Source organism: Hymenobacter sp. B81, from assembly GCF_044628455.1.
Lineage (GTDB): Bacteria > Bacteroidota > Bacteroidia > Cytophagales > Hymenobacteraceae > Solirubrum.
In genome coordinates this window covers 1,361,732-1,417,560 of sequence record NZ_JBIYZW010000001.1, presented here as the reverse complement: position 1 = coordinate 1,417,560, position 55,829 = coordinate 1,361,732, and the positions used below count along the sequence as shown (strand labels likewise).

Below are 55,829 nucleotides of genomic sequence, written 5' to 3'. Positions count from 1 at the left end.
AACGCCACCCTGGCCCGGCGCTGCGGCGAGGAGGGCATCACCTTCGTGGGGCCGCGGCCCGAGGTGATGGAAGCCCTGGGCGACAAAGTGGCCGCTAAGCGCGTGGCCGTGGAGTGCCAGGTGCCCATCATCCAGAGCAGTGAGCAGGACCTGACCAGTTTCGAAGTGGCCCGCGACGAGGCGCACCGCATTGGCTACCCGGTGATGCTCAAGGCGGCTTCGGGCGGCGGCGGCCGCGGCATGCGCGTGATTCGCGACGACGAACAGTTGGAAAAAGGCTTCTTCGAGGCCCGCAACGAGGCGCAGAAGGCCTTCGGCGACCCCACGGTGTTCCTGGAAAAGTTCGTGGAGCGGCCCAAGCACATCGAGGTGCAGGTGGTGGCCGACAACCACGGCAACCTGGTGCACCTCTACGAGCGCGACTGTTCGGTGCAGCGGCGCTTCCAGAAAGTGGTGGAAGTGGCCCCGGCCATGGATTTGCCCAACCACCAACGCCACCTGCTCTACGAGTATGCCCTGCGCATCTGCCGCTCGGTGGGCTACAACAACGTGGGTACCGTGGAATTCCTGGTGAACCCCGAGCACGACCGGATTTACTTTATCGAGGTGAACCCGCGCATTCAGGTGGAGCACACCGTCACGGAGATGATTACGGGGGTGGACCTGATCAAAACCCAGCTCTATATAGCCTCAGGCTACCGGCTCAGCGACCCGGAAATCGGGCTGGGTACCGACCAGAAGCCCCTGCGCATCGGCTTTGCCATTCAGTGCCGCATCACCACCGAAGACCCCGAAAACGACTTCAAGCCCGACTACGGCACCATCGTGGCCTACCGCTCGGCCGGCGGCTTCGGCATCCGCCTCGACCAGGGCTCGGTGTACCAGGGCGTGAAGATTTCGCCCTTCTTCGACTCCCTGCTGGTGAAGGTGTCCTCGCACGCGCCTACCCTGGAGGGCGCCGCCCAGAAGATGCTGCGCACGCTCGAGGAATTCCGCATCCGCGGGGTGCGCACCAACATCCAGTTCGTGCACAACATCGTGGCCCACCCCGAATTCCAGGCCGGCCACGCCAACGTCGACTTCATCAAGGACCACCCCGAGCTGTTCAAGTTCCGGGTGCAGCAGGACCGCGGCACCCGCGTGCTGGGCTTTCTGGGCGACATCATCGTGAACGGCAACCCCGACGTGAAGGGCCTCATCGACCCCAAGAAGCTGCTGCCCAAGCCCGTGCTGCCCCTGGCCGACATGACGCAGGCCCCCGCCCCCGGCACCAAGCAGAAGCTCACCGAGCTGGGCCCCGAGGGCTTTGCCCAGTGGCTGCGCCAGGACCCGCAGATTCACTACACCGACACCACGCTGCGCGACGCGCACCAGAGTTTGCTGGCCACCCGCATGCGCACCTTCGACATGCTGAAGATGGCCGACCGCTACGCGCGCCAGCACCCGCAAACGTTTTCATTGGAATGCTGGGGCGGCGCCACCTTCGACGTGGCCCTGCGCTTTCTGCACGAAGACCCCTGGGAGCGGCTGGCCAAGCTGCGCGCCGCCGTGCCCAACATCCTCTTGCAGATGCTCATCCGCGGGGCCAACGGGGTGGGCTACAAGGCCTACCCCGACAACCTCACGGAGCGCTTCGTGCAGCAGGCCTGGGAAACCGGCATCGACGTGTTCCGCATCTTCGACTCCTTGAACTGGATGCCGGGCATGGAGTCGTGCATCAACTTCGTGCGCACCAAAACCCAGGGCCTTGCCGAAGCCGCCATCTGCTACACCGGCGACATCCTGGATTCCAAGCGCAACCAGAAGTACAACCTGGCCTACTACCTGCGCCTGGCCAAGCAGATCGAGGACGCCGGCGCCCACATTCTGTGCATCAAGGACATGGCCGGGCTGCTGAAGCCCTACGCCGCGGCCGAGCTGGTGACGGCCCTGCGCGAGACCGTGAAGCTGCCCATTCACCTGCACACCCACGACACCTCGTCCTTGCAGGCCGCTACTTACCTGAAGGCCGTCGAAGCCGGAGTTGACGTGATTGACGTAGCCCTGGGCTCGTTGTCGGGCCTGACCTCGCAGCCCAACTTCAACTCGGTGGTGGAAATGCTGCGCGGCACCGAGCGGCACCGCGAGTTCAACCAGGAAAGCCTGAACGACTTCTCGAACTACTTCGAGACGGTGCGCGACTACTACTACCCCTTCGAGTCGGGGCTGAAGGCGGGCACTTCGGAAGTGTTCCAGCACGAGATTCCCGGCGGGCAGTACTCCAACCTGCGTCCCCAGGCCGCCTCGCTGGGCCTGCTCGACAAGTTCGACGCCATCAAGAAAACCTTTGCCGACGTGAACCAGCTGCTGGGCGACATCGTGAAGGTGACGCCCTCGTCGAAGGTAGTGGGCGACCTGGCCCTGTACCTGGTGTCAAACAACCTGACCACGCAGGATGTGCTGGACAAAGGCGCCCAGCTAAGCTTCCCCGAGTCGGTGCGCGAGCTGCTGCGCGGCGACATTGGCCAGCCCGAAGGCGGCTGGCCCCAGGAAGTACAAAAGGCGGTGCTCAAGGACGAAAAACCCTTCACCGACCGCCCCAACGAGCATCTGGCACCCATCGACTTCAAGAAGGAGTGGAAGAAATTCCAAGAGAAGTTCGGGGCGGGCGTCAAGTTTACCGACCTGCTCTCGTACCTGCTCTACCCCAAGGTGTTCGAGCAGTACTGGGCGCACCAGCAGCAGTTCGGCGACGTGTCGGTGGTGCCCACGCGGGTGTTCTTCTACGGCCTGCGGCCCGGCGAGGAAACCATCATCGACATTGCCCGCGGCAAGAGCATCATCGTGCAGCTGCGCTCGGTCGGGCAGGTCAACGACGACGGCTGCCGCACCATCTTCTTCACCCTGAACGGGCAGACCCGTAACCTGGAAGTGCGCGATCGGTCGGTGGAAGTCAAGACGGTATCGAACCCCAAAGCCGACAAGGCCAACGCCAAGCAGATCGGTGCGCCGCTGCAGGGGCTGCTGAGCAAGGTGCTGGTGGAAAGCGGGCAGAAGGTGAAGCGCAACGCCCCGCTGTTCATCATCGAGGCCATGAAAATGGAAACCACCATCACGGCCCCTGCCGACGCGAGCGTGCAGGCGCTGAATCTGCGCGAAGGCACCCTGGTCAACGCCGACGACCTCGTATTGACCCTGGGCTGACCTTAGGCTGAGGATGCACGGATAACGCGGGGCCCCCAACCCCGCGTCACGTTGGCGCAGCGGCTTAATTACCCGACATTTTGGGCCCGGCTCCCGGCAGATTCTGCCCGGAGCTGGGCCCTGGCTTTTGCGTTCCGGGGCCGCGCTGCAACGGCGCTACAAAACCCGGCACCCGGCTGCAACGGATTGTGTTGGATGAAGTTCTTGGTCAAAGACCGTCAGCCGCTTATATTTCAGTTGAAAGTTGCTTGTGGGCAGTTACGGGTGATGCGTAACGCCCCACTGACAACTTATCACCCGCCTCCGACAACCCTCACCTAACGTACTTGCTATGAAAACCTGGGGAACAGCCCTGCTGCTGCTGAGTGCCCTGCCGGCCCTGGCCCAGCAAAAAACTGCGCACGCCGACCTGACCAGCAACCAGCTGGGCGCCGTGAACCTGCGCGACCTGGACCGTCTCGGCAACCTGACCACCGGCCTGACCTTTGACCGGCGTTACTCCGAAACCCGGGGGACGCCCTATACCGCCGCCGCCTGGCTGCCCGCCTCGCTGCTGCTGCGCTCGGGTCAGCGCGTGGCCGACGTGCAGCTCAAGTACGATGCCTACGGCGCGCGCCTGCTGGCCCTGCGCACCAACAAAGACTCGGTGCAGCTCGATTTGAACATGGTAGACCGCTTCGTGCTGCGCCAGCACGTGGTGGACGCCGAAGGGCGCGGGCGCGAGCAGGAACGCTGGTACCAGCGGCTGGAAGGGTTGCCGGCCGTCAACGACAATACCTTCGTGGAAGTGCTGCTGCCGCCCGCCGCCACCGGCTACGCGCTCTACAAGCTGCCGCGCAAGCACTTTGTCCCTGCCAAAACCAAGCAGTCTTTCGGCACCGGCATCGACTACAACCGCTTCGTCGATGCTTCCGAGTTCTACCTGCGGGCCGCCGACGGCTCGGTGCAGAAAATCGACAAGCTCAGTGCCCGCAGCCTGGAGGAAGTGCTCAACGCCACCGATGCGGCCCGGCTGCGCGCGCTGAAGCTACGCATCGGAACCGAGGCGGAATTGAAGAATGCCGTGATGGTATTAAATCAGCCCAATACTCCTTAATTTGGAGCCACCGCGAGCCGCAGCGCCTGAACTTGCTTCTACTCACTTCCATCCACTCATATCATGCAGGTTTCCCGCATCATTGCAGGGGCACTCACGGCCTGGCTGGCCGCGGGTGCCGCCCTGGCTCAGGCCCCGGCCGATAAATCGGCAAAACCGGAAAAAATTCAGCGCCAGGAAGAAAACCTGGGCATCACTGCCCACATCGGCGCCGAAATCGGGGCCATCTACCGCTTCGACACCCGCTACGAAGGCCTGAAAGGTTCGCCCTACCTGGTGAAAGGCTGGAACCGGGCCGACCTGATCACCAACGACGGGCGCCACGTCAAGCAGCTACCGGTACGCTACGACGTGTACGGCAAGCGGCTGATTGTGCGCAAGGGCCAGGATTCCATTTGGGTTGATAAGACCTCCGTGCGCGAGTTCCTGCTGTTTGACGCTCCTTCGCCCTCGCTGCCCGCCCGCTACGAGCGGCGCTTCCGCGTCTTTGCCGATGCCCCCGACGCCGACCTGCGCGGTTCCTTCGTCGAGCTGCTGCACGAAGGCCCGCAGTACGCCCTGCTCAAGCTGCCGCGCAAAAAGGTGCTGAAAGCCAACTACAAAGACCCGTACGCCGCCGACCGCCCCTACGACCAGCTGCTCGACGGCGAAACCTACTTTCTGCGCCGACCTGATGGCTCGGTAGTGGAAGTAAAAGCCAGCCTAAGGTCGCTGGCGGCCGCCGACGAGCCGCTGGGCCAGAAGCTTAAAGCCGAGGCCATCCGCACGAAAGTTACGGGCAAGTCCGAAGCCGAGCTGGTCGATTTGTTGCAGGGCGTGGACAAGCGATGAACCAGGTCAGGGCGCTAAGTCCGCTCGAATGGCTGGGTTTAGGCCTACATTTGTCGGTCCCTTTACTTTCTCCGAATGCAAGTTCTCCGATTTCTTCCCGTGTTGCTGGTCGCCTGCCTGGGGGGCACCTCCGCTCTGGCCCAGAAAACGCCGTCGGCCACGGCCCCGGCGCCCGAGCGCAACATGAATAACAGCGGCTTGATTGCCAACATCGGCAACGAGCAGAACGCCTTCTACACGTTCGACACCCGCTACGAGGGTCTGAAGGGCACGCCCTACCTGGTGAGCGGCTGGCGCCCTGCCGACCTCACTCTGAGCGATGGGCGGGCTTTCAGCGATATTCCGGCTCGTTTCGACGTCTATAGCAAACGGCTCGTAATCAAGCAGAACAAGGATTCGGTATGGCTGGATCAGCGGATGGTGCGCGAGTTTGTGCTGCACGATTCGCCTTCGCCGGCGATGCCCACCCGAACCGACCGCCGTTTCCGCGCCTTCCCCGACGCCACTGATGCGGAGCTGCGCACCAGCTTTGCCGAACTGCTGCACGAGGGCCCGCAATATGCCTTGCTTAAGCTGCCGCGCAAGAAACTGGTAAAAGCCAACTACCAGGGCCCGTATGCTGCCGACCGCCGCTTCGATGAGTTGATCGACCGCGAAACCTACTACCTGCGCCGGCCCGATGGCACTTTGGTGGAGGTAAAGCCCAACCTGAAAGGCCTGACGGCCGTGGACGCCGCCCTGGGCCAGAAGCTGCAAGCCGAAGCCGCACGCAGCAAGGCCAGCGGCAAATCGGAGGCCGAATTGGTGGCTTTGCTGCAGGCCGTCGACGCCAAGTAACCAGCTCTGATTTTCGGCCTGCGCCCGGCGGTTACCTCTCGGGGTAGCGGCCGGGCGCAGTTGCTTAACGCAGGTACACCGCGTGCAGGCGCAGCAGCGGCGTTCCGCTATCGGGGCTCAGCCAGAGCGTATCGGCCACGATGCGGTAGCGCGTGACCTGGCCCAGGGCGGCCAGGAAAGCGGTTTCCTGGGCTAGCTGCGGGCAGGCGCGTCGGGTAGCACCCAGCCCGCCCAGGCGCAAGTGGCCCTCGGCTGGTAATTCAAATTGCCCAAAAAAGCGGTTACAGGCGGCCTGTCCTTCGGCCCGGGGCTCGTCCAGCCGCAGCAGCAGGTACGGCTCGGCACCATTTTCGGGCACGATTACCGGCTGACCGTTCAGGGTATTGAGCACCCAGCGGGTATTGCGCAGCGGAGCGGGCGGCCGCGTTTGCTCACTGGCGGCTGGTGCGGTAGCTACGGGCTGGGGCCGCTGGCAGGCGGCGCCGACCAGCAGCAGCAAAGCCGGAAAAACAGAGCGGTGGAGCATAGCAGGGGGGAAAGCTGCCGAAACCCGTTTCCCGGCAGATGCCGGTAAAAATACAACCGCCCGCTGGCTATGGCCAGGGGCGGTTGTCGGACGCCGCCCCATGGGACGGCGGGAAATCCTAAGAGGCTTACAGACTGCGCGCCGACGCCGGGGTGGCAATGGGAGTAGGCTGCCAGGCCCGGGGCCGACCGGAAAAGCCGCGGCCGCGGTGGGTTTTGCTGGGCTCGGGGCGCACGGTCTGCTGCAGCTCCTGCAGTTGGTTGTACTGCTCGTTGTATTGCTCCACCAGTTGGGAATAGGCCTGCGTCAGGGCCTGCAACTGCTCGCGGAGCTGGGCCACCTCCGAGGCCGGGGCATAGCGCGGGTCCATCGGCTCCGGGTCGCCGAAGCCCGTAACGGTACGAGCCACGGCGGGCGGAGTTACCGACTGGGCTTTGGTAGCAAAGTGTCCGATCAGCAAAAGAACCAGTAAAATCAGGAAGCGGAAGAAGGTAGATTTGGACATGCAGGGGCTGGCAGGATGCGGCGAATGAGTGGGACAAAACTAAGTTGGTTGTGTCCCGCCGTCAATCACACGAACATGTGAGCGGCCTCTGACGGCCGCACCCGCTAGCGTGGCAGGCGCAAACTCAGGCCACCGCCAATGGTGCTCAGGGCCGCCCCGCTCAGGCTGCGCCCGGTCGTCAGGTCGAGGCGTACGCCGGGGAAGGGGCGCCAGTTGAGGCCCAGCGTGGCCCCGTGCGCGAAACTGCTGCGGCCCATGCCGTAGCCTTCGGCAAAGAAGCCGAACTTGCCGCCCAGCGGCCCGTTCAGGGCCAGCGTGTACAGAAACTGCCCCTGCTTGGTGGCGGCGGCCTTAAACCCGCTCTGGCTGAAACCCAGGTTGCCCTCCAGGCCGTAGCGGCGCCCGATCTGCTGCGAAATCAGTGCCCGGGCCGCCGCCACCGGCTTGCCGATGTTCAGCGTCCGGTCGCCCGTATTGGGCAGGGTCAGCTCAGTCAGAAACACCACCTGCGAGCGGGCATCCTGGTTGGTCGACGCCAGCCACTTGGCGCCCACGGTCAGGGGAGCCAAACCCGAGCCCAGAGTGGGAGCACCGTCGCCCACGCGGCGGGGTTGGGCATGCAGCAGGCCCTGGGTGAGGCGCAGCTCCATGTGGTTCCAGAAGCCAATGCGCAGCAAGCCCGTGGAAAGGGTGGAAGCCGCCCCAGTACCGGGCGTGCGGTGCAGCGTACCCGCTTCGAGCTGAAACTGCCCGGGCCGCAGCATGCTGGTGGTAACGGTTTGCCCCGGGCGGTCGGGCCGGATGTTGCGCACAAACGGCGCATCCTCGTTCTGGGTGGGGTCGGTGGTCTGGGCCAGGGTGCGGCCCGCGGCGCCCAGCAGCAGGGCAGCGGTCAACAGGGAGGTTTTGCGCATGGCCAGTTGACACCCACCGCTCCTGGATAGTTCAAATAAACTGGCAAAAGTCCTTTTATACGCCAGGCGGTGGACTAAGGTTGCCCTCTTGTCTCACTTTTGATCAATCAGTTGATTAAATGGATTTGGCTAAGCTGCATACAGGTGTTAATCAGTATTATATGTTCCAGGTAGGAGTGCGTTTCGGGCCCGGGGTAGCATAAGCCGGCAAGAAACATCCAAAGCGGGTGTTTGAAGCAACAACGAAGCCGTAAGACCGAAGCCCACCGCGGATGAAATTATGGCGGCTGAGCTGGGCAGTGGCAAGGCACTAACAGTCAAGGTCTGAAAGCGCGCCCCTGATTCCGGGGATGGTATTTGCCCGGGATGGATTTGCCAACAGGAACTTCATTTTTGGCTGGGCGTTGTAATTTGACTCACCTTAATGATAATGGTTAGGCTGCCGCAACCCTCGCCTTGGTAAGAATCCAGGTCGGGTATAATCCTGATAGTCAGGTGGGTTGTAGTGGGGCTGCGCCAGGACTGCCTATGCCTCATACTGCCGCCAACCGGGAACACATTGCCCAGCTGTTTTACCAGGAAGCCAACGAGCTGGCGCAAAACGCTGCCGCGTATTATGCCCAGCAGGTTGGAGCAGTAGCCAACCCCGCCGATTTGCGCCGCGAACTGCGGGAGCACCTGCTGCCCCTGGCCGATGCCGTGCTCATGAACAGCCCGGCCCTGTTTGAAACCCACCTGCTGCACGCCCGCCAGGACCGCCCCAGCCCGGAGCGCGACCAGGAGCTTACCGGCCAGTTGTCGGCCCTGCGGCAGGCCCTGCTGCTGCGCCTGCCCGTGGCCGAGTATGTGCTGGCCGCGAGCGTGCTGAGCAGCGGCTTCAATCAATTAGCCGAGCCCTTGGCGGGCTGGAATGCCGAAGCGGCCAGCCCGGCCTTGGCTTCCAGTAACCCTCTGCAGCATTTGGTCGATGGTTACTTGGAGCGCCTGCTGGCTGCCGACCGGGCCGGGGCTTACAACCTGCTGCTGACCGCGGCCCAGCAGGGAACCGACGTGCGCGACCTGTATCTGCAGGTGCTGCAGCCGGTGCAGCGGGAAGTGGGCATCCGCTGGCACAGCGGCGCGCTGAGCGTGGCCGAAGAGCATTTTTGCACCGCCACCACCGAGCTGACCATGTCGCTGCTGAACCCTTACCTGGTGAGCACGCCCCGCAACGGCCTGCGCCTGGTAGCCAGCAACCTGGCTGGCGACCTGCACGCGGTGGGGCTGCGCATGGTAACCGATTTTCTGGAGCACGCGGGCTGGGACGCCTACTACCTGGGCGCCAGCACGCCCACCGGCAGCATTCTGCGCACCATCGAAATCCGCAATGCCGACCTGCTCGTGCTCGGAGCCTCGTTGCCCCACCACGTGCCGCTGATTCGGGAGCTGATCAGCACCTACCGCGGCACCCCGGCCGTGCGCCACGCCAAAATCCTGGTGGGCGGGCAGCCCTTCAACCAGGACCCCGCCCTGTGGCGGCACGTGGGCGCCGACGTGTGGGCGCCCGATGCGGCTACGGCCGTTGAGGTGGTAGACCAGCTTTTTAAACGGCCCGCGTAGCCAGGCGGCGGCCCCGTTGCCGGCTAGTCATCCTCGTAGTCGAGGCCCAGCACTTGGTTGAGCGCCTGCTGTAGCTCCGAGGCCGCGTGCAGCTGGCCGGCCTGGCGGGCCACCTGCAGTCCTTTGCGCAGAATCTGCTCGGCCTGGGCGGCGTCGCCCTGCTCGGCCTGCAGCTTACCGGCGTGGTAGTAGGTGCCCACGTAACCGGGGTGTTGTTCCAGCAGCTCCTGGTAGTAGGGCCAGGCCTGCGTGGGCTGGCCGGCCGAGCGGTACTCGGTGGCAATGGCGTACACCGTGAACGGGTCGGCGGGGTCTTCGCGGTAAAAGGCAAGCAGTTGCTCGAGGCGGCTGGGCGTGGTTTCCATCGGCGGTAGTTTTCCAGTATCTTCGGCCCGAAATTAGGGCCTTCGGCCCGCATCTTCTGACCCATACGACTAACGGATGAAGTTTCTGGTCTGCATCAGCAACGTGCCCGACACGACCACCAAAATCACCTTCACGCCCGATAACAAGGAGTTTAACAAGGCGGGTGTGCAGTTTGTCATCAACCCCTGGGATGAGTACGCGCTGACCCGCGCCATCGAGCTGAAGGAAGCCCAAGGCAGCGGCACCGTGACGGTGCTGAACGTGGGCGAGGCCGACACCGAGCCCAACATCCGCAAGGCCCTGGCCATCGGCGCCGACGACGCCATCCGCGTCAATGCCGCCCCGAAAGATGCCTACTTCGTGGCCCAGCAGATTGCCCACTACGCCAAGGAAGGCGGCTACGACGTCATCCTGATGGGCAAGGAAAGCATCGACTACAACGGTTTCCAGGTGCACGGCATGGTGGGTGAACTGCTCGGCATTCCGACGGTGGCTCCGGCCATGAAGCTGGACATGAGCGGCACCACCGCTACGCTGGAGCGCGAAATCGAGGGCGGCAAGGAAATCGTGGAAGTGAATGCCCCGTTCGTGGCCTCGTGCCAGCAGCCCATGTGCGAACCCCGCATCCCGAACATGCGCGGCATCATGACGGCCCGCACCAAGCCGCTGAAAGTGGTGGAAGCCGTGGGCGAAGGCGCCGCTACCGAAGTGGCCGCCTACCAGCTGCCGCCCAAAAAGCAGGGCGTGAAGCTCATCCCGGCCGAGTCGGCCGGCGACCTGATCAAGCTGCTGCGCAACGAAGCGAAGGTGATTTAAGTGGTTTTTGGTGGGTGGTTTCTGGTAGTTGGCTTCGGGCTGACTGCCGGCGAAACCGCCCCGCAACCGGCCAAAAACCACCAACCAACAACAAAAAACCAAACAGCAATGTCTGTTCTCGTAGTAGTAGAATGCGATAAGGGCGAAGTGAAAAAGTCTTCGCTGGAAGTGGCCTCGTACGGGGCGCAGGTAGCTCAGATGCTGGGCACCACCGCCACGGCCGTTGCCGTGGGCGAAGCCTCGGAGGCTAACCTGGCCAGCCTGGGCGAGCAGGGCATCTCCAAGGTGCTCTACGACGCCGAGCCGCGCCTGAAGGACTTCGTCAACGGCGCCTACACCAAGCTCATTGCCGCTGCTGCCGAGCAGGAGCAGGCCAAGGTTATCGTGCTGGCCAACTCCAACATCGGCGCGGCCGTGGGCTCGCGCCTGGCCATCCGCCTGAAGGCCTCGCTGGCCACCAACGTGGTGGAACTGCCCCAGGTAAACGGCGGCAGCTTCACGGTGAAGCGCGGTGCCTTCTCGGGCAAAGCCTTTGCCGACGTGGTGCTGAGCGGCGAGCGGAAAATCATTGCCGTTAAGAAGAACAGCATCGAAGCCCAGCACAACGCCGGTCAGTCGGCCCCGGTGCAGGCTTTCTCGGCCAGCTTGGCCGATGCCGACTTCGCCGACGCGCCCAAACAGGTAATCATGCAGGATCAGGCCGGCGGCGTGCTGCTGCCCGAGGCCGACCGCGTGGTTTCGGGGGGGCGCGGCATGAAGGGTCCCGAAAACTGGCACCTCATCGAAGACCTGGCCCAGGCCCTGGGCGCGGCTACGGCCTGCTCCAAGCCAGTGTCGGACGTGGACTGGCGCCCCCACCACGAGCACGTGGGGCAGACCGGCATTACCGTGTCGCCCAACCTGTACATTGCCTGCGGCATTTCGGGCGCCATTCAGCACCTGGCCGGCGTCAACTCGTCGAAGGTTATTGTGGTCATCAACAAAGACCCGGAAGCACCCTTCTTCAAAGCCGCCGACTACGGCATCGTGGGCGACGTGTTCGACGTATTGCCCAAGCTGACCCAGGCCGTAAAGGAACTGGGTTAGGGGCTTGAAAACTTGGGGGCTTAGGGTCTTGGGAGCAAGGCCGCCGCGGCGTAGATTCCGCAACGCGCCTGACTCCCGGCCGTAAGCCCCCAAGCTTCGTATCCACCCCCAGCCCCCAAGACCCTAAGCTCCTAAGACCCTTGAAAAAAATCCAGCTCGAAATCCTGGGCTTGTCGTCTAGCCAGTCGCAGTCCGGCTCGTTTGCCCTGATTCTGGGGGAAAAGCACGGCAACCGCCGCCTGCCCATCATCATTGGCATGTTCGAGGCCCAGAGCATTGCCATTCAGATCGAGAAAATCAACCCCAACCGCCCGCTCACCCACGATTTGTTTAAGTCGTTTGCCGAGCAGGTGCACGTAACGGTGCTGGAAGTGCTGATTTCCGACCTCAAGGAGGGCGTGTTCTACTCCAAGATCGTGTGCACCGACGGGGCCACGACCTTCGACCTCGACTCGCGCCCCTCCGACGCCATTGCCATCGGCCTGCGCTTCGGCGTACCGATTTACACGGTGGAAAGCGTAATGGGCGAAGCCGGCATCATTCTCTCCGACCTCGACGACTCGGCCGATGCCGACGACGATGACGACACCGACGAGGACGACGACAGCGGCGAGGAAACGGCCAGCAAGCCCGCCGCCGAGCCCCGCGAGCCCAGCGGGCAGGTGTCGGCCGAGGAGCTGGAAAAAATGCTGCAGCAGGCCCTGGCCCGCGAGGATTACGAGAAGGCGGCCAAGATTCGCGACGAGCTCAACAAGCGCAACGGCGGTAAATAAGCCTGCCGATTGGTTTCAGCGGCCCGCTCCGGTTTCCGGGGCGGGCCGCTGCCGTTGGGGGCAGGCAGTAGCGGGCAAACCCCTTACTTTGGCGCTTCTTTTTCTTTCGCCTGCCATGATTGATTCTACCTCTGCCGACGCCCTGCGCTACCCCATCGGCCACTACACCCTGCCCGAGGCCCCGCTCACGGCCGATGAGCGCGCCGCCTACCTGCAGCAGCTCATGGCTTTGCCCACCGAGCTGCGCCAGGCTCTCGACGGGCTCAACCAGCTGCAGTTCGATACGCCTTACCGGCCCGGCGGCTGGTCGGTGCGCCAGGTGCTGCACCACTTACCCGACTCGCACCTGAACTCCTACACGCGCTTCCGCCTGGCCCTGACGGAGGACAACCCCACCATCCGGCCCTACAACGAGGCGGCCTGGGCGCAGCTGCCCGACGTGGGCATTGTGCCGCCCGACGTGTCGCTGATTCTGCTCGATGCCCTGCACGCCCGCTGGGTGGTGCTCTGCAGCCAGCTCACCGACGAGCAGTGGGCCCGCACCTGGTACCACCCCGAAATGCAGCAAACCGTGCGCCTCGACCAGGCCCTGGTGATGTACGCCTGGCACGGCCGCCACCACGTAGCCCACATTACCAGCCTGCGCCAGCGCATGGGCTGGTAGGCGCGTCAAACTCACTTAAAAAGCCCCGCCCGCAGTTTCCAGTGAAGCTGCGGGCGGGGCTTTTACCGGTTGGCCAGGCTTACACCTCGGTTGCGGGCTGGCTTTTGACTTCGTCGAGGTTGCCGCCCTCGTCTTCCACGCGCTTGGCGGCGCGCACCAGGCTGCTGCTGAAGATAAACTCCTTGAGCTCGGGTACCTGGGCGTAGAGAATTTCGTCCTTGTTGCCGTCCCAGAGCTTCTGGCCCTTGTGCAGGAAGATGATGTGGTCCCCGATTTCCACCACCGAGTTCATGTCGTGGGTGATGACCACGGTGGTGATGCCGTACTCGTGGGTGATTTCGTAGATCAGCTCATCGATCTTGATGCTGGTGGCCGGATCGAGGCCGGAGTTGGGCTCGTCGCAGAACAGGTAGGTGCAGTTGGGGGCAATGGCGCGGGCAATGCCCACGCGCTTTTTCATGCCGCCGCTGATTTCGGAGGGCATCTTGTTGCCCGCGTTTTCCAGGCCCACGCGCTTGAGGCAGAACTCTACCCGGTCGCGGCGCTCCTCGCGGCTCATGTCGGGCGTGAGCATCTTGAGGGGAAACTCGGTGTTCTCGTACACCGTCATCGAGTCGAACAGCGCCCCGCCCTGAAACAGCATGCCGATCTGCTTGCGGATTTCCTGGCGGATGTCCACTTTGTTGTTGGTGAACACGGTGCCGTCGAAGGTGATGGAGCCCAGGTCGGGCTTCATCAGGCCCACAATGCACTGCAGCAGCACCGACTTGCCGGTGCCCGAGCCGCCCAGCACCAGGTTGCACTTGCCCGTGTCGAAGGTGCAGCTGACGCCCCTCAGCACCGGGTTGCCATCGAAGGCTTTGTGAATGTTGTGAACTTCAATCATGGGTGGTAGGGCTTAGGCATCAGGGTTTAGGGCTTAGGGCTTAGCAACGAACACTAAAACCTAAGTCCCTAAGCCCTAAAACCTCCTAAAGGAGCGTCTGGGCCAGCACGTAGTCGGCCAGCAGAATGGCAATGATGGAGTTGGTAACGGCCTTGGTGCTGGCGGCGCCCACTTCCAGCGCCCCGCCGCGGGTGTAGTAGCCCTGGTAGGCCGAAATGGTGGACACCAGGAAGGCAAATACCACCGATTTGATGAGGGCGAAGACGATGTTGTAGGGAATAAACGCGTCGCGGATGCCCTCGATGTACTCCTGCCCCGACAGCGCGCCCGAGAGCGTGCCAGCCACGTAGCCCCCGAAAATCGACAGCATCATGGCCAGGATAACCAGCAGCGGGAAGGTGATGATGGCGCCCAGGATGCGCGGCAGCACCAGGTAGGAGGCCGAGTTGATGCCCATCACTTCCAGCGCGTCGATCTGCTCGGTGATGCGCATGGTGCCCAGTCCGCCCGCGATGCTCGAGCCCACCTTGCCAGCCAGCACGATGCTGGAAATGGTGGGGGCCAGCTCCAGAATCGTCATTTCGCGCACCATGAAGCCGATGGTGGACTTGGGAATGAGCGGGTTGGTGAGGTTGTAAGCAATCTGCACGCAGGTAACGGCGCCGATGAAGGCGGCCACGATGCTGACGATGAACACCGATTCGACGCCAATGAGGGTGGCTTCGTCGATGACGCGCTTCCAGAGTACTTTTGCGCGCTCGGAACGGACCAGCATGCTCTGCAGGAAAAGCAGGAACCGGCCGAAAACTTTGACCATAACAGCGGGGGAGAGGGTAAGGAAAAGCGGCGGCCGGGCGGTTGCCGGCCCCCGTCCGCTGGCACATACGTACGAAGCGGCGAAACAATCTTACGGCTTATGCAGAAAACAATCGTGGTAACGGGCGGAACAAAAGGAATCGGGCGCGCCCTGCTCGAGCGGTTTGCCCAGGCGGGCTGCCGGCTCGTGACCTGCGCCCGCTCGGCCGCCGACCTTGCGGAGCTTAACCAGCAGCTCGGCCGGCAGTTTCCCGGCCTGGTCCTGCACACCCTGGCCGCCGACCTGAGCAGGGCGGAGGAAACCCGGCGCTTCGCCGACTTTGTGCTGGGCCTGGGCGGGGCTATCGACGTGCTGGTGAACAACACCGGCGCCTACGTGCCCGGCCGCCTGCAGGACGAGCCCGCGGGCCAGCTGCGCCACATGCTGGAAGTAAACCTGCTCAGCGCCTACGATTTGACGCGCGCCCTGCTGCCCACGCTGCTGGCGCAGCCCGCGGCCCACATTTTTACTCTGTGCTCCACGGCCAGCGTCATGGCCTACCCCAACGGCGGGGCCTACAGCGTGGCCAAGTACGCGCTCTACGGCTTCACCAAAAACCTGCGCGAGGAGCTGAAGTCAACCAACGTGCGCGTGACGGCCGTGCTGCCCGGGGCCACGCTCACCGCCAGCTGGGAGGGCGTTGAGCTGCCGCCCGAGCGCTTCATCCGCGCCGCCGACGTGGCCGAGGCCATCTTCAGCGCCCACAGCCTCTCGCCCCAGGCCGTGGTCGAGGAGCTGCTCATCCGCCCCCAGCTCGGCGACCTTTGAGGTAATTAATAATTATTAATTACCAATTAATTAATTATTGCGCCACGGCGCGGCCGCGGCCGGTGATGCGGATGTCCTTGGTGCGGGGCGGGCCGGCGTAGTACACTGTGCCGGGGCCGCCGATGTTGGCGCCCAGAAAGTCGGTAGCCGTGACGTGGGCGTTGCCGTCGCCGTCGGAGTTGAGCCGCACGTAGCTGCGCTGGGTGCTGAGCGGGCGGGCGTAGAGGCTGCCCAGGTCGCCCACGATGGCCTGCAGTTCCTCGGTGCGGCCCGAGAGGCGCATGTCGCCCAGCTCGTAGAGGTCAACCCAGAGGTAGGTGCAGTCCACGTCGAACTCCAGGTCGCCGGCTCGGGCCACGTGCAGGAAAAGCGTATCCTGGTGGAAAGTGCCGGCCGTGCGCACGGTTCGCTCGCCGATGTGGAACACGCCGCCCGTCAGGCTAGGCGTGTGCACCGTTACCTGCCGGGGCACGTCGTAGCTGCGCACCCAGTTGCAGCGGCTGGTGTTGCCGATGCGCAGGGTACCGGCGCGCACTTCCAGCTCGATGTCCTCCTGGATGTTGCGGCCGGTGCGCACCGTGGCGTAGGTTGAGTCGTCCTGCACCACGGTTACTTCCAGGTTGTCGAACACCCGCAGGGTGTGGAAGGGCTCCAGGGCGCGGTGCTGCACCGTCACCTTGCCGTTGCTCTTGAAGCAGTCCAGTTCGTGGTCTTTGCGGCAGGCGCTGAGCACCGGCAGCGCAGCCAGCAAAGCCAGTCCTGCGTACGTGCGTAGCCACGGCCGGCTAACTTGCGCGGCATTCCGCAGCTGGCTCAAAAACTCCCGTTGCACCACTTTTTTCTTCCCAACTGATATGGATCTGAACGGCAAGGTAGCCATTGTCACGGGCGTCAGCAAAGGTATCGGGCTGGCCACGGCCCGCCTGCTGCTGGCGCAGGGCGCCACGGTAGCCGGCTGGGGCCGCCACGCCCCGGCCGATCTGCAGCACGAGCGGTTCGCGTTTTTTGCCTGCGACGTGCGCCAGGAGGAGCAGGTGCTGGAGGCCTTCACCAACACCCAGCGCGAGCTGGGCGCAGAAATTCACGTGCTGGTCAACAACGCCGGCCTGGGCATTGCCGGCGCGGTCGACGGCTTCAGCTCCGCGCACTGGCAGCTGATGTTCGACACCAACGTGCACGGGCTGTTTTACTGCACCAAGGCCGTGCTGCCGCAGATGAAGCGCCAGCAGCTGGGCCACATCATCAACATCTCGTCCATTGCCGGCACCACCGGCATCGAGAACATGGCCGGCTACTGCGCCACCAAGTACGCCGTGCGCGGCTTTTCGCATTCCATCTTCAAGGAAGTACGCAACGACGGCATCAAGGTCACCTGCCTGTACCCCGGCTCCACGCAAACCAACTTCTTCGACGACATTCCCGGCACCGAGGCCAACGCCTCGATGATGCAGCCCGAAGACATTGCCGGCGCCATTCTCTACGCCCTGCAGACGCCCTTCAACTTCCACATCGTGGACATGGAAATGCGCCCGCTGCAGCCCCGTAAAGGCAAGTAAGGCGAGCGGCTGCGCGGCCGGCCTGGCGCGGCTGCCTGGGAAGAGCGTGGTCGGAGCACTTTGTTTGCTAAGGCCAGACCGCTTTCCGGGGCGGCTCTTATGTACTCTGGCAGCGGCCATAGTACCTTCGGTTTCTGTAATCCGCTTCTCGCATGACGCTTCTACCGGCCCTTATTTTACTGTGGTACTGCGTCCGGCAGTGGCGCCGCTCCGAGCCGCGCTGGCGTCGCACCAAAGGGCTTTTTGCGGTGCTGGCCGGGGTATGGGTGGCATTGTCGCTAGCCCCATTATTAGCCCTGCTTGTTGGCTAACGCGGCTGCGCGCCGCTTATCATGGCGGCGGCAATGCGCCCGCCGCGCCGTACTTTCGCCCTCCTTATGGTTGAAATCCAACATTTGACCAAACACTTCGGCTCCCAGGCTGCCGTCAACGACATTTCGTTTACGGCCGGCCGCGGGGAAATCCTGGGCTTTCTGGGGCCCAACGGCGCGGGCAAAAGCACCACCATGAAGATTGCCACCGGCTACCTGCCGCCCAGCACGGGCACGGTGCGCGTGGCGGGCTTCGACGTAGTGGAGCACCCGCTGGAGGTGCGCCGCCGGGTGGGCTACCTGCCCGAGCACAACCCGCTCTACCTCGACATGTACGTGCACGAGTACCTCGACTTCATCGGGCGCGTGCACGGGCTGGGCGGCAGCGCGCTGCGCAGCCGCGTGCAGGAGCTGGTGGGCCGGGTGGGCCTCACGCGCGAGCAGAACAAGCAGATCGGGGCGCTCAGCAAGGGCTACCGCCAGCGCGTGGGACTGGCCCAGGCCCTGATTCACGACCCGCAGGTGCTCATTCTGGACGAGCCCACCACCGGCCTCGACCCCAACCAGATCGGCGAAATCCGCACCCTGATCCGCGAGCTGGGCCAGGACAAGACGGTCATCTTCTCCACCCACATCCTGCCCGAAGTACAGGCCCTCTGCGACCGGGTGGTCATCATCAGCCGCGGGCAGCTGGTGGCCGATGCGCCGGTGCGCGAGCTGGCCGGCCTCACCAAGGGCGAAACTGTTGTCCTGGCCGAGTTTGAAGGGCCGGTGGACGTGGATAGTCTGCTCTCCATGCACGGCGTCAACAGGGTGGTGCAAGAAGAAGGGTACAGATACCGCATCTACTCAGAATTCGACCAGCGTTCCGCTATTTCGCGCCGGGCTGCCCAAAGGGGGTGGACCCTTCTCGGTCTGCGCCAGGAAGAACAGTCGCTCGAGCAGGTGTTCCAGGAGCTGACCGCTACCAAGAAATAAGCCCTAAGCTCCCCTCCTTATTTTCAAGGAGGGGTGGCCGAAGGCCGGGGTGGTTTTCGGTGTAGAACAGAAGTTGTCGGATAGATTACTATCCGACGCCAAATCACCCCAGCGGCCAATAAATAGGCCGCATCTCCTGCTTCAAATAGGAGGGGAGCTTATTGTCTCATCATCCCGCTACATTCCCCTGAATGTTCGCCGTCCTTCGCAAAGAATTCAACGCCTTCCTCAACTCTCCGGTGGCCTACGTGGTGCTGGGCGTGTTTTTGGTAGCCACCGGCCTGTTCGTGTGGGTGTTCCCCGACAGCTCGGTGCTCGACTACGGGTTTGCCGACCTGCAGACGCTGTTCAACCTGGCCCCCTGGATTTTCCTGTTCCTGATTCCGGCCCTGACCATGCGCAGCTTCGCCGAGGAGAAGAAGGCCGGCACCATCGAGCTGCTGCTCACCCGCCCGCTCACCGACGGGCAGCTGGTAGGAGGGAAGTACCTGGCCTGTTTGCTGCTGGCTTTGCTGGCCCTGGTGCCCACGCTGCTCTATTACTACTCCGTCTACCAGCTGGGCTCCCCGCAGGGCAACATCGACTCGGCCGCCTTTGCCGGCTCGCTCATCGGCCTAGGTTTGCTGGCGGCCGTGTTTGCCGCCATCGGCGTGCTGGCCTCGGCCCTCACCCGCGACCAGATCATTGCCTTTCTGCTGGCCGTGGTGGGCTGCTTCCTGGTGTACTCGGGCTTCGATTCCCTGGCCTCGCTTTTCGACGGCGCGCCGGCCTACTACATCGGGCAGCTCGGCATTGCCGCCCACTACCGCGACCTGAGCAAGGGCCTGGTGGACTCGCGCGACCTGCTCTATTTCCTCTCGGTGGTGGCCGCCATGCTGCTGGCCACCCGCCTCGTGCTGCAAAGCCGCAACTGGTAACCCGGACCTGACTGACGATGGAAACCACTCCCGCCGCCGCTACGCCCGCCCCCGTTGCCCCCGCCACCCCGCGCAAGCAGCGCGACTTGCTGCGCTTCGGCCTCGTGCTGCTGGGCCTGCTGGTGCTCAACTTCGTTGCCCAGCAATTCTTTTTCCGCCTCGACCTCACCCAGGATAAGCGCTACAGCATGTCGCCGGCTACCGAGCAGCTGCTGGCCAGCATGCCCGAGCCGGTGACCGTGACAGTGTACCTGGCCGGCGACTTTCCGCCCGCCTTCCGCCGCCTCTCGCAGGCCACCCGCGAAACGCTCGACGAGATGCAGATTCACGCCGGCAGCAAGCTGCGCTACGTGTTCGTCGACCCCTCGGCCGCTTCATCCGAAGCCGACCGCAACAAGGAATACCAGCGCCTGGTGCAGAAGGGGCTGAGCCCGACCAACCTGGGCGCCAACGAAGGCGGCCAGCGCGTGGAGAAAATCATCTTTCCCTGGGCCGTGGTCACGGTGGGCAACCGCGAGGAAAACGTGCTGCTGCTGCGCGGCAACCAGGCCGCCCCGCCCGACGTGCGCCTCAACCAAAGCATCGAGGGTCTGGAGTACGAGCTGGCCGCCGCCGTGCGCCGCCTGCAGCCCACCCAGCGCCGCCGCCTGGGCATCGTGGAGGGCCACGGCGAGCCCGACAACCTGCACCTGGCCGACCTCATCGGCACCCTGCAGCGCGACTACGACGTGTTCCGCATCGACCTCAACAAGGTACGCGACCAGGATATGAAGTCCCTCGCGGCCGTGATGGTGGCCAAGCCCGAGCGCGCCTTCACCGAGCCCGAGAAGTTCAAGCTCGACGAGTTCATCACCCAGGGCGGCCGGGCGTTGTTCTTCGTCGACGCCATGCGCGTGAACCTGGACAGCGCCAACCGCGGCGGCATGCTCTCGTTTCCGCAGGACCTGGGCCTGACCGACTTGCTGTTTACCTACGGAGCGCGCGTCAACGGCGACCTGCTGCTGGACGTGAACTGCGGCGTGATTCCGCTGGTAACCGGCCGCAGCGGCGACAAGCCCCAGGTCGAGCCCATGCCCTGGCCGTTCTACCCGCTGGTCAACAGCTTCAGCCCGCACCCCATCACCCGCAACCTCGACGCGGTGTACCTCAAGTTCGTCAGCACTATCGACACGGTGAAGGCCCGCGGCATTCGCAAAACGCCCCTGATGTTCACCTCGCGCTACACCCGCGTGCTGCCCGCCCCGGTGCCCATCAACCTCAACGACGCCCGCCTGCCGCCCGACCCCAAGCTCTACAACAGCGGCCCGCGGCCGGTGGGCTACCTGCTCGAAGGCCAGTTCCGCTCCCTGTTTGCCAACCGCGCCCGGCCCGGCACCACACAGTTCCTGCCCGCGCAAAGCCCCCTGGCCAAGCCCAGCAAAATCGTGCTCATCTCCGATGGCGACTTCGTGCGCAACGAGGTGGACCCCAAAACCGGCCGCCCCCTGCGCCTGGGCTTCGACCGCCTGGCCACCACCGAGTTTGCCAACCGCCAGCTGGTGCAGAACGCCGTGGACTACCTGCTCGACGACTCGGGCCTGATTGCCGTGCGCAGCAAGCAAATCACCCTGCGCCCCTTGGACAAAGTGCGCCTCAACGCCGAGCGGCGCCAGTGGCAGCTGCTGAACCTGGTCGCCCCGCTGGCTTTGCTGGCCGCATTCGGGCTGGTGCGCGCCTGGCTGCGCAAGCGCAAGTACGCGTCGTTTGCCACCGAATAACTATAACCCTTGCAGTCGAAGGGCTTTTTGTTGGTAGTTAATTCGGCTTCATTGCGTACCGTCAATGTTACCCAAGTGGCACCAACTGGAGCTGGTGAGCTTTGGGTACCCCGTTGGCGTCGCTGACTGCTTCAGCGCTGCCACGGTCCTAGTCTGAAAACCGCTTTGAAGCCCGGGTCGGAGCACTCAAAGAGGATGGAAGGCAGCGCGGGCCCGTATGCCAAAGAAGTTGCTAGCGCAAAGGCGCCAAAAAAGCATCCACCCGGCCCTGGAAATCAGGATGCGTGTGTACCCCGTGGTGGTCCCGGCCCTCGTAGCGGTGGTACTCCGCCTGATTGCTGCGGCCCAGGGCCTGCAGCCGCTCCTGCAAACGCTCGCCCTGGGCGGGCGGCACGATGTAGTCGCGGCTGCCGAGGTGCAGCTGCACCAATGGGAGGCGCTCGGCGAAGTACAGGGGCGAGCTGGCCAGCAAACGGTGACGGGCCTGGGGCAGCGTGAGGCGTCCTTCTTTCAGCTCCTGCAAAAACTGCAGCTTGTAGGTGGGGTCATTTTGGTTGGCTTCGGTGAGGCCGAGCAGGTCGGTGGGCCCTACCACGTCGATGGCACGGCGCACCCGCGCGTCGCGCTCTGCCAGCAGCAAGGCCACGGTGCCGCCCCGGCTGCCCCCGCGCAGGGCAATGCGCCCGGCGTCGGCCCCGGGCACGGTTGCCAACACCACGTTGAGCAGGGCCTGCGCGTCGTTGGTGGCGCCATCGAAGGCTTCCGCGAGTGGACCCTCCGAAGCGGGCCGGTCGTAGCTGCGGCCGTTCACCGTCACGTGCAGCCCCTGCCCCCGGAAGGCAGCCCAGGCCAAAATAAACGGAGAAGGAGGCGGCGTCCCGCTTCCGGCCGAAAGCAGGGCAATGGCGTGGGGCTCGGCGGTAAACCCGCTGAACTGCAGCTGTACGGGGTGCGGACCCGTACCACCCGGCACCAGCACGGCGGCCTGGGTGCGGTAGGGCCCGGTCAAAAACGAGATAAACCGCAGTTCGGCCCCACCCGTAAGCGGCACGGTTTGCTCCAGTTGGTACCCCCGGGGCGTTAGGTCGCGAGCGGCCCAGTCGGCCTGCACGGCGGCCAGCTCGGCGGCGGTGGGGGGAGCAAATAGCGCGGCCTTGTCGATGCCGCGTAGATAATCGTCTTTCTTACAAGCCACCGCGGCGAGCAGCAGCAGTCCAGCGGCCAGGTAGAGGCGAAGTTGTTTCATCACTGGTGGGATGCCCTGGCTTGAGTCATGGTTGCAAACGTTCTGGCCGGTACGCTTGACTCCGGGGCCCTATTGCTATGGGGGCAGGCAGGGCGGCCTCGAAACCGCGCATAATTCTTTTACTGCCCCGAATGTTCGCTTCCAGCAGCTGCACCAGCCACTGGGCGCAGCTGCAGCCGCTTTTCCGCTTGCAGGTACGCAGGTTCAAGCCCCTAACCCGCAGCGCAACCACCTTGTCACCCCGCCAGCATCCGATCCACTTCCGCCTGGGTAATCGGCGGGGTGGCGCCGTGGTAGGTAGCCACCAGCGCCCCCACGGCGCAGGCCCGGCGCAGCGCCTCCTGCACGTCGGCGGCCTGCAGCCAGTGGCGCAGCAGCGTCGCCAGAAACGCGTCGCCGCTGCCGATGGTGTCCTGCACCACCACCGGGAAGCCCGCCTGCTCCACCAGCAGGCCGTCGTCGGTCAGGGCCGCGGCGCCGTGCTCCCCGCGCGTGACCACCAGCAGCTGCCAGCCAAAGCGCGCCAGCAGGTTGCGCATGCCCGCGGCTTCGTCGAGCCCCGGGGCGTACCAGTCGCTGATTTCGCGCAGCTCGTGGTGGTTGAGCTTCACCACCCGGGCCCGCTGCAGCAGCCACTCCAGCCGCTCGCGCGCGTAGTGCGGCGGGCGCAGGTTCACGTCGAGCACCGGTAGCCGGCTCAGGGGCAGCAGCCGCTGTAGCGTGGCAAACGACCCCTCGCTGCGGGCGGCCAGGCTGCCGTACACCAGCACGTCGGCAGCGGCCGCGAGGCTGCCTAGCTCCTCGGTGTACTCAATAAAATCCCAGGCCACCGGGGCCACAATGTCGTAGCCCACTTCCTGCCAGTTGCCCACCTGCACCCGCACCGTGCCGGTGGGCTGCGCGGCGTCGGGCTGCACGAAACCCAGGTCAAGGCCCTGCTGCCCGGCAAACCGGCGCAGCTCACGCCCCGGCCCGTCGTCGCCCACGCGGCTCACCAGCTGCGGCTGCAGGCCTTGCTGCAGCAGGTGCAGGGCCACGTTCAGCGGCGCCCCGCCGGGGCTGGGGCCGCTGGGCAATAAATCCCACAGCATTTCGCCGTAGCAGACAATGGAGAAAGACATAGCGGGGCAGCAGGGCGGTTGCGGGTCGGACCGGGTTACGACTCGCTAAAGGTACTGCCGGGCGCGGCGGGCGGTTGCTCGTCGGCAGCCGGAATGTCGGCCAGCAGCTGGGCCAGCAGCTCGGCTTCCCGCTCCAGGCCGGCAATGCGGGCTTCGAGCAAGCGCTGCGGCCCGGCCCCGCAGGTGAACTGCAGGGCGTCGGCAGCCTCTTGCTCCAGCGCCGCCAGCCAGCGGGCTTCCCGCTCGGGCTGGGCCAGGGGACCGGGGTAAGCCCGCAAGGCCGGCAAAGCCACCAGGCGGTTTTGGTACTGCGTGGCCCGCTGTTGCAGCCGCTTCAGCTGGCGGCGCAGCCGGAGCAGCTGCAGCTGGCACGCGTCGAGGCGCTCCTGCAGGGGCGAGGCCAGCGGCGCGGGTGGGGGCAGGGGCGGCGGAGCCGGGAATGTGGTACCGGTGGCCGGGTCGTACACCTGGCCCTGTATGGCCAGCTGCAGCCGGCCTTGCGCCAAAAAATCGCCGCTCAGGGGCAGCGACTGGCGGCCCCGCTCGGCCAGGGCCAGGCTGGAGCGCGGAATGCCCAGCCACGAGGCCAGACTTTGCTGGGTCAGACCCAGCTGGTCGCGCAGATCGTTTTTCATGCCCTCAAGCTACGGCTCAAACATATCGGCGCAAACAAATTCAATATGTTTATCACGAAATGTTTGCACGCTGCTTGGTCGCGTGCCATCCCGCAGCACCGACGTGCCGCGGGCTGAGGCAGCAACGAAGCAGTTGAGATGCTTCGCGGGGCTCGGCATGACGTTCCTTTGGCTCAGCCTGGCCCCCGGCTTTATTGCTGAGCCTAGCGGGCAGAAGGCTTGCGCTTCTGGCGCCGCTTGGCGCCAACCCGTTGCCGCTCGGCCTTGCGCTCGGCGCGGGCCTCCAGGCGCTGGGGCAGGCGGGCTATCAGCCGCTCGCGCACGTACCGGGCCAGGCCCGAGAGCGGAATAAAGTGGGCCGTGTGCAGCAGCTTGGCCACCTCGCGGCGGGGCAGGGGGCTCACGTGGTAGAGGCCGCCGGCCATCAGGTACTGCTTCACCTCGCTCAGGCGCAGCAGTCCCGCCACCGCGGCCCGCTCCACCGTAGCGTTGTAGCCGGCCGGGCGGTGCTCGTGCAGCCCCGCGGCCGAGGCCACCAGCACGCCCACCCAGGCGGGCAGCCGCGGCAGCAGCTTGGGCAGGTGCTTTTCCGTTACCACGAAGGTTACGAAGTCGTAGGCCCGGCCGTAGTAGAGCAGTTGTGCCGCCACCCGCTGCAGGGTGTCACCGTCGCCCTTCACCTCGTAGCCGTGCATGAAGCCCTCGGTGATGTGCACCACGTCGGCGCGGGTGCGGCCGGTGGGCAGCTCGTCCACGTACACGCCGCCCAGCAGGCGCGGATACAGCAAAGCGCGGATTTCCGGGTCGTTCATAGCAAGGGCAAAGATACCGCGCGGCGGAGCCCGCAACGACTTGCCCCGGGCTTTCAGCGGCTTGGCGGCGCGGGCCGGGCGGGGGCGCGGTTTTCACCCGGCAGCCGCCTATCTTTGTTCTCTACTGACAGAACCCCTTCTCAACCTCCTGTATGAAATTTATCGTTTCGTCTTCGGCGTTGCTCAAACAGCTCCAGAGCATCAACGGCGTGGTCACCAACAACCCCGTCGTGCCCATCCTGGAGAACTTTCTGTTTGAAATCGAGAACGGGAAGCTGACCATCACCGCCTCCGACCTGGAGACCAGCATGATGACCGAGCTGCCGGTGGAAGCCCGCGAAAGCGGCCGCATTGCCGCCCCGGCCCGCATCCTGCTCGACACCCTGAAAAACCTGCCCGACCAGCCCGTCACCTTCACCCTCGACGAGGAAACCTACGGCATCGAAATTGCCTCGGCCAACGGCCGCTACAAGCTGGCCGGCGAAAACGCCACCGACTTCCCCCGCGTGCCCGTCGTCAAAGGCTCGGCCCCGGTAGAAATGCCCTCCTCCTCGCTGCAGCGGGCCATCAACAAAACCATCTTCGCGGTGAGCACCGACGAGCTGCGCCCGGCCATGACCGGCATCCTGGTGCAGCTGGCCGACAACCAGGCCACCTTCGTGGCCACCGACGGTCACCGCCTGCTGCGCTACCGCCGCCAGGACGTAGCCGCCGGCCAGACCGCCAACCTCATCATCCCGCGCAAGGCCTTCAACCTGCTCAAGGGCGCGCTGCCCTCCGAGGCCACGCCGGTGCGCATGGAGTTCAACCAGAGCAACGCCTTCTTCTCGTTCAACCAGATGCGCCTGGTGTGCCGCCTCATCGACGAGCGGTACCCCGACTACGAAAACGTCATCCCGGTTTCCAACCCCAACAAGCTCATCATCGACCGCGCCCAGCTGCTGAACTCGGTGAAGCGCATTGCCATCTACTCGAACAAGACCACCCACCAGGTGCGCCTGCGCCTGGCCGGCTCCGAGCTGACCATCTCGGCCGAGGACCTGGACTTCTCGAACGAGGCCAACGAGAAGCTGCCCTGCCAGTACGACGGCGAGGACATGGAAATCGGCTTCAACGCCCGCTTCCTGACCGAAATGCTCAGCAACATCGATTCCGAGGAAATCACCCTGGAGCTGAGCACGCCCAACCGCGCCGGCCTGCTGATGCCCACCCTGGCCGAGGACAACGAGAACATCCTCATGCTGGTGATGCCGGTGATGCTCAACAACTACGTTTAATCAATGACTGAGTGGTTGAATGAGTGAATGATTGAATGCCGTGCCGGAATCGATCATTCGCTCATCCAACCACTCAGTCATTCACTCATTGCAAATGAAAAAGTCCGAAATCCGCTTCAGCATTGCCCTCGACGACCAGAAGATTCCCGAGGCCATCAGCTGGAGCGCCACCGACGCCGGTCCCGACATTCACTTCGCCAAGGCTCTGAACGTGAGCATCTGGGACCGGGACGAGCGCGGCACCATGAAGATTGATCTGTGGACCAAGGAAATGCCCGTCGACGAGATGAAGCGCTTCTACGTGGACATGATCGGTTCCATGGCCGAAAGCATCATCAACGCCACCAACGACGAGTTCATGGGCGCCAAGCTCCGCGCCCTGGGCCGCGAGCTGTCGCAGCACCTCGACCAGGAAGAAAAAGCTGCCCGCTAAGCCCGGCGCACGAAAAAGCCCGCCCTGCACGGATGCAGGGCGGGCTTTTGCTATTGTAGCGACAGAAGCAGAGCTGGTTTAGCGGCTGCTGCGCGACGAGGCGCCGGACTTGGCGTCGTCGCCCTGGCTCAGGGTTGCGCCCTTGGCCGAGGCCGGCAGCGGGTTCTGCACCGACTTCACCAGCATCACGTCGCTGGCGCGCATGGCGTAGTCCTTGTCGGAGCGGTAGTAGGCGGGGCGGTTGCCGTAGTAGGTGCTGTACTGGTCGGTGGTCAGGATGGCGCGCAGCTCCTGGTCCCGCTCGCGGCACACGCCCTGGCACTGTTCGTCCACCAGCTTGGGGTTGCTGGCGTACTTGCTTTCGATGGTGGCCATCTTGGCAATCTTGTCCTGGTTGATGGCGCGCAGCCTGGTGGTCTGGTAGTTGTTGAGGCGCAGCTCGCGGGACATCTGGTTGGAAAGCCGGTCGGCGCGCTGCTGGACTGCCGTTTTCTTGGTCGGCGACTGTTGCGCCTGGGTGCCAAGGGCGACAGACGCCATCAGCACAGCCGTTGCAAGGATCTTCTTCATCGTCGTCAAGGCAAGTATGGTTGAGGGCCGAAGCCGCTGAAAAACAAACTACGCAGCCGCCTGGAAAAGCAACCCGCGCCTCCATCTAACGAAAAAGCATGCCAAGCAGTTCGGTTGCGGGCCCGGCAAGCTCCCTGGCAACCAGCCAAAAGCGCCATTCCGGGCCGCGCGGGGCGCCTGGCCAAAGCGTAATTTCTGGGTTGAAAAAGCTACGATTCGGGCCAGATTCCCCGGTTTCACCTGGAATGACGCTCCCCGACAGAGCCAGCGCGGCTTAAAACTTATTCATCCACATCATCGACTCCACGGGCTTGTCGGTGCGCTGGTTGTATTTGGCGTTGGGCTTGCGATTGTAGTAGTTCTGGATGGCGCCCTCCACGGTGAAGTAAATAAGCTGGCCGATGGGCATGCCGTGGTAGATGCGCACGGGCTGGGTTACCGAAATTTCCAGCGTCCAGGTGTTGCAGAAGCCCACGTCGCCCTTGCCGGCGGTAGCGTGGATGTCGATGCCCAGGCGGCCCACCGAGCTTTTGCCTTCGAGGAAGGGGACGTGGGCGTGGGTTTCGGTGTACTCTTCCGTTACGCCCAGATATAGGGTTTCGGGAGTCAGCACAAAGCCCTCGGCGGGTATTTCAAACACGTCGATTTCGTTGTGCTTGCGCGCGTCGAGCACGTGGTCGCGGTAGGTGGCCAGGTAGCGGCCCAGGTGCACGTCGTAGGAGTTGGTGCCGAGGCAGGCGCGGTCGTAGGGTTCAATTACGATGGTGCCGCGCTCAATCTCGGCCAGGATTTGCTCGTCGGTGAGAATCATGTGGGGGAGGGGGTGGTAAATTGATAATTAATAATTATGAATTATTAATTATCAATTGATTAGTCGTCGTAGCGGTCTTCGGGCAGGCCGGCGGGGGTGCGCTGCTTGGGGGTAGGAGCTTCGGCCGGCTCCTCGGGTTCGGGCTCGTAGTCAGGCTCGGCGGTGAGGCTGCTGATCTGGGCGCGCAGGCCCGGCACTACCGACAGGGTGAGGTAGAGCAGCAAACCCAGCGAGAGAATGGAGCAGAAGAAGGTGGTGTAGTCGAGCCAGTCGTGGCGCGGGGCGGAGTACTCGCCCAGGGGACGGGCTGCCGGCCGGGCGGGTTCGGCGGCGCTGGCCGTGGCTTCGGGCTGGGGAGCGGGGTCTTCCAGGGGCTTGGCCACGGGCTCCTCGGGCTGGGCGTCCACGTCGGCAGGGGGCACGGCCGAGCCATCGACGAGCAGCTCCTCGGGCACGCGGTCTTCGGAGGCGTTGAACTGGGCCGCGGCCTGCTTGCTGTAGCGCTGCAGGGAGCGAACCAGGGCCACGCGCTCGTCGCGGGGCAGCACCCGGATGAAGAACTCGAAGTTGGGGTCGAGCAGGATGCCAGCCAGCTGCTTCTCGAACTCGGCCAGGTCGGTGCGGCCCTTGCCGAAGCGGTTTTTGTAGCGCTCGGCCACGCCGTTGTAGTTCAGAAACAGCTGCTTGATGTCGGGGCGGCCGGGGAAGTCGTCGAACTCGCGGCGGGCCTTGGCCGTGCGCAGCGATACGGGAAACTTGCGCCGGGTAAACGACTTGTCGTAGACGGTTTCCATCGTGCGAAAGTTAATTTCGTCGACGGCGCGGTCGAAGAGCTGCTTGTTTTGGGCGGCGGTGGCGCCCGACTGGGCCCGCAAGCTTAGCGGTACGACCAACAGCACGAGCAGCAGGCTCCAGAATCCAACACGGTAGCGGTAAGGCATGGGCGGCAGGCAAACGGTTCGGGCGCAAAGATAGCCCGCCGGGCCCGTAGGACCCCACCCCCCGGCCCTTCCTCAAAAGCAGAGGGGGCCACGGTGGCGCGGGGCGGCGGAGTGGTGCCACGGCTCTAAGCCGTGGCACCACTTCTTTAAGCTGGAGTTGATAAGTAGCCTCAGCACGCTTGAGGCGCGAAATGGGGAGAGGGTGCCAGAATGTAACGCAGCAGCTAATCGGGACGCTTGGCTGTCAGTCAAGATGGGCCGGAAACGCGTGGTGCCACGACTGTTGCTGTCGTGGCACCACTATCTATTGCCGGAGAATTGCGCGGGGCGCTACAGGCCGTGGGCTTCGCGCAGCGACTCGCGACAGGCTTCGAGGTAGAGGTCGACCAGCTCGTCGGTCATGGCGGTGCTGATGAACAGGGCCTCGTACTGGGAGGGGGCCAAGTACATGCCGCGGTGCAGCATGGCGCGGAAGTAGCGGCCGAAGGCTTCCAGGTCGGAGGTTTTGGCCGAGGCCAGGTCGGTAACGGGCTGCTGGGTGAAGAACACGTTCCACATCGAGCCGACGCGGTTGACGGTGTAGTTCAAGCCCAGCTCGGCGGCAATCTGGCGGGTGCCGTCGGCGAGGCGGGCGCTGATGCGGTCCAGCTCGGGGTAGATTTCGGGGTGCTCGTGCAGGTAGCGCAGCTGGGCCAGGCCGGCGGCGGTGGCAATGGGGTTGCCCGAGAGCGTGCCGGCCTGGTACACCTTGCCGGCGGGGGCTACGTGGTCCATGATTTCGCGCTTGCCGCCGTAGGCGCCCACCGGCATGCCGCCGCCAATGATTTTGCCGAGGGTGGTGAGGTCGGGCTGCACGCCGTAGAGCTCCTGGGCGCCGCCGCGGGCCAGGCGGAAGCCGGTCATCACCTCGTCGAAGATGTAGACGATGCCGTGCTGGGTGCACAGCTCGCGCAATCCCTGCAGGAAGCCCTCGGCGGGCGGCACCAGGCCGATGTTGCCCACCACGGGCTCCAGAATGATGGCGGCAATCTGCTCGGGGTTGGCGGCAATGGCCTGGCGCACGGCTTCCAGGTCGTTGAAGGGCACGGTGAGCGTGTCCTGGGCCACGCCCTGGGTGACGCCGGGCGAATCGGGGGTGCCCAGGGTGAGGGCGCCCGAGCCGGCCGAAATCAGGAACGAGTCGCCGTGGCCGTGGTAGCAGCCCTCGAACTTGAGGATTTTGGCGCGGCCGGTGTAGCCGCGGGCCACGCGGATGGCCGACATGGTGGCCTCGGTGCCGGAGTTGACCAGGCGCACCTTTTCGATGCTGGGCACCATCTCAATAATCAGCTCGGCCATTTCGACCTCGCGGCGGGTGGGGGTGCCGAAGGAGAGGGAGTCGGGCAGGGCGCGCTGCACGGCGTCGAGCACGATTTGGGGGGCGTGGCCCAGAATCATGGGGCCCCAGGAGTTGATGAAGTCGAGGTAGCGGTTGCCGTCGACGTCGGTGAGCCAGGCACCCTGGGCCGATTGCATGAACACCGGGTGGCCGCCCACGGCGCGGAAGGCGCGCACGGGCGAGTTGACGCCGCCGGGCATCAGGTCCTGGGCGCGGGTGAAAAGCTGGTCGCTGGTGGCAAGGTTCAGGTCGGGCATAGCAGAGAGGGAAATGTGCGGGGCAAATATAGGGCGGCGGGAAACGGGTGGCGGGCCGTTGGAGCACGCTGACTGACGGTTGGAGCGGGCTGGCTGGCCGTAGAATGCAACTGTCGGCCTGTAGAACGCAAGTGGCAGGCAGTTGAAGCCTGCTGACTGATGGTAGGTCGTTGCTAACTGGCGGCGGGCAGTAGGAGCGCGCTGATTAGCAGTAGGAGTGCGCTGACAAGTGGTAGCGGTAGCCGGGCAGCTAGTTGTTGCGCGCTGAGCGAGGGTAGTAGCGGGTGAGAAGTTGGTTGAAGCAAAATGTCATCCTTCATCTGGCTTCCGGCGCAGCCGAGGGACCTTGCCTCCCTTGAGCTACCCGTACCAACAACTTGGGCTGACGGGGTAAGGTCCTTCGGCTGCGTCGACCTGCGGTGTGCTTTGCTCAGGATGACAGACGAAACCGGCAGAACGCCCTTTCGGTACCGCCCTAATCCCTAATCCTTCCTTAAAACCCTTTGGGGAGGTCGATGCCGCGGATGGTGCGGAACAGGCTTAGGGCGTTTTGGTCGGTGAGGGAGCCCACGTAGTCGGTGAGCAGGATGATTTGCTCGAAGGCGGTGGCGGGGGCCTGGGGGCCGACGGCGCGGAACTGGGCCGGAATCAGCTCCTGCAGCTTGCGGGCCCGGGGGCTGGCGGTGGAATCGAAGGTGGCGTGCAGGAAGGCGTCGAGCAGGCCGGCCAGCACCTCGAAGCCGGCGGCCTCGATCTGCAACACCGGGCGGCTGCGGTAGAGGCGCTCGACCGACAGGCTTTGGACCTCTTGCAGCTCCTGCCAGCAGCTCAGTTCCCGAATGAGGGGCGCGTCGTACTCGCCGCGCAGGATGGCGGGGGCGTGGCTGGCAAAGAGGGCGGCGGTTTCGGCCACCAGCTTGCCGATGAGGCGGGCGCGGATGTAACCCAGCTCCTCGCGCCAGTCGAGCCAGTGCACGCTGCGGGGGCGGTCGGGGTCGTCGGCCAGCATCTGGCGCAGCAGGGCAAGGGCTTCGTCGTGGGGGATGAGACCGAGCTTGACGCCGTCTTCGAAGTCGATGATGCGGTAGCAAAGGTCGTCGGCGGCTTCGACGAGAAAGGCCAGCGGATGGCGGTGGTAGAAGCCCAGGTCCGGGTCGCCCTTGGGGAGCAGGCCCAGATCGTGGGCCACGTGGCGGAAGCGCTCGGCCTCGGTCTGGAAGTAGCCGAACTTCTTTTCGCTGATGCCGCCGGTGCGGTCGTCGTCGCCAACCACCGAGGGCTTGGGGTACTTGCTGAAGGCGCCGAGGGTGGCATAGGTGAGGCCCAGGCCGGCGGTGCCGCTGCTGTGGGCGGGGTAGGTGTGGGTGAGCACGCGGAAGCCGGCGGCGTTGCCCTCGAAGCGCTGCAGGTCGGCGCGCTGGGCGGGGCTGAGCACGCGCACGAAGGGCTCGGCGGCGGGACTCTGGAAGTAAGCCGAAATGGCGTCTTCGCCGGAGTGGCCGAAGGGCGGGTTGCCGATGTCGTGGGCCAGGCAGGCGGCGGCCACGATGTCGCCGCAGTCGGCGTCGAAGTAGGGCAGCTGCTGGCTCAGCTCGTCGTCGGCTTCCATGAGCAGGCGGCCGGAGAGGCGGCCCAGGGAGCGGCCCACGCAGGCAGTTTCGAGCGAGTGGGTGAGGCGGGTGTGCACGAAGTCCGTCTCGGGCAGGGGCATGACCTGGGTTTTGCGCTGCAGCCGCCGAAACGCGGTGCTAAATACCACGCGGTCGTAGTCGGCTACGAAGGCGCCGCGCACGGGCGGGGCATCGGACACGACGTGGAGCTGGGGCTGCTCGGGGTAGCGGCGGCGCGAAAGCAGCCGCGGCCAGGTCATGGGGGCGGGGGAGGGAGAGATGCGCATGCGACGCCCAAGATAGGGGCGCGAGGCGTTTCTGGTTTTTGGTTGTTCGTTTTTGGTTTTGGGGTGGGGTTATTCGTTTTTGGGTGTTCGTGGTTGGTTTTTGGCTTTTCGCTGGGACGAGTGGTAGGCTGCGGGTACGCGGGTCAGCTCGAAGGTCTCGGGCAGCTAGAATTGCTGGGGACGGAAGTTGTTGATAAAGATGGTTTCCTGGAAAGACTTCCGCTTCCAGAGCAAGACGTTGCGGGTGCCGGCCTTGGGCTGCAGGTGGACGCTGATGTGGTTGTGGCGGCGCTGGTCCTGAAATCCCACGGTCATGCCGGTCTCGTAGCCGGGGTCCATTGCACCCAGGGGCAGGCCGCTTTCCGGGGCCGAAAACGTTTCTTCGACCACCACGCCGCGACGGCTGAAGCTGTAGCGGCCCAGCAGCACCACATGGGTTTCTGAACCGGAGAAGCGGAAGTTGCCCTCATCCAGCTGCACCCGGAAGACGGTGGAATCGGTGCGGTGTTCCCACAGCCCGACGTAGGGATTGGCCGGGGCGGTCTGGGGGGCGGAAGAAGCGGCGAAAGACGCCGGCAGTAGGCTCCAGAAAGCGAAGGGTAGCAGGGCAAGCATAGGCGGAGGGCTGGTCTGAGAAGTAGATGCCCGGCCGCGGGGCTTTCCACAGCATCGGCCAGGGGCTTTTTGCCGGTGGCTACGCTACCGGCTGGGGCAGAGATGCTTAATTTATTGCCCGCCGCTACTACCAATTACCAATGCCCCGCCGATGAAGCGCAGGCGAATGGTTGCGTCTGATCGGCCGCGCCGTTCCACGAGGAGACGCAACCGAAGGAAGGCGTAGCCAAGTATGCGTCTCTACATCGTTCAGGAATCCTCCGCCAGCTGCAGGCGGCCCAGGGCGCGCACGGTGAGGTAGCCCAGCAGCAGGAAAGCGCCCATGAGCAGCGTCAGGCCCCAGGCGCGGGGGTGGGCGGTGGGGTGCAGCAGGGTGCCGATGATGTCGTAGGCCAGGCTGAAGGGATTGGCCACCACGTCCCAGCTGTTCCAGCGCAGGAAGCGGCCCAGGTACACGCCGTAGGCGCTCAGCAGCAGGGCCGCGCTGCTGAACAGCCAGCCGGCAGCCCGGCCCAGGCGCTCAGCCACGAAGCGCTGCATGTCGAGCAGGGAGGCGTAGCCCAGCATGAGGCCGTTCCAGGCGGCGGTCAGAATCAGCAGCAAATCGTACCAGCGCGGCACGCCAGTGTACTTGCCCAGGTGCAGCAGATCGGTGAGGATGTAGGGGGCATTGGGAAAGAACAGCAGCCACAGCAGCCCCACCGGCAGCAGCCAGCGCCGCCGCACCCCGGGCTCGACGGTTCCCAGCAGCAGGCTCAGGCCCAGCGGGATGGCGGCCAGAAACAGGTTCCAGAGCAGGAACACGAAGGTGATGTGCTGGGTCCAGAACACCCGGAACAGCACCAGCACCGTGCTCAGGGCCAGGGAGGCGCCCAGGATCAGCAACAGGTCGTAGCGTTGGCGCAGCAGCGGCAGGGACGAAACGGGTAAGGCGGGCATGGATCGGTTGGCAATTGGCGAAGCCCCCCAACGCCGCGCCGCGGGCCGGTAGTATAGCGAGCGGCCGTTATTGCGCGCCCGGGGCCTGGCCGGCGGCCCAGCGCAGGGTAGCCTGGGTTTGGGCGTACTTGGCCTGCAGCTCGGCCAGCTTGAGCCGGGCCGAGAGCAGGGTGGCCTCGCGGGAGTTGAGCAGGAACACCGAGCTTTCCCCGTTTTCGAAGCGGATTTGCTCGCCCGCGCGCAGCCGCTCGGCGTTGGCCACCACCTGCTGCTGCACCAGAAGCTGCTGCTGCAGGCCCTGCTGGTCGTTGGCCGTGGTGCGCAGGGCGGTGCCGATTTCGCGGGAGGTTTGGGTGAGGCCCAGGGTAGCTTCCTGCAGCTTGAGGCGAGTGATTTGCAGCTTGCTGCGCTCCTGGCGCAGCAGCAGGGGGTAGGCAAAGCTCACGCCCAGCTTGTAGTTGTTCTGGTAAATGGGGGCGGGGCCGTAGTCCCACTCGGTCTGGCCGGGGCGGCCGTTGAGCAGCAGGTTGTAGTCGACCGAGAGCTTGGGCAGCAGCTTGTTCTGGGCCAGGCGGCGCTCCACTTCCAGCTGCCCGATTTTGGCGCGGGCCTTGAGCAGGTCGGGGTGCTGCTGCCGGGCCTGGGTTACCAGCTCTTCGAGGGGCAGCGCGGCCAGGGCCTGCCAGGCCGATTCGGTGGGTAGCAGCTGGGGCCGCGCCGAGGCGGGCAGCTCGCGGGGGCGTTGCTGCGGGTCCCAGAGGTAGTTGCTCAGCACCAGGGTGGCGTTCTGCCAGTCTACTTCGGCTTGCAGCAGCTGGGCGCGGCGGTTTTGCAGCTCCGTCAGGGCTTCCACCGAGTCGATGGCGGCCAGGTCGCCCTGGCGCACCCGCTCGCGCACGGCGCGGTAGCGCACATCGGCCAGCTGGAAGTTGCCCTGCAGCAGCTGGCGGCGCTGGTGGGCGAGGGTCCAGTTCCAGTAGTCCTTGGCGGCGGCCAGCAGCAGCTTGTTGAGGGCGGCCAAGCGCTCGGCTTCGGCCAGGCCCTGCAGCGCCTGCGCACTGCGCACGGCGGCCCGGCGCTCATCCATCAGCAAACCCTGGCCCAGCGGCAAACTCAAACCCAGGTAGGTGAGGCCGGCGGCGGGGGTAGCGTCCTGCTCGCTGATGCGCGGCCCCACGTTGCGCTCGTAGCCCAGCTTCACGTCGGGGCCGTACCACAAAGGCAGGCGCAGGGTGTTGTCCCAGAGGTTCCAGTAGTCTTTGCCGCCGAACTCCTTGCGGTAGAACTTACTCGCGGCGGTGGGGTCGAGCAGGCCGCGGGCCTGGCGCACTTCCTGGCGGGCGCGCTCGGGCAGCAGCCCGGCCTGCCGGGCCACGGGGTGATTTTCACCCACCAGCGTCAGCAGATCGGCCAGGGTAAACAGCGAATCGGCGGGCAGACCCCACCCCCCGGCCTCGTTCCCAAAAGGAGAAAGGGCGCCAGGCGATGACGCGGGCGCCGATTCAGGCGACCCCGCAGAAGACAACCCGGCCGACGCGGCGGCCGATGCGGGAGTGGCCTGACCAGCGGGCAGGGTGGAATTCAGCGGGAGCTGCGCGGCGGCTGGGAGGAAGCTGCTCAGCCACAGGGCCAGTGCCGGCGCGGCGAGCCGGCAAAGCAACCGCAGCAGGCTTAGCGAGTGGATCATAGGGCGGTGTCGTCGGAAGAGCTGCTGTAGTCCGCTTTCTTGTCGGCCTTGGCCCCGGCTTTATCGGGGTCGTAGCCCACGAAGTTGGGCGGGAAGCCGTTGAGCTGGCGCCAGAGCTCGTACCAGATGGGCACGTCGTCGAGCAGGGCCCAGCCGTACACCCCCGAGCCCACGCGCAGGGGCCGGGGCCAGGGCTCCTCATCGGGGTCGGGGGTAACCAGAATGCGGTAGCGGCCCTGCGAGTCGAGGTTGTCGATGACGGCCACCCGGCCACCGAAAGTGCCGAAGCTGGTGCCGGGCCAGCCCGAAAACACCAGCGCGGGCCAGCCGTCGAACTGCAGGCGCACCTTCCGGCCCACGGCCAGCAGCGGAATGTCCATGGGCTGCACGTAGAGCTCGGCGGCCAGCTGGGGCTTGTCGGGCATCACCGTCACAATGGATTCGCCCTCCTTCACCATCTCGCCGATGCCAGCCTTAAGAGCGCGCACCACGTAGCCGTCCTGCGGGGCCGTAATGCGGTAGAAGCCCGAGCGGATGCTCAGGTTGGCGTACTCGTTGCGCATCTTGGCAATCTGGCCCTCGGTGTCGAACTGGTAGGCCAGCACCGAGCGGCGGTCCGACTCGGCCTTGGACAGCTTGTCCTGGTACTCGGCCTGCAGCGAAGCCAGCTCCAGCTGGGCGTTGGTCAGCTCCTGGCGGGTGGAGGCCAGCTTGTTTTCCACTGCCTGGCGTTTGGCCGTCGATTCCTGGAACTTCAGGCGGCGCTGCTCCAGCTCGGTGAGGGACTTGAGGCCCTGCCGGTACAGGTTTTCCTGGCGCTCCAGTTGCTGGCGGGCAATGTCGAAGTCGTTGTTGGCGGCGCGCAGCTCGGCCTGGTCGCTGTTGAGCTTCAGGCGGGTTTGCTCCACCTTGTTGCGGGCCTTGTCGAGGCTCACGCTCAGGGAAGCGCGCAGGGCGGCCTGCTGGGCTTCGAGGGCCAGCTGCTTGGCTTCGTTTTCGCGCAGGGCGCCCTGCTTGGCCGCCAGCTGCTCGCGGGTACGGGCCAGCAGCTCGGGGTCGAAGTACTTGTCCTTGATTTCGGCAATGTCGACCAGGGTGTCGCCGCGGCGCACCAGCTGGCCTTCGCGCACCCGCCACCGCTCGATGCGGCCGGCAATGGTGCTGGGCACGGTCTGGGGGCGGTCCTGGGGGCGCAGGGTAGTGAGGGTGCCGGTGGAGCGGATGTTCTGCGTCCAGGGCAGGAAGCCGGCCAGCAGCAGCAGGGCCGCCAGCCCCAGGCACCAGCGGGCCAGCGTGCGGCCCGCCCGGGGCGTCTGCACCTGCTCGAAGGAGCGGAAGCGGCCCGCGGTGGGGTGGGTTTCGGCTAGAGGGTGCTCAGCAAAGGGCATGGGAAAGGCAATGGCTGAATGAGTGAATGGGGGAGTGGGTGAGTGAGTGGGTGAGTGAGTGGGTGAGTGAGTGGGTGAATGAGAGAATGACAGGGCGATTCACTCCTTCTCCCATTCCCCCACTCACCCCTTGCCTACTGGGCCAGCAGGGCACGCAGCTCGGGCTGCTGCGACACTTCGGCGAAGGGCCCGTCGGCTACCAACCGGCCGTCGCGCAGCAGCGCGGTGCGGGGGCACAGGGCCAGCACCCGCGGGTCGTTGGAGGCCAGCAAAACCGTCCAGGGCTGCTCGGGGGCCACCAGCTGCCGCAGAATGCGCAGGCGTTCGGCCGGCTCGACGCCGGGCAGGAAATGGTCGAGCAGCAGCAGGCGGGGACGGCGCACCAGGGCCCGGGCCAGCAGCAGCTTCTGGCGCACGTGCTCGGGCAGCGGCACTCCCACGCCCAGCACCGTAGCCAGGCCCAGGGGCTGGGCGTAGAAGTAGTCGCGCAGGCCCACCAGCTCCAGGGCCTGGGTTACGTCCTCGGGACCGATGCCGGGCTGCTCGAGGGTCAGGTTTTCGAGCACCGTGCCGGCAAACAGGTGCTGGTGCGAGAGGTTTTCACCCACGGCCGCGGCCACGGCGGCGGGCGTCAGGTCGCGCAGGGCCACGCCGTCGTAGGCCAGCACGCCGGTGTAGTCGGCGAGCAGGCCGGCCAGCACGCGCAGCAGCGAGGTTTTGCCCGAGCCATCGTAGCCAGCCAGGCCCAGGTGCTCCCCGGGGCGCAGCTGCAGCGTAACGCCCTCCAGGGCCGGGTTGCGGGCCCCGGGGTAGCGGTAGTGCACCTCGCGCAGCTCCACGGCCAGGCCCTGGTTGGACGGGGGCAAAGTCAGCACGCCGGCGGAATCGGGGACCACGGGCAGGTCGAGCACGTGGCCGATCTTGTCGATGGCCGTGAGGGCGTCGTAGAGCACGTCCAGCTTCAGCACCACTTTCTCGACGGCCCCGATGGTGAGAATGATAACGATTTCGGCGGCCACGAACTGCCCGATGTTGATTTGCTTGCTGATGAGCAGCCAACAGCCGATGATGAGCAGACCCGCCGTAATCAGGGCTTTGAAGGCCACGAACCCAAAGTACTGGGTGATGAGTACCCGAAAGTGGCCGCGGCGGGCGCTCAGGTAGCCTTCCACCAATTCGTCGGTGCGGCTCAGCACCAGGGGGCGCCGTGGGGCCAGGCGGAAGGTAAAGGCCGTGCGGGCCACGTCCTCGAGCCAGGCCACCACGCGGTACTTGTACTTGGATTCGGTGAGCGAGCTGCTCAGGCCCTGCGGCCCGGTAATGCGCAGCAGCAAGGCCAGCACGCCCACCAGCAGCACCCCGAACGCGATGAACACGGGATGGTAGAGCGAGAGCAGCAGTAGCCCGAAGAGCATTTGCAGGGCGGCGGCGCTGAACTCGATCAGCAGCGTAGCCAGGCCTTTCTGCAGGGTGGGGGCGTCGAGCAGGCGGTTGACCAGCTCGGGCAGGTACTGGCCGCCCAGCGCCTCGGTGCGCACCCGCGGTAGGCGCACCGCAAAATCAAACGACACGCGGGCAAACAGGCGGCGCTGAATGAACTCGACCAGGTACACCTGCATGATCTGCAGGGCGCCGACCAGCACTGTGCCCAGCACAATGAAGCCGATGAGCACCACCAGCGAAGTGCTGACCGCCCCGCTGGACACGAAGTTGATAACCGACTGCACGCCCAGCGGCAGCGAGAGGTTGATGATGCCCGCCAGCGCGGCGTACACATATAAGTAGATAATGTCGCGGCGCTCGGCGCCCAGCAGGCGCCACAGGCGTTGAGCCGGGCTCAGGGAAGCAGAGTCAGGAGCGTTGGCCATACAGTAGATGAGGGCGGCAGAAGCAGTGAAACAGACGGGGCGGCGCTATTTTCCCAGGGCCGAAAACACCAGGTGGTCGAGAAAGAAAAGCACGTTGTTTTCGGCGGTGGCGGGGTCGGGGGCATCGGCCAGCACGGGCATGTGCTGGGCGAAGAACAGCTGCTGGCGTGCGGCTTCGAGCACGGTGCTAACCAGGGCGTGGGGGTAAGGGTAGTCGGGATTCAGCTCCTGCACGGCCGCCAGCACGTCGGTGGCCAGCAGCTTGTACTCCTGAAAAAAGCCGTCGTCGTTGCCCTGGTCCACCTCGCGCGTGAGGTAGGTTTTGGAGGCCTCGGCCACCACAATGCGGTACAGGGCGGCCTCGTCGAGGTCGGTGGTGGCGGGCTGGTCGCGGTGGGCGCGGGTGATGATGTTGAGCATCAGCCGCAGGCGCCCGGCCGGGTCGGCCACGTTGTGGGTGTGAAAGCGGATCTGGTGGCGCAGCCAGGCCCAGTGCCACGACACGAGGTACACCAGCAGGCGGTGCTTGTTTTCGAAGTAGCGGTAGAGGGAGGCCTCGGTGGAGCCCATTTGCTGGGCCAGCTTGCGGAAGGTGAAGTGCTCGAAGCCGATGGCGTCGATCAGCTTAACGCTTTCGGTGATGATGCGCCGGCCCAGCCCGGTGGCCTGGGGGTCGCGTAGGTACAGCTTGGCGTTGAGTTCGGGGTGCAGGTGACTAATCATAGGGCTTCAGCAAGCAGGGGTGTAGCGAATACCAGCTGGCACGGATGATAGTTTTACTATTAAAGAAATTTAATCCCGCTGCCCCGTTTCGTCCGGGACGCATCGCGGCCTGACGGGCTTGCGTACCTTTGCCGGGTCCGGCCCCGAACTCCACGCCGGCAATCAGTGCTTTCAGCTATGCGGTTATTTTACCACGGGTGGGTGTTGGGAATTTTGCTCACGGCTGCCTCGGCCACGGCCCAGCAGCCAACCAAACCGGCGACCCCGAAACCGGCCAGCGTCAAGCCCGCGCCAGGGCCCGCGAAACCGGCCCCGGGAGCTGCTGCCAAGCCCACGGTGACAAAGCCTGCGCCGGCAGCTAAACCTGCCGCAACCGGCACTACCGCCAAGCCAGCGGGCAGCAGCGCGACCCCCGCGGCGGCTAAAACGCTTCCTGCCGCCGCTAAGCCGGCCCCGGCTGCGGGCAAGCCGGCCAGCAAGCCCGCCCCTGCACTACCCGCCAACCTGGGCTCGTCGGACCCCGAGCTGCGCTACCGCAACGGCAAAACCCTCATCGACCAGACCCGCTACGAGCTGGCCATGCAGGAGCTGCAGCCGCTGACAGTGCCCGCCGCCAAATTCGGCAAGGCGCCCGAGGCGGCCTACCTGTACGCCGTGGCGGCCGGGCGGGCGGGCAAGTGGGCCGAGGCCGAGCAGATGCTGAACTTGCTGCGCAACGAGTACCCGCAGTGGCCGGGATTGAGCGAGGCCTTCTTCCTGCAGGGACAGGCATCGTTTGAGCAGGGGGAACCCGATAACGCCCTGCGCGTGCTGCACCAGATTCCGGCCGGGCAGCTGCGCGCCCAGCAGGCGGCTATGAAAGCCAGCTACCTGCCCCGCCTGCGCGACAAAGTCCTCTGGCAAAATTTGCTGCGCCGCTACCCCCAGGACACGGTACTGGCCCGCGCCTTTGCCGAGCAGCTGGTGTTCGGCGGCCTCTACACCGACGCCGATAAGCCCCAGCTCGACCAGGTGGTGCAGCAGTTCGGCCTCGACCGCACCCGCTACACCCCGCGCCCGCGCCCGGCCCGCAAGAGCGGCTACAACGTGGCCGTGCTGCTGCCCTTCGAGTTCAACGACCCCAGCTGGGAAACGCGCCGCCGCCTGCAGTTCGTCAACGACCTGTACGCCGGCCTGAAGCTGGCCCAGGACTCGCTGCAGCGTGAAGGCCGCCCGCTGAATCTCTACGCCTACGACACCGGCGCCGACACCCTACAGCTCAAGCAGCTGCTGGCCCAGCCCGAGCTGGCCGGCATGGATTTGATTGTGGGCCCGGTGTACAAGTCGGGCAGCAAGATTCTGGCCCGCTTTGCCCGCGAGCGGCAGATCATCACCGTCAACCCGCTTTCGCAGGACGGTGACCTGGTGCTGGACAATCCCTGGCACTATCTGTTCGAGCCCAGCACCAGCACCCAGGGCCGGCAGGCGGCCGAGTTTGCCTATCGCGCCTGGGGTGGGGGCCCGGCCATCGTATTGCACGAAGACTCGCGCGACGAAACCGCTTTTGCCCAGGCTTACAAAACCGCCTACGAAGCCCTGGGCGGCCGCGTGCTGGCTTTGCGCCGCGTCGACTCGGAAATTCCCGAGGCCTACGCGGCGGCTTTCGGCGGCTACGATGCCAAAAGCGCGGGCCACGTGGTGGTAGCCTCCGACGCCAAGAAAGCCGGTCCGGCTACGCTCAGCGCCCTGCAGGCCCAGGGGCTGCGCGTGCCGCTGCTGGCCTACGCCTCCTGGCTCGATAACCCCAGCCTGAGCCTGGGGCAGCTGGATCAGCGGGAAGTGTTTTTCGTGCACCCCAAGTACCTCGACGGCACCCAGCCCGGCGTGCGCCGCTTCCGCCAGCTCTACACCCAGCAGCTGAACCTGCCCCCCTCGGTATTCGCTTTCTCGGGCTTCGAGCTGCTGTATTACTTCGGCACGCTGCTGCACCAGCACGGCCCGGCGTTTCAGCAGCCGCTGGCCGGTTCGGGACCAGTGTCGGGCACGGTGTTCCAGGGCATCGGCTACCCCAACCAGGCCCACGACAACCAATATGTGCCCATCACCAAGCTCGAGCGCCTGGAGCTGGAAGTGCAGAACCCCGTGGGGCTGCGCTAATCCTACTGCGGCGGCTTACGAGGCTTAATCGTTATTTAAAATCATTCTATATAAATCTTGCCGACCCCGGCAGGCGGTTCTACCTTTGTGCGTCTTCCGACAGGATTTAACCAGACGTACATGCGCTTACCTGCTTACCCCCGGTTGCTGCTGGCTCTTTGCGGGCTGCTGATCAGCTTTTTTACCCGGGCCCAATCCACCGGCATCATTCGCGGAACGGTGCGCGACGCGCAATCGACAGCCCTGCCAGGCGCCAGCGTGCGATTGGCCAATACCAGCTTTGGCACGGCCGCAGCGGCCGACGGCTCGTTTCGGCTGGAGAACCTGCCGGCCGGCACGTATGCCGTTGAGGCCACCTTCATCGGCTACCAGCTGGCCCGCCGGAGCGTGACGCTTACCGAAGGCAGCACCCAAGTCATTGAGCTAACCCTTGCGCCCGACGCCGGCACCAACCGGCAGCTGGGGGAGGTCATCGTGTCGGCCAGCCGCCGGGCCGAGCCGATCCGGGAAACGCCGGTGTCGGCCACCATCCTGAACGCCCGTGAGGTGCAGCTGCAGGCCGCCGCTACGCCCAACAACCTGGCGGCCGTGGTGGGCAACGCCGTACCCGGCCTGGGTTTGACTACCAACCAAACCGGCAACGTGGGTCAGACCCTGCGCGGCCGCAACGTGCTGGTACTCATCGACGGCATTCCGCAGAGCACCCCGCTGCGCGCCGGCGGCCGCGACATCCGTACCCTCGACGCCACGGTGATTGAGCGGGTGGAAGTCATTAAAGGAGCCACCGCCATCTTCGGCAACGGCGCCGACGGCGGCCTGATCAACTACATCACCAAGCGCCCGGTAGCCAGGCAGAAGTTCGGTGGCCAGACGGTGCTGGGCGTGAACGGCAACCTCACGCACACCGGCAACACCCTGGGCTACCGCGCCACCCAGCAGCTGTACGGCAAGCCCGGCCGGTTCGACTACGTGGTGAGCTGCACCTTCGACCAGAGCGGCGTGTACCAAGACGCCAAAGGGGAGGTGATTTCGCCGCGCTACGGCCTGGGCGAAACCAAAACCTACAACGGCTTCGGCAAGCTGGGCTACGACCTCAACGACAAGAACCGTCTGGAGCTGATGTACAATTTCTTCAGCTCGCGCCAGAACTCCGACTACCTGACCCAGGTGGGCAAGTACGGCGTGAGCCCGGCCATCGGGGTGAAGGGCGAGCGGCCCGGCGTGGACGAAGGCACCCGCCACAACCACAACGCCTACCTGACCTACCGCGGCCAGGAAGTGCTGCCCCTGCGCACCGGCGTGGAGCTGACCGCCTACTGGCAGGACTTCCGCACCATTTACGATGCGGAACCGACCTTCTTCGAGGGCGGCGGGCAGTCGGAAATCAACTCCGATAAAAAGGGCCTGCGCCTGAACCTCAACACGCCCCTTCTCACCGGCGAGCAGTTCAGCGCCGAAGCCACCTACGGCCTCGATCTGCTGGGCGACCAGACCACCCAGAACCTGGTGGACGGCCGCCTCTGGACCCCGCGCATGAGCATGCGTAACCTGGCGCCCTACGCCCAGCTGCGCGCCACTTTGCTAGAGCATTTTGTACTGAAGGGCGGGGCGCGGGTAGAGAACATTCGGGTGGAAGTGCCCGACTACACCACCCTGCGCACCCAAAGCGGCGCTACCTACACCGGCGGCGTAGCCGTGAAGGGGGGCGCGCTCAAGTACAACACGGCCGTGTTCAACGCCGGCCTGCGCTACGCCCGCTTCAAGTGGCTGAACCCTTTCGTGAGCTACTCCGAGGGCTTCTCGCTCTACGAACTGGGCCGCACCCTGCGCACGGCCCGGGCCAACACGCTTTCCTTGCTGGAAACCGAGCCCATTGTGGTGCGCAACTACGAGGCCGGCCTCAGCAGTGAGCTGGGTCCGCTCACGCTCGGCGGGGTGTACTTCGTCAGCAAATCGGACCTCGGGGCCAACCTGGTAGACCAGGGCAACGGCATTCTGGTGCCGCAGCGTGCCCCCGAACGGGTGTGGGGCTACGAGCTGACCGCTGATCTGCAGGTGCAGCAAAACCTGAGCCTGGGCGGGTCGTGGTCGTGGGTGGAAGGCCGGGCCACCCTTACCAATAAGGTAAACGGGCAGGACGTAACCCAGGGCGTGTGGCTGAACGGCAACCGCATTGGGGCGCCCAAGGCCACCGGCTACCTGCGCTATCAGCCCTGGGAGCCGCTGAGCCTGGCTTTGAACTACGTGTACTCGGGCACCCGCACGCGCTTCAACCCCAACGCCGCCGGCAACTACGCCTCGGGCGAAGGCCCCGTGCGCAGCTTTGGCCTGCTGAACCTGACTAGCAGCTACCGTTTCGGTGAACAGCTGGGCCTCACGCTGGGCATCGAAAACCTGCTGAACAACGCGTACTACGCGCCGCTGGCCCAGTTTACCGGCACCGCTGCCAACTACACCCGCGGCAACGGCGCCCGCTTCAACCTGAGCGTCGCGTACTCCTACTAGCCCGGCGCTTTTACTCACCTCCTCTCCGTCTGCCATGAACCTCAAGCGCCGCCTGTTCACGCTGCACTCCTGGCTGGGGCTGGTGTGCGGCGGTTTCATCCTCGTGTTCTTCGGCACGGGGGCGCTCATGGTATTTCGGGAAGAGCTGAACGAGGTGCTGCACCCGGAGCTGTTTCGGGTGGAGGCCAAGGGCACGCGGCTGAGCTACCACGAGCTGTACCGCCGCGCCCGGGCGGCCGAGCCGGCCGCGCAGTTTTACTCGTTCCGGCGCGTGCCCCAGGCTCCCCACGAGGCGCTGGAAATCCGCATCTACGAGGGGCAGGAGCCCGGGCGGCTGTTCATCAACCCCTACTCGGGCGCGGTGCTGGGCAAGTCGTTCGGCTCCTTCACCGATCAGCTTATCATCCTGCATTCCACCTTCCTGCTCAAGGAGCTGGGCAAGCTGCTGGCGGGCATTTTCGCGCTGGCGCTGCTGGGCTCGGTCCTGACGGGCCTGGTGGTATACCGCAAGCACCTGCTCGACGCCCTGCGGTTTCGGAACGCCATCCGCTGGAAAAACTGGCGCACGGCTTCCTCGGGGCTGCACCGCGTGCTGGGCTCCTGGGCGCTGCTGTTCAACGTGGTGCTGGCCGGCAGCGGCCTCTGGATAACCTACGATGCCTTTAAGCTGCAGAAGCTGCTGAGCGCCGACAAAGAGCAGCAGGTGGACTCATTGCCGCCGGTAGCGGCCGACCTCAATGCGCTGATAGCCGAGGCGCAGCGCCTGGAGCCGGGCCTGGAGCTGGTGCGCCTGAATTTCCCGCGCAAGCCCGACGCGCCGGTTACGGTGCTGGGCCGGGCGCCCGGCAGCGGCTGGCTGTGGGGTAGTACCTCTACCAAGATTGAGTTTGCCAACGCGGCGGGCCCGGCGCGGGTGAAAAAAGCCTTCCGGGAGCAGGATCTGGGGCCGGTCGAGCGGCTGGACTTTGCCCTGCGCACCCTGCACTATGGTCAGTACGGCGGCCTGCCAATCAAAATCGTCTACAGCCTGCTGGCGCTCAGCAGCGCCGTCATTACCATCACCGGCTACCTGCTGTGGTGGCGCCGGCGGCGCCCCGCGCACCAGCGCCCGGCGGCCGTGCCGCGGCGGGCCGTGGCCTAAAAGCCTTTCCTTGGGTTTTCAGTGCGAGTGCGTATGGCCCATTTACTTCATCAAAACGCCATTGGCTACACCGCCTGGTGCCTGCGCACCCGGCACGTGTACCTGAACGTCGGGCCCGTGGCCCTGGCCGCCAATACGGAGGAGTTTGCCCGGTTCAAGACCCGCATCGGCGAACTGTGGCAGCGCACCGTACCACCCGCCGACCCCGACCTGCGTTACCTGGCCGTGCGCACCGATGCTCACAAGCTGGCGTTGGTATTTACCTACCCGGAGCTGCAGGAACTGTGGGAATTGCTGGAACTGACGGCCCTGCTGCTGGCAGCAGACGCGGCGCTCAACGACGACCTACCGGGCGGTTGCACTTCCTGCCCCTTCGGCACCTGAGGTTCCAGGCAAAACCAAGCGCCGCCCGGTAGGCCGGGCGGCGCTTGGTTTTCAGACGCCGCAACGCCTGGGCCGGTCTATTCCCACTCGATGGTTGCCGGCGGCTTGGAGCTGATGTCGTAGACCACGCGGTTAATGCCGCGCACCTGGTTGATGATGCGGTTTGATACCTCGGCCAGGAACTCGTAGGGCAGGTGAGCCCAGTCGGCCGTCATGCCATCCACGCTGGTGACGGCGCGCAGGGCTACCACCCGCTCGTAGGTGCGCTCGTCGCCCATCACGCCCACGCTCTGCACGGGCAAGAGCATGGCGCCGGCCTGCCACACCTTTTCGTAGAGGCCGTGCTGGCGCAGGGCGTCGATGAACACGGCGTCGGCGCGCTGCAGCAGGTCTACTTTCTCGGGGGTGATGTCGCCCAGAATGCGGATGCCCAGGCCGGGGCCAGGGAAGGGGTGGCGGTGCAGAATGTGGTGGGGCAGCCCCAGGGTTTCGCCCACTTCGCGCACCTCGTCCTTGAACAGCATGCGCAGCGGCTCCACCACCTTCAGCTTCATGTGGGCGGGCAGCCCGCCCACGTTGTGGTGGCTCTTGATGGTCACCGCGGGTCCTTTTACTGATACTGACTCAATCACGTCGGGGTAGATGGTGCCCTGGGCCAGCCAGGTGGCGCCTTCCACCTTGTGGGCTTCGCGGTCGAATACCTCGATGAAGGTGCGCCCGATGGCCTTGCGCTTGAGTTCGGGGTCGGTGAGGCCGGCCAGGGCGGCGTAGAACTCCGACGAGGCGTCGACGCCCGTCACGTTCAGACCCAGGCCCTGGTAGGAGTGCAGCACGCTCTCGAACTCATCTTTGCGCAGCAGCCCGTTGTTGACGAAGATGCCGTGCAGGCGCGGCCCGATGGCGCGGTGCAGCAGCAGGGCCGCCACGCTGGAGTCGACCCCGCCCGAGAGGCCCAGAATCACCTGGTCGGTTTCGCCGATGGTGCGCTGCAGGGCTGCCACGGCCGTGTCCACGTAGTGCTCGGGCGTCCAGTCCTGGGCGCACTGGCAGATGTCGACCACGAAGTTGCGCAGCAACTGCTTGCCCTGGGTGGAGTGCGTCACCTCGGGGTGAAACTGAATGCCGTAGGTGGGCTGGCCCTGGATGTGGTAGGCCGCTACCTCGACCTCCGGGGTGCTGGCAATGATGTTGTAACCCGCCGGCAGCGTCTTGATCGTGTCGCCGTGCGACATCCATACCTGCGAATCCAGGTTCAGGCCCCGCAGCAGCGGGCTGGCTTGCTCGATGTGGTGGAGACGGGCGCGGCCGTACTCGCGGATGGTGGCCGGCAGCACTTCGCCGCCGCCCTGCTGGGCCAGCAGCTGCGCGCCGTAGCACACGCCCAGCACCGGCACCCGGCCCAGGTACCGGCTCAGGTCGGGGTTGGGTGCTTCGGGGTCGCGCACCGAGCACGGACTGCCCGAAAGCACGACGCCCCGGATATCCTCAGTGAGGTCCGGGGCGTGCGTGTAAGGGTGAATTTCGCAGAAGACGTTCAGCTCGCGGATGCGCCGCGCGATGAGCTGCGTGTACTGCGACCCAAAATCTAGGATCAGAATCTGTTGAGGCATGGGCAAAGGTAGGCCGCCCGCGCGCCATCATGCAACCCGCGCCGGCTGAAAGCGGCCCGCCACCGGGAGTTGGATTGGAAAAATATGGGGCGTTATTTATTCAATAAAGCGCTAAAAGTGAAGTCGGAAGCTTGGCTAAGCGGCCGGGGTTTTGTTTTTTTAAGCAACGTCCCGCAAACTGCCTGCCTGCTTTTCGCTTGAAAAAACTACTATTCCTCCTGCTTGCCCTCAGCCCCGCTGCCCACGCCCTCGACCCGCCGCCCTTCTCGCACTGGCAGGGCGGCATGCTCATCGGCCACGACTTTTTCCGGGTAACCAGTCCGCGCCCGCTCTACCGCGTGGGCCACTACCGCGTGGTGCCCCAGGCCACTACTCCGGCCATGGGCTTCCGCATGGGCGGCTGGCTGCGCTACACCTTCAACCGCCAGCGCCGCTGGTTTGTGCAGCCCGAGCTCAGCTACTCGCGCAGCCAGACCTGGCACCACGTCACCAACCTGCTGGGGCCCCAGCTGCCGCTGCCGGGCACCCCGGGCCCAACCGATTTCCAGACCATGCAGGCCACCCAGGACTGGCAGCGCCTGAACGTGGCCCTGCCGCTGGGCCGGCGCATTGGCCGCCACGGCCTGCTGCTGGCCGGGCCGGTGCTCTCGCAGCGCATTCCCACCGGCTACGAGCGGCAGCAGCAGGACCATGCCCGGCGCATCGTCGACAGCATCGACCGCAGCATGCGCCGGCCGGGGCTGGGCGTGCAGCTGGGCGGCGGGCTGGCCATGGGCCGCGTCACCTTCACCGGGCGCTACGAGCGCAGCCTGCTGAACGTAGCTTCGGAAATTGAGCTCGACGGTCAACAGTACGCTTTCCCGCACTACGCCAGCCAGTTCAGTCTGGCTTTGGCCCTGCGCGTGGCGCCGCACTACGATTAATTGGGCCCAAAACCGCAAAAAACGGCGGCGGGCTTGCAAAAGCCGGCTGCCGCGGCTTACCTTTGTGCCGGCGAATCAGTACGACCAGCTCCCGCTGAACTCCCCCAGGACCGGAAGGTAGCAAGGGCAGGCGGTTGATGCGGTGCGATACTGGTTCGCTTTTTTTTGTCCCTGCCCCAGGTATGGTCGTTGCTCCGAGGTGCGTTGCCTTCGTTTGCAATCGGCTACCTTTGGGGCAGTTTTCGTTTTAAGCGTTTCTCTTTCGGATGAAGTTTTTCATTGACACCGCCAACCTGAAGGACATTCAGGAAGCCGTGGAGCTGGGTGTGCTCGACGGCGTAACCACCAACCCCTCGCTGATGGCCAAGGAAGGCATCAAGGGGACCGACGCAGTAATGGCCCACTACCGCCAGATCTGCGAAATGGTTGACGGCGACGTGTCAGCCGAAGTCATTGCCGTGGACTTCGACGGCATGGTGACCGAGGGCGAGGCCCTGGCCGAGCTGCACCCCAACATCGTGGTGAAGGTGCCCATGACGCGCGACGGCGTGAAGGCCATCCGCTACTTCTCCGAGAAAGGCATCAAAACCAACTGCACGCTGGTGTTTACCGCCGGGCAGGCCCTGCTGGCCGCCAAGGCCGGCGCCACCTACGTGTCGCCCTTCGTGGGCCGCCTCGACGACATCGGCCACGACGGCGTGCAGCTGATCGAGCAGATCGTGCAGATTTTCGGCAACTACGGCTACCCCACGCAGGTGCTGGCCGCCTCGGTGCGCCACGTGCCGCACCTGCTGCAGTGCGCCGAAATCGGGGCCGACGTGGTGACCTGCCCGCTGGCGGTTATCACCGGCCTGCTCAACCACCCGCTCACCGACAAAGGCCTGGCCCAGTTCCTGGCCGACCACAAGAAAGTCAACGCGTAAATGCTAATGTGTGAAATGTGAAAAATGTGGTGAATGGGCCCAACAGCCGTTTTCACATTTTTCACATTTTCACATTTCCCACATTCAGCCCATGTACATCATCAAAGTCAAAGGCAAGGCCAAGATTCCGGACTACATCCAGCTCCGCGACCAGGACTTCGTGCTCATTGCCTACTTCCGCGCCGACCGTCCGCTAAAGGATTTGCACCGCTACGGCCTCGAAGGCAAGGAAGTGGAACTGGCCGCCCTCATCGAGCAGCTGGAATTCGGCAAGCTGCAGCCGCTGGCTATTTAGTTAGGGCTTAGGTGTTAGGGCTTCGGGTCGCTGAGACACCCCGATTGCTGCTGGTAGAAAGTCAGCTCCGATGCCTGAGGCAGCATTGCGGGAAAGCGGTGGCGGAGGCTCTTAGCGGCTGGCGCGCTGCGGGTTGGCCCCGGTAGCCCGCGTCCGGCTCTTCCACTGCTGGCCCGTAAAAACCTAACCCCTAAGTTCCTAAGACCTACCCGCCATGGAAGCTGCCCCCGCCGTCATCGAACTGCGCGACGCCTACATCATGCAGGACGTGAACACCGTGCTGCAGAAGGTGTCGTTTGAGGTGGGCAAAGGCGAGTTCGTGTACTTGGTGGGCCGCACCGGCTCGGGCAAAAGCTCGCTGCTGAAAACTCTCTATGCCGACCTGCCGCTGCCCGAAGGAATGGGCACCGTGGTGGGCTACCCGCTGCGCAAGCTCTCGGCCGACCAGGTGCCTTACCTGCGCCGCAAGCTGGGCATCGTGTTCCAGGACTTTCAGCTGCTCTACGACCGCAGCGTGGCCCAGAACCTGCTGTTTGTGCTGCAGGCCACCGGCTGGCGCGACAAGTCGAAGATGAAAAACCGGGTGCAGGACGTGCTCATGCGCGTGGGCCTGAGCGGCGTGGCCGGCAAAATGCCCCACCAGCTCTCGGGCGGCGAGCAGCAGCGCGTGGTCATTGCCCGCGCCCTGCTCAACGAGCCGCTGCTGCTGCTGGCCGACGAGCCCACCGGCAACCTCGACCCCGACGTGACCGACGGCATCATGCGGCTGTTCATGGAAATCAACCACGCGGGCACGGCCGTGCTCATGGCCACCCACAACTACGAGCTCATCCGGCGCTACCCCAAGCGTGTGCTCAAGTGCGAGCAGGGCCAGCTGAGCTCGATCAACGGCGAAGAGCTGAAAGTCCGCAACTGGGAGCTGTAAACCCAGCCCAAGTCCAATCCAATGCGTATTTCCGGCCGTATGTTGGCGGTGCACCCCGGCCGCTGCCCGCGGCCCGGATTCTGTTCCCTATTTACAATCAGTTAAGTGAAATCCCCGGGCCTGTCGGTGCTGATTCCGGTGTACAACCGGGCAGTGGAAGAATTGGTGGGCCAGTTGCTGGCGCAGGTTGCGGCCTGGCCCGGCCCCGTCGAAATTCGGCTGCTCGACGACGGCTCGACCACGCTGCGCAAGCAGAACCGCGCCCTGGCCCGGCTCGAGGGCGTGGAGTACGAAGAACTGCCGCAGAACGTGGGCCGCGCCGCCGTGCGCAACCGCCTGGTGGCCCAGGCCCGCTACCCCTGGCTGCTGCTGCTCGACAACGACAGCCTGCTGCCCGACGCGCAGTTTCTGGCCCGCTACGCCGCCGCGGTGGCTGAGGCGCCGGTACTGGTGGGTGGCACCTGCTACGAAGCCCTGCCGCCCCCCGAGCCGGCGCTGTACCTGCGCTGGCACTACGGCCGGCAGCGCGAAGCCCGCCCGGCCCGGCTGCGGCAGCAGCAGCCCTACGCCCAGCTGACCATCAACAACCTGCTCATCCGCGCCGAGGTGTTCCGCCGGTTCGGACTCGATGAAAGCCTCACCCGCTACGGCCACGAGGACACCCAGTTTGGCTGGCTGCTGCGGCAGGCGGCCGTGCCCATCCGGCACCTCGACAACCCCGTGTGCCACGACGGGCTGGAGCCGGCCGAGGCGTTTCTGCGCAAGTCCCGCGACGCGGTGCGCAACCTGGCCGGGCTCTACCGCCGTGCGGGCCTGGGGGCCGACACCCGCCTGGTGCAGGCGGCCCTGCGCCTGCGCCGCCTGGGTCTGGCTGGCGCCGCCCGCCGCGCCCTGGCAGCCGCCGCCCCCCGGCTCGAAGCCAACCTGCTTTCGGCCCGCCCCAGCCTGCGCGCCTTCGACGCGCTGAAGCTCTATTGGCTGCTGCTGGAGTGGCGCTAACCAGCTACTTACGGCCACAAAAAAGCCCCGCCGAGGCGGGGCTTTTTCAAATCCGAACAATTGTCCACAACCGAAGGTCAGCGAAGCTAAAATCCGTGGGCATCTGAACCGAAGGTCGGCGTAGCCAAAAACCCGGAGGAAGCCGTGATTAGTCGTTGTCGGTGTTTTTGACTTCCGACTTCACTTCCTTGTAGCCTTCCTTGGTTTTCTCGCCGACTTTCTGGGCGGCGTTGCCGATTTTCTGGCCCACCGATTTGCCGGCGTCTTTCACGTCGGAGGCGGTGTTGGCGGCGGCCGTACCTACGGCCTGCCGCTCGTCGCGGGTGCCGGCTTCCACGTCACTGGCCGCGCCCGACACGGCGTCGGCGCCCTGGGCGGTGCGGGCTTCCGCCTTGTCGTAGGACTTAAAGGCCGCGTACTTCAGCTTTTCCTTCTGGATTTCTGCCAGGTCTTTGGCCGGGATGTCGCCCTTCACGCGGTCGTAGGCCTCGTCCAGGGCGCGCCACTCGGCGTTGACGTTGCGCCAGTCGTCGATGTCGTAGCGGTCCTCATTCTGCTTCACCATCTTCAGGAAGTCCTCGTAGGTCTGGCGGGCATTGGCGGCGGTAAGGCCGGCCGAGGGGGTGGTAGCGGCGGGCTTGTAGTACTTGCCCAGCTTGGCGGGGGCGCCGCTGCCGGCGCTCATGCCCCCGGCGCTCATGCTGCCGCGGTAGGCGGCCTCGCGGGCGTCGTAGGCGGTAGTGTAGCGGGTTTTCAGCTGCTCATACTCGGTTTTGCGCGCATCGTCCCAGTTCGACATATCAGCTTCCAGCAGGGCTACTTTGGTATCGTAGTCGCTCTTGAGCTGGGCGGTTTCGTCGGTCCACTGGGCTTCGGTCTTGCTCGATGCTTTTTCCACGTCGGCCTCGGTGCGGGCTACGAAGTCCTTGAAGTCGTTGTAGGCCGCATCGGTTTCGGCGCTGGCTTCCTGGCGGTTGGCGTCGGAGCAGCTGGAGGTGCTAAAGGCCACGCTGCCGCCGAGCAGCAGCAGGGCCAGGGCCTGAATGGTGAGGGTTTTCTTAAACATGGCAAAAACGGTGTGCGTGGGAAGGAAACCCCGCGCGGCAAGGAGCGGGGCGTTTGGCCGGCTTAACGCAGGGCGCACATAGCGGGTTGCGTATATGCGCGCTGCAATATAGAAACCCGGCAAGGCCATAAACGCGGGGCATCGGCCGGAGCCGCGGTGCCCTATCTTTGGCCGTTCACCGCTCAAGCCCCGTCCCGTGCCCGTTTCTGCTCCTCGTCTGGTTTCGCCCGCCCCCATTCGCTTGCTCGATCTGCCCGCCCAGCACGCGGCCATTCAGCCCGAGCTGGATGCGGCCCTGCAGCGCGTGCTGCGGGAAGGCGCCTTCATTCAGGGGCCCGATGTGCAGCACTTCGCTGCCGAGCTGAGCCAGTACCTGGATGGCGCCCACGTGGTGCCCTGCGCCAACGGCACCGACGCGCTGCAGCTGGCCCTGATGGCCCTGGAGTTGCAGCCCGGCGACGAGGTCATTGTGCCGGCCTTTACCTACGTGGCCACCGCCGAAGCTGCCGCCATCCTGGGCCTGCGGCCGGTATTGGCCGAGGTAGACCCGCTCACCTTCAACCTCGACCCCGCCGCCGCCGAAGCCGCCATCGGTCCGCGCACCCGCGCCATCATGGCGGTGCACCTCTACGGGCAGTGCGCCGACCTGACGGCCCTGCGCGCCCTGGCCCGGCAGCATGGGCTGGCCCTGATCGAAGACACCGCCCAGGCTATCGGGGCTACCTGGCAGTTTCCCGACGGCAGCACCCAGCCCGCCGGCACGGTGGGGGAAGTGGGCACGACCTCGTTTTTTCCGTCGAAGAACCTGGGCGCGCTCGGCGACGGCGGCGCTTTGTTTACCCGCTCCGAAGCCCACGCCGCGCAGCTGCAGGAGCTGGCCAACCACGGGCAGCCCCGGGGCCGCAAGTACCTGCACCAGCGCATCGGGCTGAACTCGCGGCTCGACACCCTGCAGGCGGCGCTGCTGCGCGTGAAGCTGCGGCACCTGCCGGCCTGGACCGCCGCCCGCCAGCAGGTGGCCGCCCGCTACGACGCGGCCCTGGCCTCGGTGCCCGGCCTGCGGGTGCCCGCGCGGCAGACGGGCAGCACCCACGTCTTTCACCAGTACACGGTTACGCTGGCCTCGCCGGCCCGGCGCGACGGGCTGCAGGAACATCTAAAGCAGTGCGGGGTGCCCTCGGTGGTGTACTACCCCGTGCCGGTGCACCGCCAGCCGGCCTATCAGTACCTGGGCTACCGGGAGGGGCAGTTTCCGCGGTCCGAAGCGCTGTGCCGCACGGTGCTTTCCCTGCCCATTCACCCGCAGCTCACGGCCGAGCAGGTGGACTACGTGGCGGCGGCGGTGCGCGCCTACCTCGACCAGGCGGGGCAGTAGCGCGGCGGCTGATTGTAGGACTGCTGAGGGGCGGCACGGGTTTGATGGCGCCGGATGCGGTTGTTCCGGCAGACTTAGCGGATATTGCCGGCTGCTACCCGCCCCGAATACTTCGTTGCCTTGCCTGATTCCCCGTTTCCCGACGTTCGTTTTGCTATTTGCGGCGTGGGCCACATCGGCCGCCGCCACGCGGCCCTGGTGGCGCGCCACCCCGGCGCCCGCCTCGTGGCCCTCATTGATGTGCGCGCCGAGCTGCAGGCCGAGCTGGCCGCCGAGTTTGCCGATGTGCCGTTTTTTGCGTCGCTCGACGCCTATTTGGCCGCCGCACCTGCTGGCAGCCCCGCCGCGGCCGACGTGCTGACGGTGGCTACGCCCAACCACCTGCACGCCCCGCAGGCCATGCAGGGACTGCGCCACGGGCTGCACGTGGTGGTGGAAAAACCTATTGCCCTACGCAAGCGCGACGCCGAGGACATCATTCACGTGGCCCTGCAAACCGGGCGGCTGGTGTTTGGGGTGATGCAGAACCGTTACTCCCCGCCCGCGCAGTGGCTCAAGCAGCTGGTCGACTCGGGGCGGCTGGGGCAGATTTACCTGGTGCAGATCAACTGTTTCTGGAACCGCGACGCGCGCTACTACCGCGGCGGTAGCAGCTGGAAGGGCCGGCAGGCCGAGGACGGCGGCACGCTGTTCACGCAGTTCAGCCACTTCGTGGACTTGCTGTACTGGGTGTTCGGCGACATTCACCGGGTGCAGGCTCGTTTCTTCGACTTCAACCACCGGGAGCTGACCGATTTTGAGGACTCGGGCCTGGTGAGCTTCGAGCTGCTGCGCGGCGGCGCGGGCACCCTGCAATACAGCACCAGTGTGTGGGACCGGAACCTGGAAAGCTCGCTTACGGTGGTGGCCGAGCACGGCAGCCTGCGCATTGCGGGCCAGTACATGGACAAGGTGGAGTACTGCCACGTGCAAGGCTACGAGCTGCCCGAGCTGGCCCCCACCAACCCCGCCAACGACTACGGACCCTACCAGGGCTCGGCCGCCAACCACGTGCAACTCATCGAAAACGTGGTGGATACGGTGCAGCAACGCAGCTTCGCGACTACCAACGCGCTGGAAGGCATGAAGGTGGTGGAGATTATTGAGCGGATTTATAGCCTTAAATAAAATTTGATGAGCCTGGTTTTAAATATCATTCACGCTCGCACCTTTATTTAGATGGTTGGTTTCTCTGTTGCCAATTTCTGCTCCTTTGCTTCAATAGCTATTATTGCCTTAGGGGCACTGACATCCTGTGAAGGTCAATCTGAATACTCGCAATCAAGCACGGATAAAGTAGCTGGGACATCACAACTTACAGTTATAATCGATTCAGTAGATGCCGATAAAAGTGTAGTTGACAGTTCTTTTTATATGAAGTTGATGACCCCGAAGGATACGTTTATTATCAGACCAGTTGATAAGCAGCTAAGCTTCCCTGCACTTGAGGACTCTTTGACAAGCGTCAGGGTTTATTATAATGATCGATATTTTGAGACGAGCGGGAAGGTGCTTGTTAGTGAATACAAGGCCTTGTATTTCCCAAACGAACATGCTACGATAATAATCGATAACTACCCATTTGAACATCCTACAGCTAAAAGCTGGCTGGGAGAAAAGAAAGAGCGTGTGTATTATGAAATTAAATTCAAGAAATTAAGGCGCTATTTTTTGACTTTTATGAT

51 protein-coding genes, 1 other RNA gene and 1 pseudogene (2 of these 53 running past the window's edge) are annotated in these 55,829 nt (G+C 64.9%); 29 read left to right on the top strand and 24 right to left on the bottom strand.

From position 1 onward, the window contains the following. The 4 genes from ACE191_RS06365 to ACE191_RS06350 form a co-directional block, all read left to right on the top strand. Positions 1 to 3,183, top strand: the 3' portion of a protein-coding gene (locus tag ACE191_RS06365) for a pyruvate carboxylase (RefSeq protein ID WP_400191349.1). 267 nt of this gene lie to the left of the window's left edge; 3,183 of the gene's 3,450 nt are visible here — the last part of the coding sequence; the start codon falls outside the window, past its left edge; it ends in the stop codon at positions 3,181 to 3,183. Between the two features lie 331 nt (positions 3,184 to 3,514). Beyond that, positions 3,515 to 4,279, top strand: a complete 765-nt coding sequence (locus ACE191_RS06360; protein WP_400191348.1) for a hypothetical protein — start codon at positions 3,515 to 3,517, stop codon at positions 4,277 to 4,279. 63 nt (positions 4,280 to 4,342) lie between these two features. Continuing rightward, entirely contained in the window at positions 4,343 to 5,110 is a 768-nt protein-coding gene (locus ACE191_RS06355; protein WP_400191347.1) for a hypothetical protein, read from the top strand. A 75-nt stretch (positions 5,111 to 5,185) separates the two neighbouring features. Next, positions 5,186 to 5,947, top strand: coding sequence for a hypothetical protein (locus ACE191_RS06350; RefSeq protein ID WP_400191346.1), 762 nt, complete (start codon positions 5,186 to 5,188; stop codon positions 5,945 to 5,947). A 64-nt stretch (positions 5,948 to 6,011) separates the two neighbouring features. On the opposite strand, the gene ACE191_RS06345 is transcribed toward ACE191_RS06350, so the two are convergent. From ACE191_RS06345 to ACE191_RS06335, 3 genes are all read right to left on the bottom strand, one after another. Next, a complete protein-coding gene (locus ACE191_RS06345; RefSeq protein WP_400191345.1) occupies positions 6,012 to 6,473 on the bottom strand; it encodes an META domain-containing protein in 462 nt (153 codons plus the stop codon). Positions 6,474 to 6,600: 127 nt separating this feature from the next. Next, positions 6,601 to 6,978 (bottom strand): hypothetical protein, encoded by a 378-nt coding sequence (locus ACE191_RS06340; RefSeq protein WP_400191344.1) that lies wholly within the window; start codon positions 6,976 to 6,978, stop codon positions 6,601 to 6,603. Between the two features lie 104 nt (positions 6,979 to 7,082). Then, positions 7,083 to 7,892, bottom strand: a complete 810-nt coding sequence (locus ACE191_RS06335) for a transporter (RefSeq protein ID WP_400191343.1) — start codon at positions 7,890 to 7,892, stop codon at positions 7,083 to 7,085. Positions 7,893 to 8,420: 528 nt separating this feature from the next. Between ACE191_RS06335 and ACE191_RS06330 the strand changes: the two genes are divergently transcribed. Beyond that, positions 8,421 to 9,491, top strand: coding sequence for a B12-binding domain-containing protein (locus tag ACE191_RS06330; RefSeq protein WP_400191342.1), 1,071 nt, complete (start codon positions 8,421 to 8,423; stop codon positions 9,489 to 9,491). Between the two features lie 23 nt (positions 9,492 to 9,514). On the opposite strand, the gene ACE191_RS06325 is transcribed toward ACE191_RS06330, so the two are convergent. Continuing rightward, entirely contained in the window at positions 9,515 to 9,856 is a 342-nt protein-coding gene (locus tag ACE191_RS06325) for a tetratricopeptide repeat protein (protein WP_400191341.1), read from the bottom strand. Positions 9,857 to 9,932: 76 nt separating this feature from the next. Here ACE191_RS06325 and ACE191_RS06320 point away from each other — a divergent pair, with 76 nt between their 5' ends. The 4 genes from ACE191_RS06320 (at position 9,933) to ACE191_RS06305 (ending at position 13,196) form a co-directional block, all read left to right on the top strand. Next, complete coding sequence (locus ACE191_RS06320) at positions 9,933 to 10,673, top strand: electron transfer flavoprotein subunit beta/FixA family protein (protein ID WP_400191340.1); 741 nt, start codon at positions 9,933 to 9,935, stop codon at positions 10,671 to 10,673. A 108-nt stretch (positions 10,674 to 10,781) separates the two neighbouring features. Then, entirely contained in the window at positions 10,782 to 11,759 is a 978-nt protein-coding gene (locus ACE191_RS06315; protein WP_400191339.1) for an electron transfer flavoprotein subunit alpha/FixB family protein, read from the top strand. Between the two features lie 140 nt (positions 11,760 to 11,899). After that, positions 11,900 to 12,532, top strand: coding sequence for a bifunctional nuclease domain-containing protein (locus ACE191_RS06310; RefSeq protein ID WP_400191338.1), 633 nt, complete (start codon positions 11,900 to 11,902; stop codon positions 12,530 to 12,532). A gap of 115 nt (positions 12,533 to 12,647) precedes the next feature. Then, entirely contained in the window at positions 12,648 to 13,196 is a 549-nt protein-coding gene (locus ACE191_RS06305; protein ID WP_400191337.1) for a YfiT family bacillithiol transferase, read from the top strand. 79 nt (positions 13,197 to 13,275) lie between these two features. Here the strand turns inward: ACE191_RS06305 and ACE191_RS06300 are convergent, their stop codons facing one another. Together ACE191_RS06300 and ACE191_RS06295 are read right to left on the bottom strand one after the other, a co-directional pair. After that, positions 13,276 to 14,082, bottom strand: a complete 807-nt coding sequence (locus ACE191_RS06300; RefSeq protein ID WP_400191336.1) for an ABC transporter ATP-binding protein — start codon at positions 14,080 to 14,082, stop codon at positions 13,276 to 13,278. An 85-nt stretch (positions 14,083 to 14,167) separates the two neighbouring features. Further along, positions 14,168 to 14,899, bottom strand: coding sequence for an MlaE family ABC transporter permease (locus ACE191_RS06295; RefSeq protein ID WP_400191335.1), 732 nt, complete (start codon positions 14,897 to 14,899; stop codon positions 14,168 to 14,170). Between the two features lie 99 nt (positions 14,900 to 14,998). On the opposite strand from ACE191_RS06295, the gene ACE191_RS06290 reads away from it, so the two are divergent. Then, positions 14,999 to 15,706, top strand: coding sequence for an SDR family oxidoreductase (locus ACE191_RS06290; protein WP_400191334.1), 708 nt, complete (start codon positions 14,999 to 15,001; stop codon positions 15,704 to 15,706). A gap of 34 nt (positions 15,707 to 15,740) precedes the next feature. Here ACE191_RS06290 and ACE191_RS06285 read toward each other — a convergent pair whose 3' ends face one another. Beyond that, complete coding sequence (locus ACE191_RS06285; RefSeq protein WP_400191333.1) at positions 15,741 to 16,457, bottom strand: head GIN domain-containing protein; 717 nt, start codon at positions 16,455 to 16,457, stop codon at positions 15,741 to 15,743. Positions 16,458 to 16,560: 103 nt separating this feature from the next. On the opposite strand from ACE191_RS06285, the gene ACE191_RS06280 reads away from it, so the two are divergent. The 4 genes from ACE191_RS06280 to gldG all read left to right on the top strand — a co-directional run bounded on the left by ACE191_RS06280 (position 16,561) and on the right by gldG (position 21,225). Beyond that, positions 16,561 to 17,262, top strand: a complete 702-nt coding sequence (locus ACE191_RS06280; RefSeq protein ID WP_400191332.1) for an SDR family oxidoreductase — start codon at positions 16,561 to 16,563, stop codon at positions 17,260 to 17,262. A 377-nt stretch (positions 17,263 to 17,639) separates the two neighbouring features. After that, positions 17,640 to 18,551 carry a gliding motility-associated ABC transporter ATP-binding subunit GldA gene (gene gldA, locus ACE191_RS06275; protein WP_400191331.1) on the top strand — a complete coding sequence of 304 codons (912 nt, stop codon included), beginning with the start codon at positions 17,640 to 17,642 and terminating at the stop codon, positions 18,549 to 18,551. A gap of 191 nt (positions 18,552 to 18,742) precedes the next feature. Beyond that, complete coding sequence (gene gldF, locus ACE191_RS06270) at positions 18,743 to 19,468, top strand: gliding motility-associated ABC transporter permease subunit GldF (RefSeq protein WP_400191330.1); 726 nt, start codon at positions 18,743 to 18,745, stop codon at positions 19,466 to 19,468. A 17-nt stretch (positions 19,469 to 19,485) separates the two neighbouring features. Beyond that, the gene (gldG, locus tag ACE191_RS06265; RefSeq protein ID WP_400191329.1) at positions 19,486 to 21,225 is read left to right on the top strand and encodes a gliding motility-associated ABC transporter substrate-binding protein GldG; all 1,740 of its coding nucleotides are present in this window, start codon (positions 19,486 to 19,488) and stop codon (positions 21,223 to 21,225) included. Positions 21,226 to 21,457: 232 nt separating this feature from the next. Here the strand turns inward: gldG and ACE191_RS06260 are convergent, their stop codons facing one another. From ACE191_RS06260 to ACE191_RS06245, 4 genes are all read right to left on the bottom strand, one after another. Next, a complete protein-coding gene (locus ACE191_RS06260; protein ID WP_400191328.1) occupies positions 21,458 to 22,471 on the bottom strand; it encodes an alpha/beta hydrolase family protein in 1,014 nt (337 codons plus the stop codon). Between the two features lie 236 nt (positions 22,472 to 22,707). Next, entirely contained in the window at positions 22,708 to 23,592 is an 885-nt protein-coding gene (locus tag ACE191_RS06255; protein ID WP_400191327.1) for a carbohydrate kinase, read from the bottom strand. A gap of 35 nt (positions 23,593 to 23,627) precedes the next feature. Further along, the gene (locus tag ACE191_RS06250; protein WP_400191326.1) at positions 23,628 to 24,227 is read right to left on the bottom strand and encodes a hypothetical protein; all 600 of its coding nucleotides are present in this window, start codon (positions 24,225 to 24,227) and stop codon (positions 23,628 to 23,630) included. A 203-nt stretch (positions 24,228 to 24,430) separates the two neighbouring features. After that, positions 24,431 to 25,039 (bottom strand): sce7726 family protein, encoded by a 609-nt coding sequence (locus ACE191_RS06245; protein WP_400191325.1) that lies wholly within the window; start codon positions 25,037 to 25,039, stop codon positions 24,431 to 24,433. Positions 25,040 to 25,191: 152 nt separating this feature from the next. On the opposite strand from ACE191_RS06245, the gene dnaN reads away from it, so the two are divergent. Beyond that, positions 25,192 to 26,316 (top strand): DNA polymerase III subunit beta, encoded by a 1,125-nt coding sequence (gene dnaN / locus ACE191_RS06240; RefSeq protein WP_400191324.1) that lies wholly within the window; start codon positions 25,192 to 25,194, stop codon positions 26,314 to 26,316. A 94-nt stretch (positions 26,317 to 26,410) separates the two neighbouring features. Further along, complete coding sequence (gldC, locus tag ACE191_RS06235) at positions 26,411 to 26,749, top strand: gliding motility protein GldC (protein WP_400191323.1); 339 nt, start codon at positions 26,411 to 26,413, stop codon at positions 26,747 to 26,749. A gap of 78 nt (positions 26,750 to 26,827) precedes the next feature. Here the strand turns inward: gldC and ACE191_RS06230 are convergent, their stop codons facing one another. From ACE191_RS06230 to ACE191_RS06180, 11 genes are all read right to left on the bottom strand, one after another. Beyond that, positions 26,828 to 27,319 carry a hypothetical protein gene (locus tag ACE191_RS06230; protein ID WP_400191322.1) on the bottom strand — a complete coding sequence of 164 codons (492 nt, stop codon included), beginning with the start codon at positions 27,317 to 27,319 and terminating at the stop codon, positions 26,828 to 26,830. A 274-nt stretch (positions 27,320 to 27,593) separates the two neighbouring features. Then, entirely contained in the window at positions 27,594 to 28,130 is a 537-nt protein-coding gene (gene dcd, locus ACE191_RS06225; RefSeq protein ID WP_400191321.1) for a dCTP deaminase, read from the bottom strand. Between the two features lie 59 nt (positions 28,131 to 28,189). After that, positions 28,190 to 29,071, bottom strand: a complete 882-nt coding sequence (locus ACE191_RS06220) for a hypothetical protein (protein ID WP_400191320.1) — start codon at positions 29,069 to 29,071, stop codon at positions 28,190 to 28,192. A 330-nt stretch (positions 29,072 to 29,401) separates the two neighbouring features. Continuing rightward, positions 29,402 to 30,706: a glutamate-1-semialdehyde 2,1-aminomutase gene (gene hemL / locus ACE191_RS06215; RefSeq protein WP_400191319.1), complete on the bottom strand. Its 1,305-nt coding sequence runs from the start codon at positions 30,704 to 30,706 to the stop codon at positions 29,402 to 29,404. A gap of 493 nt (positions 30,707 to 31,199) precedes the next feature. After that, positions 31,200 to 32,603 carry a dGTP triphosphohydrolase gene (gene dgt, locus ACE191_RS06210; protein WP_400191318.1) on the bottom strand — a complete coding sequence of 468 codons (1,404 nt, stop codon included), beginning with the start codon at positions 32,601 to 32,603 and terminating at the stop codon, positions 31,200 to 31,202. A 165-nt stretch (positions 32,604 to 32,768) separates the two neighbouring features. Beyond that, complete coding sequence (locus ACE191_RS06205; RefSeq protein WP_400191317.1) at positions 32,769 to 33,218, bottom strand: DUF6705 family protein; 450 nt, start codon at positions 33,216 to 33,218, stop codon at positions 32,769 to 32,771. Between the two features lie 249 nt (positions 33,219 to 33,467). Further along, complete coding sequence (locus ACE191_RS06200; protein WP_400191316.1) at positions 33,468 to 34,157, bottom strand: DUF1361 domain-containing protein; 690 nt, start codon at positions 34,155 to 34,157, stop codon at positions 33,468 to 33,470. Positions 34,158 to 34,224: 67 nt separating this feature from the next. Next, entirely contained in the window at positions 34,225 to 35,844 is a 1,620-nt protein-coding gene (locus tag ACE191_RS06195) for a TolC family protein (RefSeq protein ID WP_400191315.1), read from the bottom strand. Beyond that, positions 35,841 to 37,232: an HlyD family secretion protein gene (locus ACE191_RS06190; protein WP_400191314.1), complete on the bottom strand. Its 1,392-nt coding sequence runs from the start codon at positions 37,230 to 37,232 to the stop codon at positions 35,841 to 35,843. Before ACE191_RS06190 ends, ACE191_RS06195 begins: the two co-directional genes overlap by 4 nt. 134 nt (positions 37,233 to 37,366) lie before the next feature. After that, positions 37,367 to 39,100 carry a peptidase domain-containing ABC transporter gene (locus ACE191_RS06185; RefSeq protein WP_400191313.1) on the bottom strand — a complete coding sequence of 578 codons (1,734 nt, stop codon included), beginning with the start codon at positions 39,098 to 39,100 and terminating at the stop codon, positions 37,367 to 37,369. A 45-nt stretch (positions 39,101 to 39,145) separates the two neighbouring features. Then, the gene (locus tag ACE191_RS06180) at positions 39,146 to 39,823 is read right to left on the bottom strand and encodes a TetR/AcrR family transcriptional regulator (protein WP_400191312.1); all 678 of its coding nucleotides are present in this window, start codon (positions 39,821 to 39,823) and stop codon (positions 39,146 to 39,148) included. A gap of 336 nt (positions 39,824 to 40,159) precedes the next feature. On the opposite strand from ACE191_RS06180, the gene ACE191_RS06175 reads away from it, so the two are divergent. The 4 genes from ACE191_RS06175 (at position 40,160) to ACE191_RS06160 (ending at position 45,989) form a co-directional block, all read left to right on the top strand. Further along, the gene (locus tag ACE191_RS06175) at positions 40,160 to 41,959 is read left to right on the top strand and encodes an ABC transporter substrate-binding protein (RefSeq protein WP_400191311.1); all 1,800 of its coding nucleotides are present in this window, start codon (positions 40,160 to 40,162) and stop codon (positions 41,957 to 41,959) included. A gap of 120 nt (positions 41,960 to 42,079) precedes the next feature. Continuing rightward, complete coding sequence (locus tag ACE191_RS06170; RefSeq protein ID WP_400191310.1) at positions 42,080 to 44,464, top strand: TonB-dependent receptor; 2,385 nt, start codon at positions 42,080 to 42,082, stop codon at positions 44,462 to 44,464. A gap of 34 nt (positions 44,465 to 44,498) precedes the next feature. Next, a complete protein-coding gene (locus tag ACE191_RS06165) occupies positions 44,499 to 45,605 on the top strand; it encodes a PepSY-associated TM helix domain-containing protein (RefSeq protein ID WP_400191309.1) in 1,107 nt (368 codons plus the stop codon). Positions 45,606 to 45,638: 33 nt separating this feature from the next. Continuing rightward, positions 45,639 to 45,989: a hypothetical protein gene (locus tag ACE191_RS06160; protein ID WP_400191308.1), complete on the top strand. Its 351-nt coding sequence runs from the start codon at positions 45,639 to 45,641 to the stop codon at positions 45,987 to 45,989. Between the two features lie 77 nt (positions 45,990 to 46,066). On the opposite strand, the gene guaA is transcribed toward ACE191_RS06160, so the two are convergent. After that, positions 46,067 to 47,599 carry a glutamine-hydrolyzing GMP synthase gene (gene guaA, locus ACE191_RS06155; RefSeq protein ID WP_400191307.1) on the bottom strand — a complete coding sequence of 511 codons (1,533 nt, stop codon included), beginning with the start codon at positions 47,597 to 47,599 and terminating at the stop codon, positions 46,067 to 46,069. Between the two features lie 197 nt (positions 47,600 to 47,796). On the opposite strand from guaA, the gene ACE191_RS06150 reads away from it, so the two are divergent. The 6 genes and pseudogenes from ACE191_RS06150 to ACE191_RS06125 all read left to right on the top strand — a co-directional run bounded on the left by ACE191_RS06150 (position 47,797) and on the right by ACE191_RS06125 (position 51,664). After that, a complete protein-coding gene (locus tag ACE191_RS06150; RefSeq protein WP_400191306.1) occupies positions 47,797 to 48,522 on the top strand; it encodes a hypothetical protein in 726 nt (241 codons plus the stop codon). Between the two features lie 67 nt (positions 48,523 to 48,589). Beyond that, positions 48,590 to 48,687, top strand: an RNA gene (gene ffs / locus ACE191_RS06145) — signal recognition particle sRNA small type. Positions 48,688 to 48,788: 101 nt separating this feature from the next. After that, positions 48,789 to 49,445, top strand: a complete 657-nt coding sequence (gene fsa / locus ACE191_RS06140; RefSeq protein ID WP_400191305.1) for a fructose-6-phosphate aldolase — start codon at positions 48,789 to 48,791, stop codon at positions 49,443 to 49,445. 91 nt (positions 49,446 to 49,536) lie between these two features. Beyond that, positions 49,537 to 49,740: a fructose-6-phosphate aldolase gene (locus ACE191_RS06135; protein WP_400191304.1), complete on the top strand. Its 204-nt coding sequence runs from the start codon at positions 49,537 to 49,539 to the stop codon at positions 49,738 to 49,740. Between the two features lie 214 nt (positions 49,741 to 49,954). After that, a pseudogene (locus ACE191_RS06130) lies at positions 49,955 to 50,479 on the top strand (cell division ATP-binding protein FtsE); the annotation flags it as partial. A 291-nt stretch (positions 50,480 to 50,770) separates the two neighbouring features. After that, positions 50,771 to 51,664, top strand: coding sequence for a glycosyltransferase family 2 protein (locus ACE191_RS06125; protein ID WP_400191303.1), 894 nt, complete (start codon positions 50,771 to 50,773; stop codon positions 51,662 to 51,664). Positions 51,665 to 51,812: 148 nt separating this feature from the next. Here the strand turns inward: ACE191_RS06125 and ACE191_RS06120 are convergent, their stop codons facing one another. Further along, complete coding sequence (locus tag ACE191_RS06120; RefSeq protein WP_400191302.1) at positions 51,813 to 52,730, bottom strand: hypothetical protein; 918 nt, start codon at positions 52,728 to 52,730, stop codon at positions 51,813 to 51,815. A gap of 196 nt (positions 52,731 to 52,926) precedes the next feature. On the opposite strand from ACE191_RS06120, the gene ACE191_RS06115 reads away from it, so the two are divergent. From ACE191_RS06115 to ACE191_RS06105, 3 genes are all read left to right on the top strand, one after another. Then, positions 52,927 to 54,105, top strand: a complete 1,179-nt coding sequence (locus ACE191_RS06115; RefSeq protein WP_400191301.1) for a DegT/DnrJ/EryC1/StrS family aminotransferase — start codon at positions 52,927 to 52,929, stop codon at positions 54,103 to 54,105. Positions 54,106 to 54,225: 120 nt separating this feature from the next. Further along, complete coding sequence (locus ACE191_RS06110; protein ID WP_400191300.1) at positions 54,226 to 55,272, top strand: Gfo/Idh/MocA family protein; 1,047 nt, start codon at positions 54,226 to 54,228, stop codon at positions 55,270 to 55,272. Positions 55,273 to 55,323: 51 nt separating this feature from the next. Next, on the top strand, positions 55,324 to 55,829 hold the 5' portion of the coding sequence (locus tag ACE191_RS06105) for a hypothetical protein (protein ID WP_400191299.1). The gene runs 28 nt beyond the window's last position; only the first 506 of its 534 coding nucleotides appear in the window; it begins with the start codon at positions 55,324 to 55,326; its stop codon lies off the right edge, out of view.

Excerpts from the sequence above, each read along its gene's own strand:
- ACE191_RS06360 (WP_400191348.1), top strand. The coding sequence starts at position 3,515 with ATGAAAACCTGGGGAACAGCCCTGCTGCTGCTGAGTGCCCTGCCGGCC.
- ACE191_RS06355 (WP_400191347.1), top strand. The coding sequence starts at position 4,343 with ATGCAGGTTTCCCGCATCATTGCAGGGGCACTCACGGCCTGGCTGGCC.
- ACE191_RS06350 (WP_400191346.1), top strand. The coding sequence starts at position 5,186 with ATGCAAGTTCTCCGATTTCTTCCCGTGTTGCTGGTCGCCTGCCTGGGG.
- ACE191_RS06345 (WP_400191345.1), bottom strand. The coding sequence starts at position 6,473 with ATGCTCCACCGCTCTGTTTTTCCGGCTTTGCTGCTGCTGGTCGGCGCC.
- ACE191_RS06340 (WP_400191344.1), bottom strand. The coding sequence starts at position 6,978 with ATGTCCAAATCTACCTTCTTCCGCTTCCTGATTTTACTGGTTCTTTTG.
- ACE191_RS06335 (WP_400191343.1), bottom strand. The coding sequence starts at position 7,892 with ATGCGCAAAACCTCCCTGTTGACCGCTGCCCTGCTGCTGGGCGCCGCG.
- ACE191_RS06330 (WP_400191342.1), top strand. The coding sequence starts at position 8,421 with ATGCCTCATACTGCCGCCAACCGGGAACACATTGCCCAGCTGTTTTAC.
- ACE191_RS06325 (WP_400191341.1), bottom strand. The coding sequence starts at position 9,856 with ATGGAAACCACGCCCAGCCGCCTCGAGCAACTGCTTGCCTTTTACCGC.
- ACE191_RS06320 (WP_400191340.1), top strand. The coding sequence starts at position 9,933 with ATGAAGTTTCTGGTCTGCATCAGCAACGTGCCCGACACGACCACCAAA.
- ACE191_RS06315 (WP_400191339.1), top strand. The coding sequence starts at position 10,782 with ATGTCTGTTCTCGTAGTAGTAGAATGCGATAAGGGCGAAGTGAAAAAG.
- ACE191_RS06305 (WP_400191337.1), top strand. The coding sequence starts at position 12,648 with ATGATTGATTCTACCTCTGCCGACGCCCTGCGCTACCCCATCGGCCAC.
- ACE191_RS06300 (WP_400191336.1), bottom strand. The coding sequence starts at position 14,082 with ATGATTGAAGTTCACAACATTCACAAAGCCTTCGATGGCAACCCGGTG.
- ACE191_RS06295 (WP_400191335.1), bottom strand. The coding sequence starts at position 14,899 with ATGGTCAAAGTTTTCGGCCGGTTCCTGCTTTTCCTGCAGAGCATGCTG.
- ACE191_RS06290 (WP_400191334.1), top strand. The coding sequence starts at position 14,999 with ATGCAGAAAACAATCGTGGTAACGGGCGGAACAAAAGGAATCGGGCGC.
- ACE191_RS06280 (WP_400191332.1), top strand. The coding sequence starts at position 16,561 with ATGGATCTGAACGGCAAGGTAGCCATTGTCACGGGCGTCAGCAAAGGT.
- gldA (WP_400191331.1), top strand. The coding sequence starts at position 17,640 with ATGGTTGAAATCCAACATTTGACCAAACACTTCGGCTCCCAGGCTGCC.
- gldF (WP_400191330.1), top strand. The coding sequence starts at position 18,743 with ATGTTCGCCGTCCTTCGCAAAGAATTCAACGCCTTCCTCAACTCTCCG.
- gldG (WP_400191329.1), top strand. The coding sequence starts at position 19,486 with ATGGAAACCACTCCCGCCGCCGCTACGCCCGCCCCCGTTGCCCCCGCC.
- ACE191_RS06260 (WP_400191328.1), bottom strand. The coding sequence starts at position 22,471 with ATGAAACAACTTCGCCTCTACCTGGCCGCTGGACTGCTGCTGCTCGCC.
- ACE191_RS06255 (WP_400191327.1), bottom strand. The coding sequence starts at position 23,592 with ATGTCTTTCTCCATTGTCTGCTACGGCGAAATGCTGTGGGATTTATTG.
- ACE191_RS06250 (WP_400191326.1), bottom strand. The coding sequence starts at position 24,227 with ATGAAAAACGATCTGCGCGACCAGCTGGGTCTGACCCAGCAAAGTCTG.
- ACE191_RS06245 (WP_400191325.1), bottom strand. The coding sequence starts at position 25,039 with ATGAACGACCCGGAAATCCGCGCTTTGCTGTATCCGCGCCTGCTGGGC.
- dnaN (WP_400191324.1), top strand. The coding sequence starts at position 25,192 with ATGAAATTTATCGTTTCGTCTTCGGCGTTGCTCAAACAGCTCCAGAGC.
- gldC (WP_400191323.1), top strand. The coding sequence starts at position 26,411 with ATGAAAAAGTCCGAAATCCGCTTCAGCATTGCCCTCGACGACCAGAAG.
- ACE191_RS06230 (WP_400191322.1), bottom strand. The coding sequence starts at position 27,319 with ATGAAGAAGATCCTTGCAACGGCTGTGCTGATGGCGTCTGTCGCCCTT.
- dcd (WP_400191321.1), bottom strand. The coding sequence starts at position 28,130 with ATGATTCTCACCGACGAGCAAATCCTGGCCGAGATTGAGCGCGGCACC.
- ACE191_RS06220 (WP_400191320.1), bottom strand. The coding sequence starts at position 29,071 with ATGCCTTACCGCTACCGTGTTGGATTCTGGAGCCTGCTGCTCGTGCTG.
- hemL (WP_400191319.1), bottom strand. The coding sequence starts at position 30,706 with ATGCCCGACCTGAACCTTGCCACCAGCGACCAGCTTTTCACCCGCGCC.
- dgt (WP_400191318.1), bottom strand. The coding sequence starts at position 32,603 with ATGCGCATCTCTCCCTCCCCCGCCCCCATGACCTGGCCGCGGCTGCTT.
- ACE191_RS06205 (WP_400191317.1), bottom strand. The coding sequence starts at position 33,218 with ATGCTTGCCCTGCTACCCTTCGCTTTCTGGAGCCTACTGCCGGCGTCT.
- ACE191_RS06200 (WP_400191316.1), bottom strand. The coding sequence starts at position 34,157 with ATGCCCGCCTTACCCGTTTCGTCCCTGCCGCTGCTGCGCCAACGCTAC.
- ACE191_RS06195 (WP_400191315.1), bottom strand. The coding sequence starts at position 35,844 with ATGATCCACTCGCTAAGCCTGCTGCGGTTGCTTTGCCGGCTCGCCGCG.
- ACE191_RS06190 (WP_400191314.1), bottom strand. The coding sequence starts at position 37,232 with ATGCCCTTTGCTGAGCACCCTCTAGCCGAAACCCACCCCACCGCGGGC.
- ACE191_RS06185 (WP_400191313.1), bottom strand. The coding sequence starts at position 39,100 with ATGGCCAACGCTCCTGACTCTGCTTCCCTGAGCCCGGCTCAACGCCTG.
- ACE191_RS06180 (WP_400191312.1), bottom strand. The coding sequence starts at position 39,823 with ATGATTAGTCACCTGCACCCCGAACTCAACGCCAAGCTGTACCTACGC.
- ACE191_RS06170 (WP_400191310.1), top strand. The coding sequence starts at position 42,080 with ATGCGCTTACCTGCTTACCCCCGGTTGCTGCTGGCTCTTTGCGGGCTG.
- ACE191_RS06165 (WP_400191309.1), top strand. The coding sequence starts at position 44,499 with ATGAACCTCAAGCGCCGCCTGTTCACGCTGCACTCCTGGCTGGGGCTG.
- ACE191_RS06160 (WP_400191308.1), top strand. The coding sequence starts at position 45,639 with ATGGCCCATTTACTTCATCAAAACGCCATTGGCTACACCGCCTGGTGC.
- guaA (WP_400191307.1), bottom strand. The coding sequence starts at position 47,599 with ATGCCTCAACAGATTCTGATCCTAGATTTTGGGTCGCAGTACACGCAG.
- fsa (WP_400191305.1), top strand. The coding sequence starts at position 48,789 with ATGAAGTTTTTCATTGACACCGCCAACCTGAAGGACATTCAGGAAGCC.
- ACE191_RS06135 (WP_400191304.1), top strand. The coding sequence starts at position 49,537 with ATGTACATCATCAAAGTCAAAGGCAAGGCCAAGATTCCGGACTACATC.
- ACE191_RS06120 (WP_400191302.1), bottom strand. The coding sequence starts at position 52,730 with ATGTTTAAGAAAACCCTCACCATTCAGGCCCTGGCCCTGCTGCTGCTC.